Consider the following 57,175-nt stretch of genomic DNA (forward strand, 5'->3'; position numbering starts at 1 on the left):
GGGAGTTCGGCGGCGTGGACGTCGTGGTGAACTGCGCCGGCCGACTCGCTCTGTCGCCCATCGCCGACCTCGACCTGGCGGTGCTCGATGCCGTGCACCGCACCAACATCCGCGGCACCTTCGTCGTGGCACAACAGGCGGCCCGGCGACTGCGCGCGGGCGGCTCGTTCGTGGGGTTCTCGACCTCCGTGGTCGGCACCCGGTTCCCCGCCTACGGCGCGTACGCGGCGAGCAAGGCGGCCGTCGAGTCGCTCACGCTGATCCTCGCCCGCGAATTGCGCGGACGGGACGTCACCGTGAACACCGTCGCCCCCGGCCCCACCGCCACGGACCTGTTCCTCGACGGCAAGACTCCCGAGCAGATCGACCAGCTGGCCGTGGCCCCGCCGCTGGAGCGGCTGGGCACCCCCGAGGACATCGCCCGGGTGGTCGCCTTCCTCACGAGCCCGGCGGGGCACTGGATCAACGGCCAGGTCCTGCGCGCCAACGGGGGCGTGGTGTGACGACGCAGCCCAACGTCGTGGTGGTGCACAACGCCGGTCACATGATCCTCGGCCCGGCCGAGGCGTTCGACGTCGTGCAGCCCGCCGAGGTCTACGAACGTCAACGTGCTGTCCACGCAGCGGGTGAACCGTGCAGTGCTGCCGCTGATGCGCGGCCGAGAGCTACGCCGCCGAGCTGATCAAGCTCGGCGCCGAGACCACCCTCGTGGTTCCCGGCGCCTATCCGAGTGGCACCAACCACTTACGACCGGATCCGCGCGGAGTTCTTCCACCGCATCGGCATCGACGAACTGCCGACCCCCCCCCACGCCGGCCGCTGACCACGCCGGTACCGGTCGGGAAACGGCCCCCTGGCCACGCTTTCCCGGACACATGCTTCCGCGGCACGGAAGAACCCACTCAAGGAGAATCTCAATGACCGTGTCAACCCGCCCGCGTGACCGGCGGGACGGAGGTGAAGAGCCTCTTGTCGCGCAGCATCGCCCACAGCACGTCGACACGTCGGCGGGCGAGAGCGAGAAGCGCCTGAGTGTGTATTTGTCCCTCGGCGCGCTTCTTGAGGTAGTAGTCCCTGGACGGGCCCGGTCGCATCATCGCGGACTGAGCCGACATGTAGAACAGCCAGCGCAAGCGCCGGTTGTAGCGTTTGGGCCGGTGGTGGTTGCCGGTGCGGCGGCCGGAGTCGCGGGGCACCGGGGCCAGGCCGGCATGCGAGGCGAGCCGCCCCGCGTCACGGTAGCCGGACAGGTCGCCGACGATCGCGACGAACTCCGCTCCGAGGATGGGACCCATGCCGGGCATGGATTCGATGATCTCGGCGCGGTCGTCGGCACGGAAGGTCTCATGGATCTCCCGGTCGTTGTCCTTGATCCGCTCGTCCAGGGCCAAGAGCTGGTGGGCCAGGTCGCGCACCAGCCTTGCCGCCCGGCTCTCGCCCGGCAGGGCGATGTCCTGGGACTGTGCGGCCTCGACGGCCTTGGTCGCGATGGTGCCGGCACCGCGGACCTTGCGGCGTTCCAGCCAGGTGGTCAGCCGCTTGACACCGATCCGGCGCAGGGCGGCCGGAGTCTGGTACGCGGTCAGCATCACAACCGGACCCTTGGCCGCCGAGTAGTCGAAGGCCCGCTCAAGGGCCGGGCAGATGCCGACGAGCAGGTCACGGAGCCGGTTGATGAGCCGGACCCGGTCGGCGATCAGGTCGGCCCGGTAGTGGGTCAGCACCTGGAGGGTGCCGACCAGTTCCGGGGGTGTGTCCAGTGGGGCGAAGTCCCGCCGCATGCGTGCCTGGTCGGCGATGACCCGGGCGTCCTTGGCATCGGTCTTGCCCTCCCCCCGGTAGGCGCCGGTCATCCGGTTGACCGTGCGGCCGGGCACGTAGACCACCCGCTGGCCGTGGGCGATCAACAGGGCCAACAGCAGCGTGGAGGCGCGGCCGGAGATGTCCACCGCCCACCGCACCTCATCCGCCCGCTCACGGGCGGTCTCGATGAGCGTGAGGATCTGCGCTTCGTCGTTGATCACCCTCGTCGAGAACAGCGTCTGCCCGTCGGCGTCGACAGCGACCGCCCAGTGGTGCCCTTTGCCGGCGTCGATGCCGACCCATATGCGCGCGTGAGGCGTGCCCACCGTTGCTCCGTTCCTTCACGACCAGCACTCCATGGCCCGAAGAACACTCCGCCGACAGGTCCCTAACCAGCGATGACCGCAGTTCTCAATCAGCAGTCGGAGCGTCCCGGAGGACCGGGCGGCCATTCTCCGGAAGCCATCAACGGCAGACACCCATCAGCCACACCCGGTCCTCCCGGACCGCTTCACATTCTTAGGGAAACACCCATGCCTTTCGCCAACTTCAAGGTGCCCGCAGGCACCGTCACCGCCGAGGACAAGAAGACGATCGTCGAGCGCACCACCGACCTGTTCGCGGAGATCTACGGTGAGCGGGCCCGCCCCACCACCGTCGTGCTGATCGACGAGGTCGTCGACGGCGGCTGGGGCGTCGCCGGCAACGTCTTGACCGCCGCCATGCTCGACGGCGACGCCTGACCTCCACCGCGCGTGTGGGGCTCGGGGCCACGGCGCCGGGCCTCACACGGCCGCGACCCCCACAAACCACTTTCGGACTCGCGGGTACGGGTCACAACGGACTCTCCGTCGTCTGCCTCGCCCGTGCGGCGCGGCGGTCCCGGAGCTCGGCGCCGACCGCGGCGTCGTCGAACTCCCCCCGGAATGGGCCCGGTTCCGGAGCAGACCAAGGTGTCGCCCTCCTGGTGCGTGGCCGTGGGCATGGCCGACCGGTGCGCTGCCGCCTCGTATCCGCGCACCCCCGTGCCGCCCGGCAGCGGCTCAGCGGGTGTCGAACAGGGCGATGGTGTCCGCGTCGGCGAAGTGGGGGGTTTCCACTTCCGCGACCATGAGGGCGGCGATGCCGGCGCGTGGCGCCATGGGCGGGATCATTCGCGGCTTGAACTCCTCGGCGCGGACGAGTCGCCCGTTGCCCTGGTAGGGCTTTGTGGTCAGTGGCCCGGAGTAGACGGTGGTTCCGCCCGCCGCGCGGATGGCGCGGCCGGCGACGTCCTTGGCGTCCCACTCGTGGCGCAGGACGCGCTTGAGGAGGGTTCCGGTGAAGGTGCCGAGCGCTCCTTCGGTGGCCCCCATGCCCAGGGAGGTGAGCCAGACGACGCGGGGCGCGGCCGAGACGATCTCGCGCGCGCCTTCGACGAGGATCGCCGGGTCCTGCTCCTTGGTGATGCCCAGGGCGCTCACGACGACGTCGGCGCCCTCGACGGCGGCGGTGACACTGCCGGCGTCGGTCACGTCGGCCCGGACCACCCTCAGGTTCGCGGCGGCGGGCGCCTCGATCCGTTCCGGCCGGCGGGCCAGGGCCATCACCTCGTGCCCGCGCTCCAACGCGTGCGCGATCACCAGGCGGCCGGTCTGTCCGGTGGAACCGAGTACTGCGATCTTCACGATGATCTCCGGTGGCGGCGCAGGGGGATGAGCGGGGTGCGCGGCAGAGCACTCGCCGGGCGGGGGTCGGCTCGGGGCGGATCCGGACCGGGCGGTGCGGGTCAGCGCGGGTCAGCGCGGGTCGGACAGGACGTCGACGGCTTGGGCGTGCAGCCCGGGAGCGCAGGCCAGGAAGTCGTCGCCGGCCAGGCTCCACGGCTCTCCCCGGGTGTCGGTGACCGTGCCACCGGCCTCGGCGACCAGCAGCGCGCCGGGCAGGAGGCCCGAGCGCACGTCGGACAACTGCCAGAAGGCGTCCATGCGGCCGGACGCGACGTGGACGAGCTGCAGCGTGGCCGGCACCGAGACCCGCACGACCAGGGCGTTGATCAGCATGGCGGTCACCGTGGCGCCCATCCGACGCAGGGCTGCCTCGTCCTCACCGGGCTTGGCCTGGCCGGTGCCCACCAGAGCGGCCCGCAGGTCGGTCTTGGCTGAGGAGCGCAGCGGCTCGCCGTCGAGGAAGGCCCCCCTGCCCCGGAGAGCGGTGTACGTGTCGCCGGTGAGCGGCAGGTGGACCACGGTCAGCAGCGGGGCGTTGTCGCGTACCAGCGTGGCGGTCACCGCCCACTCGCCCATGCCGTGGATGTGGTTGATGTTGCCCTCGGCCGTGTCCACCACCCACCACTCGCCCCCGGGCAGCACGCCGCCGGCCAGCTCGTCCTCGACCCACCGGGACCCGGGACGCATATCGAGCAGCGGCTGCTTGACCAACGCCAGGATCGCCTCGTCGTTGGCGTGAATGGCGCGGACGATCTCGTCGAGGTCACCGGGGCGCGCACCCACGTCGTGGCGCTCCCGCAGATGCTCTCCGGCTGTCTTCACCACGGTCACGGCGCGCTCCAGGACCGCTTCGAGTTCGGAGGTCTCGGTGCTTTCGGTGGCGGCGGTACGGGGCTCGGGGAAGGCGTTCATGGTCGCTCCTGACGCGGAGAGGGATGGGGTTCACGGCCTGTCGGCCGTTCGCTTTTCGACGTTAGGACCGGGCATCATTAACTTCAAATGCAACCTTGTTACGTCTGGATTTACCGTCATGCAACTTGATCTGAATCTGCTCACCGCGCTCGACGCCCTGCTGGAGGAAGGCAGCGTGACGGACGCCGCCGCCCGTCTCCACGTCTCGACCCCTGCGATGAGCCGAACCCTGGGCCGCATCCGCCGGGCCACCGGAGACCGGATCCTCGTCCGCACCGGCCGAACCATGACTCCCACCCCCCGCGCCCTGGCCCTGCGCGCGACGGTGCACGACCTGGTCCAGCAGGCCCGGTCGGTCCTGTCCCCCCACACGGACGTCGACCCGGCGACGCTGGACCGGATCTTCGTCCTGAAATGGCACGACGCCCTGGCCGCGGCGGCCGGCCCCGCCCTGCTCCACTCGTTGCGCGCCCAGGCACCCGGCGTGCGGCTGCGCTTCCTGGCCGAGGCAGCCACCGACACCCACGACCCGCGGCGAGGAGACGTCGACCTCGAGGCCGGATCCGGCGCACCCGCCTCGCCCGAGATCCGCCACGAGATCGTGGGACACGACCGGCTCGTCCTCGCCCTGCGCCCCGCCCATCCGCTGTACCGTGGCCCGCTCACCCTGGAGAGCTATGCGGCGGCCGAACACATCACCGTCTCCCGCCGAGGACGGTTGCGCGATCCCGTGGACGACGCGCTGGAGGCTCGGGGCCTGAGCCGGCGGGTGGTGGTCGCCGCCCCCACGAACGCCACCGCCCTGCAGTTCGTCCGCGGGCAGGACCTCGTCGCGGCGGTCCCGCGCCTCGTCAGCCGTGCGCTCCTGGACGACCTCGGCCTCCGTACCCGACCCCTGCCGCTGCCCATGCCGACCATCCCCGTCCACCTCGCATGGCACCAGCGCTACGACAACGACCCCGCCCACGCCTGGCTGCGCGCACAGGTCCGCATCGCGCTGCACGACGCCTGCGACCCCACCGACGACGACACCGCGGAACACGCGGACTCCCCGAGCCCGGACTGAGCGAGGCGGCCCGGCTCCGGTCGTTCCGCGGTGGTCCCGCGGTGGTTCCGCGGTGGTTCCGCCCCTCGACACACGAAGACCCGCAGCGGGGGCGCGGCAGGGTCGTTCGTGTTCGCGGGCGGCTATCGGGTCGCGGCTGCCGCGTTTCGGATCCAACTGCGGAATTCGATCGCCAGGTGTTGGCAGTGTCCCTCGATCATCGAGTCCGGAGCCGCGGACGGGTAGACGACGCGTACCACCACATCGGCGCCGCCGGCGGTGTCGCGCGCCTGGTGCAGGCAGTACGCGAAGGGGGTGCCGTCGTCCAGGCTCAGCAGCGCGTTCATCAGCGTCACCGGGAAGGACCCGTCGAGGAACGCGCCGACCGACGGGGGCAGTTCGTCGGCCACCGACACCTTGAACCGGGTGAGGTGACCACCGATCGTCTCCACCATGCCTCCCGTGTAGATCGGCGGCTCGACGTAGTGCTCGGGATGGGCGTCGAGGAGCAGCGTCTTGTCCCGGAAGCGGCCGGTGCCGGCCTGCGACCGGAACCAGTCGGCCAGTTCGGTGCCGCCGAGGCCGCGTACGGTGAACTCGGTGCGCGACTCGCGGTACGTGCCGCCCGAAGCCTCGACGAGCCCCTTGTGGAAACGATCGCCGGCGTCTATCCGTTCGGCGAGGAGATCCATCATCACCTGGCCGGCGGCCACGGTCTTGAGGTTCCGCAGGGCACGCCGCGCGGCTTCGAGCTCCCAGCGGTCCACCGCGGACTCGTCGAACGTGCGGCCCATGGTGTGCACGTCGACCGTCACCGGGCCGGACGGCTGTACATCGACTTCGTTGCTCATCGTGTGTTCCCCTTCGTGATTCGACGGACTGCGTCGGGGCCGTAGGGCCGTCGGGGCGACCGGCATACGAGGTGCGTCGACCCGTGTGGCGCAGCCTTCGCCATCACTGTAAGATGCACTCATGCATCTTGCAAACACGGAACCCGGCCCCAAACGCCGCCGACACGGCGCGGAGCTGAAGGCCGCGCTGCTCGACGCCACGTGGGCCGAACTGATGGAACACGGGTATGCCGCGCTCACCTTCGCGGGCGTCGCGCAACGCGCCGGCACCAGCCGACCGGTCGTCAATCGCCACTGGGACACCAGGGAAACCCTCGTTCGTGACGCCATCACCCGCGCCAGTGACCGCTTCTCCCTCGTCGATCCCGACACCGGGTCCCTCGCCGAGGACACCGTCGCGCTCCTCGAACAACTCAACGGGGCCTTCACCGTGTTCGCCGTGACCATGACCGCGCACCTGGCCGCCTACTTCGAGGAGACCGGGACGACGCCCGCCGAACTGCGCACCTCCGTGATCGACCGGAGGTGGGCACTGATCGAGTCCGTGACGCACCGGGCCGTCGAGCGGGGAGAGATCGACGGTTCGAAACTGACCCCACGCATCGCGCGGTTGCCCTACGACCTGCTCAGACACGAAGTACTCATGAACCTGAAACCGATGTCGTCGCCGGCCATCCGCGAGATCGTCGAGACCATCTTCATCCCGCTGGTCGCCCGAGCCGGCCTTTGACGGGGGCGGCACGGGAGCGGCGAGCGAGGGTCGCGCGGTGGGGGTCGAGCGTGCCGTAGCGGCGGCAGGTCGGCGGGGCCTCGCGCTCGATGGCGTGGTTGAGGATGGAGCAGGTGGGCCGTTCGGTGCGTAGGCGGTGCAGGGCGCGTTGCTCGGACACCCACTGGGCCTCGACGATCTCCGAGGCCGGCAGGTCGGAGGAGCCGACCGCGCGGACCGTCCCGGCGCGTACGAGGTCGGTGAGCGCGGAGAGGGCGGAGGGGATCTCCTCGATGTCGGTGTCCGGGTCGGGGTGGTGGATCTGTCGATGTGGTCGGTCCGCAGACGGCGCAGCGAGTCCTCGACCGCCGTGACGATCCAGCGGCGTGAGCTGCCGCGGCGGTTGGGGCCCTTGCCCATGGGGCCGTTGAACTTGGTGGCCGGTACGACGTCGTCGCGGCGCCCCTTGGGGGCCTTGCCGACGATCTCCTCGGCCTCGCCGTAGCCGTACACGTCGGCGGTGTCGACGAAGTTGATACCGCCGTCCGGCGCGCGGTGGACCATGCGCACGGCTACGACTTCGGCATCACCGTCGAACCCCCTCACCAGTGGGCCTGGGCCGAACGACCCGACCGGCGCTGGGAACTGTGGCGGGTTTCAACCCCGCAGGGTGGTGATGGCCTTCTCGATGCGCCGTTGGCGCGTGTCGGGTCTCTTCGCGCTCTCGATGGCGCGCACGTGCTCGCGCTTGTGGCTATAGGCAAGGTTGTCGTATGCGGCGCGGGCGACGGGGTCCTCGTCCAGGGCTCGGGCGAAGTCCGGTGGCTCGACGACGACGCGCGGCTGGGTGTCGAGCTCCACCTCGACCTCGACCTCGTCACCGATCGCGACACCTGCGGCCTGCCGGTTGGCGTTGCTGAGGCCGAGCAGGTGGCGGCCGCGCAGGATGGCGACCCGGCTCTTCCAGGAATGCCCGTTGACCGTGATGGTCACCGGCGGCCGCGCGCCTCCGCCGAGCGCTGCTACCACCTCGGGCGGAACTTCCAGGCCCCGCATGGGCTCGGGTGGCTCGACGTGGGACAAAAACTTCATGATCCTTCTCCTGTTGTTCTGCCGGCTCACCGCGGATCCGGCCTGCCCGGCTCCGACAGCCGCTCCGACGTCCCATACCGGGACCATCGCCGTGCCGGGACGGCGCGGCGCGTGCCGCGCCGTCCCGGACGTCTGTGCGGCAAGGGATCGCGGCTACTCCGCGTAGGGCTGGTCGGTTCCCGGGGCGCTGTAGCCGAGACTCCAGATGTAGCCATCCGGGTCGGCGAAGGTGCCGCCGTAGCCGCCCCACGGCAGAGCACCGGCGGGGTTGAGGATCGTGGCGCCGGCCTTCCGGGCCTCCGCCATGATCTCCTCGACCCGTGCCTCACTGCGGACGACGTAGGTCAGCACCAGCCCGCTGAAGCCGCTGCCTTCCGGGTCCGTGCCCACCTGGCCGGCCAGACCCTCGCGAGCGTAGAAGCCGACCGGCGAGGCGCCGTCCGAGTCGAAGAACACCGAGATGCCGTAGTCGTTCTTGATCTTCCAGCCGAGCCCCTCGGTGTAGAACCGCTTGGCCCGGTCCATGTCCCGGACACCGAGGAGGATCGAGCTGACGTGCGCCTTCATGCCTTGCTCCTTGCACAGTGGATGTATACCTGCCGGACATCCGGGCCAGGGCCCGGATGTCCGGCGGTTGCCATGACCATCACGCTAGGGGCCGCGCGGCGGCCGGGGCTTCTCGAATCCTGCTCGGTCTTGAGAGATCGTCTTCGAACTGCCCCGCCCCACTTCGCGGGGCGGTTCAGCGGTGGTGCGGTTCAAAAGACGATCTGACCCGCCAACGGATGGCAGCCTCCTGCTCCTGCTCCCGCCCAACCGGGCCCGGGTCGTGATCGAACGCACTGCGCCGCCCCCGCACCCGACAGGCTGAACCTCGAAGGGGCGTAGTCGGGGACCGGTTCCCGGCCGGTCCAGGAGATGACGAAGGCGCCGTCGCGAGCCGGCGGGCGTTCGGTGCGCGGTGGGGTCGTGATCGGGGACCGTGGGGCGGTGACAAACTGAGCGCCGGCGGCGCGGCGGGTGGCGGGGTCGGCAGTACGGTGGCGGCCGGGTGGCGATCGCTCGGGAGAACGGTTCAGTCGACGGCGTCGCGCAGCAGATCCCGCAGTTTCAGGGCCGCCGGTAGCGGGACGGCGGGCAGTGCCACATGGACGGTCCGACGCAGGCCCGGGTCGGTGAGGCGGCACAGGACGAGTTCGTCGGGGACCGCCCACGCGGCCAGCGAGGGGACCAGCGCCACCCCCAGCCCGGCCGCCACATAGCCGAACTTCCCGGTCCACTCCGCGATCCGGATGACCTTCCTCGGGGTGAAGCCCGCCCGCGCGCAGGCGTCGGCGAGCATGGTCGGGCGGTCGCCGTACGCGTCCTGGAGCCATGCCTCCTCGCGCAGTTCGGACAGGTCGAGCGTCCCGGATCCGGCCAGTCGGTGCCCGGACGGGAGAGCGACGCACAGGTCGTCCTGGCACAGCACGCTCGTCGTGACCCCGTCGGCCGACGGCAGGCCGGAGGGGTAGTCGCTGACGACGGCGAGGTCCAGCGCCCCGTCCCCGAGGCGCTCCATCAGGGTGCCGGTCCGGCCCTCGACCGCGACGACCTCGACATCGGGCCGGGCGTCCTGGAGTGCCCGCAGGGCGGTGGGCACCAGCGAGATGTTGGCGGTGGAGAACGCGCCCATGTGCAACAGGCCGCCCTGCCCCGCTTGCAGCACCGCCAGTTCCCGCCGGGCCCGGGACAGCCGGTCGAGCACCTCCAGCGCGTGGCGGTGCAGCGTACGGCCGGCGGGATTGAGCCGTACGCCCCGAGGAAGCCGCTCGAAGAGCGGTCCGCCCGCCTGGTGTTCCAACGTGGCGATCCGCCGGGACACCGCGGACTGCGTGTAGTTGAGCCGGACCGCCGCCTTGGTGAACGACCCGGTCTCGGCCACGGTCACGAGCAGCCGCAGCGCGTCGATCTCGAACACGTTCTTCCCGCCTTCCCGATCCTGTTGTCCTGTCCCGCGCCATCCTCTCTCAACACATTCCTGGGATGCATAGATCCCATGCAATCCGGTCGCTGGTGGAATGCCTTTCCCCGCCTCTAACGTCGTCCACGCGGCGGTGCCCCGGAGGGGGAACGGGCTCCGCCGCTCCGCCGGCCCATGCGATCCGAGGGGGTAACTGTGCTGTCGTATACGGGAATTGAGACGGGGCCGGACCGGTGACCCGGTCGTCAGCGCTCGCGTTGCCGGCGATGCTGGCCGATCTGGAGGAACTCGTGCTCTGCGAGTCCTTCTCGGCCGATCACGCGGCGGTGGCGCGCAGCGCCGAAGTGGTCGGCGCCCTCGGGTCAAGGCTGCTGGGGGCCGAGCCGGAGACGATCGTGATCGACGGTGTGACCCATCTGCGGTGGGCCTTCGGCACCCCGCGAGTGCTGCTGGTGGGACACCACGACACGGTGTGGCCCATGGGCTCGCTGCGGACCCACCCCTGGTCGGTGGCCGACGGGATCGCCCGCGGCCCCGGGGTCCTGGACATGAAGGCGGGCCTGGTGCAGATGCTCCATGCGCTGGCCTCGCTGCCCTCCCCGGACGGGGTGTGCGTACTGGTCAACGGGGACGAGGAGGTGGGCTCAGGGACTTCCCGGGAGCTGATCGAGGAGTCCGCGCGGGGATCCGCGGCCGCCTTCGTACTGGAGGCGTCCGCCGACGAGGAGGGTGCGCTCAAGACCGCGCGCAAGGGCACTTCGCGGTACGAGGTCGTGGTGCACGGCCGGGCCGCGCACGCGGGTCAGGAACCGCGGAAGGGGGTCAACGCCGCGGTCGAGGCCGCTCACCAGGTGCTGTCCATCGCCGGCCTCGGGGACTCTATGGGGGCCGTCGGTGTCGCCCGCTCCCCCCTGGGCTTCGCGACCGTCACGCCCACCCTGCTGTCGGCCGGCAGTACGCGCAACACGGTGCCCGCGTCGGCGAGGGTGTCGGTGGACGTGCGCGTGCCGACCCCAGCCGCGCAGGACCGGGTCGATGAGCTCATGCGGGGGCTCACCGCCCGGACACCCGGAGCCCGGCTGGAGGTGCTGGGCGGCAGGCAACGGCCGCCCATGGAACCGGAGTCCTCCGCCGGACTGTTCGCCCTCGCGTCCCGCCTCGCTGCGGAACTGGGCCAGGAACCGCTGCGGGGGATCGCCGTCGGCGGCGCCTCGGACGGCAACTACACCGCGGCGGCGGGCTGTCCGACGCTGGACGGCTTGGGCGCCGTGGGCGCCGGCGCGCACGCGGACACCGAATACGTCGAGGTCGCGCGGATGGTCCCGCGCGCCCGGCTGCTCGCTCGACTCATCGATCACACGACCGGTTGAAGCGGCCTCGACGAGGTCGCTCCGACACGAAACCGAGGCCCCTTCATGAGCGTGCCGGGTTCCCCGTCCCCCGAAGTTGCCGCACTGGCTTCCCGTAAGGGCTTCGGCCGCTTGGAACACACCTTCCTGCCGAGGAAGGAGGTCGACGTGCCGGACAAGTTCCGGGCACTGTTCGTCGTCGGTTCCCTGGCGGGCGTCGCCTCCCTGGTGACCGGAGGCGTCCTGCTGGGGGTCTTCGTGGCCTGGTGGGTCGCGTTTTACCCCCTCCTCATCTCCGCAATGGCCTCCGCTGTCCTGCTCGAAAGCCCGAACTTCCGGAGGAGACTCGGCGGCCGGCGTCTACACCTCTTCGAGAAGGGGCTGCTCGTGGACAGGGGCGCCGGCCGGCTGTTCGCGGTTCGCTGGGACCAGGCGATCCATTACCAGGCAACAGTCCGGGAAGTGATCGACTACAAGGGCACGAAGACCAGTGTCAGCAACGCGCACACCTCCACCCTGGTGGCGCCCGACGGCGCCAAGGTCCACGTCTCGGATTTCTTCGCCGACTTCGGGACCTGGGCGCCCCTGATCACCGAGGCGATCGCCCGCGCCCAGGTCCAGCAGATGTGGGAGGCGGTCCGGGCGGGGCGGCGGGCGGGTTACGGCCCGTTCGACCTGGACGCCACCGGCATCACCGCCAAACGCAAAGGGACGCTGCCCTGGTCGGCCGTCGAGACGATCGATGTCCGCGGCGGCTTCGTGGTCGTCCGACAGCGCGAAGAGCCCAAAGCCTGGGCGCTCACCAAGGTCAAGACCGTGCCGAACCTCCTCGTCTTCCTGACCATCGCCTCGAACCTCCACGGCGGGTGACGCACACGCGGCCTGCCGTCCGTGCGTGGACCGGTGGAGCATCCCGCCCACCCGAGTTCGGGGTGGACCTCCGTCCGTACTCGCCGGGCTCCGGCGCGAGCCGATCGTGGCGAACAGCAACGGCGGGCTCACCTGCGCGCGGGCCCGCAGCCACGTCGGCGGGCGCCGACCCAAGCCGACTCCGGACCAGGCCGACCCGGCCCACGCTCGCAACGGTTCAGAGGTCCGTTCAGGTCCTGGCGGCGGGCATTCCCTACGATCAGTACGCCAGGTTCCAGATCCTCACGCCGGCTATCTCCTATCGCGAGGGTCGGCCGCGCGCCCGGATCACCCAATTTCAGCAGGAGCGGTCGCACGACGACTACCTCTTCTGCCGGCAGTTCGTGGTGATGGCTGCTCTGCAACTCAGGCCGGCCGAAGACCGACAACACGGCAAACCCGTCGCGGAAGGCATCCGCCCCATCGTCGCCCGCATCGACGGCCCTGCCTTCGCCCCGGACGCCGCCGCCCGACTCCACCGGCTCGCCCTCGCCAAATCGAGAACGCCCGTGACGCCGGCGCCAGTTGGGCGGACACCGTCGGCATCGGGCACGTCGAGGACGTCGGCCGCTTCGACATCATCGGAATCAACGCCGCGCCGCCGACCGTACGGCGCGCCTACGACCACCTGGCCGGCCGGATCGACCCGGGGAAGTGACGACACCTTCACCCTCGCGGCCCCGGGTGCCCCGGTCGCCGGGCGGGTGGACCTTCTGCGTTCTCCCATGGTTCCCCCAAATGTGAATGTGTTCGGAACACACGCCGTTAACGTGATTTCCGCCGACAGAGCGGGAGTTCGCGAAGGGGAACAGGGGGGACTGTGCCGACCGATCGAATGTCCGGGGTGATCGTGGTGGCGAGCGGTGTGCTGATGGCCGCGGCGCTCACCGGGTGCGACGGGTCGTCGTCGAACCACAGGACCGCAGACGCCCCGACGACAACGGCGCAACCGAGCGCCGCCGTCCCGAGTGCGACCTCCGCGGGCACGTCGGGCGGCGCGACCAACGGTGGCTCCGGCCCCGGTTCGGGTGTGCCGACGGCACGGCCCCCTTCTGCCTCCACGTCGGTCGGAGGCGGCTCGGGCGACAACGCGGCCTTCTGCGCCGACGCGGTCAAGGCCATGGCGACCGACGACAAGCTCGACAACGGCCTACCCGACGCGCAGACGATCGAGGTGTGGGACCGCATGGACAAGGAGGCGCCCGCCGGCATCGAGAGCAGCGTCGACAACGTCGACCGCCAACTGCACCAACGGGCCGACCACGGCACGATGGACGACATCAGTGGCTTCGCCATCGCCTACCAGTTGGTTCTGCAGTGGGTGGGCGGGAACTGCGGTCTGACACCGTCGTAGAGCGGCCACGGAACCGCAGAAGCCGCGCTCTCCGCGTCTGTTCTCCGTTCGACGCCGATGCGCTGACCCGTGCCCTGGCCGAGCTGGTCGCTGCCGCCGAGCCCTTCGCGGACCCCGCCCAGGCGGTCCCGCACCCGGCGCCGCGCCCGTGAACGAGCGTTTCCGGGGTCTGAACCCGCGACATCCTGCACACGGTGCGCCGGTCCGGCGCACTCGGCCTCGTCGTCCAGCTCAGCCGCGTCGACTTGGAGGACGACCCCGAGATCACCGAGGCGTCGGAAGCCGACCTGGCCCGCCGAACGGCAACCGACACCACCCCAACACCTGAAGATCACTCGTCGGCACCGGCCGCGCCTGGGCCGGGACGCGCCAACACAACCTTGTCACCGCGGCCCGCCACGCCCTGGGCCACAACCCGGGCCCGGCCCCGACATCTCGCCGGACGCCACCCGACGGCACTCCATCGACACCTTCACCGGACCGGCCGACAACACCTTCAACGTCGCGTAGTCGTCACACATATCAGCACTCACCTGCGAAGGCACATTGGTCCGCCTGCGGGTGGACCGCGCCAGGATCCGCACGCCGCAGGCGGCCGACCGCTGGACGCGGCTCCGGGTCGCATGCCACACCCATCTGCGGCTCGCCCGCTCGCTCGCTGCGGATCCGCGTCGCCCCTGGGAGCAACCCGTGCACCGGCACGGCCGACCCCCGCCCGGGTCCGCCGTGGGTTCAGGCACATTGGGCACACCGACACGACGGCACAGTCCCGACCGGTGACCACCCGGCAGGGCCGACAGGACTTCGCCGCCACACCGCCCCCGAGACCTCCCGAGACCGGCGCACCGCCGCGCGGTCGGGAAGAACGCCTGGGCCATCACTCCGCGTTCATGACCGTCCGTACCCCGGCCATCGACACCTTGGCCACGAACGTGCGCACGCTGATGATCCTGGCGTGCCACCAACAGAGCACCGCCCGCCCGGCGTTGATCGCCGGCTTCTGGGCGCCGACGATCAGGATCACGCGGGCGGCGCCGCCGGAGTAGGCGGGTACTTGGCTGCCGCTGCCCGAGGCGATCACGAGGGAGCCGGTTTCGGTGAGCGCGGCGACGCTGCCGACGACGACGTCGGGACTGGCGAGAAGCTGCCGGATCTCATCGGCCTGGGTGGCGCGGTCCATCCCGAGAACGCGTGGCTTGACGGCTCGGTACCGGCCGTTGGAGTTGATGTCGGCGTCGATGCCCGACAAGCGGAGGCTTTCGCCGGCCGAGGTGAACACGCTCGCATCCTCGGGGATCAGGTCGGGGATGCGCGTACGCGCGGCGGCGACGTCGTCGAGGATCTCGACGGCGAACCCGTTCGCAGTCAGCGCGGTGGCCGTCCGCTCCAGGCGGTCCGACGGATGCCGGATCGGTGAACGGGGTGGTCGAAGGTCGGGTGGTCATGGTCAGTGCTGTCCTTCCGCCGAGTGGGGGGCCGAGCCGGTCAGTGGGGTGGTGTCGAGGTACCTGACCTCGTAGACGCGCTCGCTGAACTTCCAGCCGTCCGGAGTGCGCTGGTAACGGTCGTGGTAGATCGCGTAGTTCAGGCCCTGGCGGCCGTCGAGCGCGCGGGCGACTTCGTGCATGTAGGCACGGCCGGTCGCGGTGCCGCCGTCCAGGTGGACCGTGCCCGGGTGCGTGTTCTGTACGAAGAAGTCCCACTGGGCCTGCAGTTGCTCGCGGCCGGTGCGGATCTCGTCCCGACCGACCAACTCGACGGGGATATTGGGCATGCGCAGCGCGCCGTCCGGCGTGAACAGCGATGCCAGGCGGGCGCAGTCGCGCATCATCACCGCGTCGGTGAACTCGGCACGCAGCGCGTCGATTTCCACACGATCTGCGATGGCCTGCAAGTCGGTCACTGGTCTCTCCTCGTCGGGTCACCGTGGGTGTCTCAGCTGTTCGACAAGACAGCACCGCGAAATGTGAGGCGAACCGATAACCTCACATTTCGCGGTGCTGTCTTGTCGAAACAGATGGAGGACCGCCGCGATCGAGGAGCCGAGCACCATGACCACCCCCGCCGAGCCAGGCCACGACCGACACGAGCCGAGCCTGAGCGCGGTCACGAACGAGCGGCGCCGGCTGATCAGCCTCGCCTACCGGATGCCGGGCTCCAGGGCCGACGCGGAGGACGTGGTTCAGGAGACCTACGCCCGCTGGTATGCCATGTCCCGGCGGGAGTAGGAGGCCATCGAAGCCCCCGGCGCCTGGCTGACGACCGTCGCCAGCCGTAACGATGCCCTGCTCGGCCTGCTCGATCCCGACGCGGTCGTGACCGGCGACGGCGGCGGGCCGGCCAACGCCAAGCTGCACCCCATCGAAGGCGGCGAGCGGATCGCCCGCTACCTGGTCGAGCTCGCCGGCCTGGCACGCGGCGATTTGGCATTCAACCACCGGCATCCCTCCGTGAGCCCCCACCGCGCACGCGCGCGACGGACACCACGTACACGTGTTACTCCCGCCACCCAACGACGTCCTGGCGGCGTGGGATGAAAACCGCCGGCTGAGCGTGCTCGCAGCCGAAAACTCGGCCACGCCCGGTGGTCAGGTCGCCCTGGCCCGAGTTCCACCACAAACCGGACGCGGGCGTCACCGCCCACCTCTTCAACCGCGTGCTCGGACAGCTCCACCACTGCCTCCGGCAACACGAACTGTTCGACGTTCCCAACAGCCGTGGGTCACGTCGTTTCGAGGCCGGCGGCGCGGTCGCGGTCGGCTTCGGCACTGGCGCGTTGCTCGGCGGTGAGGCGGGTGCCCAGGTGTCCGTTCTCGACGAGTGTGGCGAGGGTGTCCATGACGACGCGGGCGCCGAGCTGCGAGGTGGTGTCGGCGACGTCGTACGGCGGGGCGATCTCGACGAGGTCCATGCCGATCAGTCCTTCCTGCGCCACCGTTCGGACCGCCTTGAGCGCTTCGCGCGGCGACATGCCGCCGGGTTCGGGCGTGCCGGTGCCGGGGGCACAGCCGGGGTCGACGACGTCGATGTCGAAGGAGAGGTAGACCGCGTCCACGTCCTTCCACGCGATCTCCAGGGCGATCTCCATGACACGGTCGACGCCGAGTTCCTCGACGTCGAACATGGTGATGACCGTGGTGTCGCGTTCCTCGGCGACCTGTACGCCGGAGTGGTTGCCGATCCAGCCGCCGATGCCTATCTGGACCAGGTTCGACGCGGGCACGTTGGGCAGGTCGGTGGCGTGCGACCAGTGGGTGGTGTGCATCCGCTCGTCCATGGTTGTGACGGCGGTGTCGATGTGCCGATCGAAGTGGATGATCCCGAGCCGGCCGTCGATGTGCCTGGCGATGGCCTTCGCGTCGGGGTAGCCGATGCTGTGGTCACCACCGATGATCACCGGGAACGCGCCCGCGTCGAGGATGTGGGACACCCCGAGGTCGACTTGGTCGAAGGTCTTCTCGATGTTGGCCGGGATGACGAAGATGTCTCCGGCGTCGCCGATCGTGATCTCCTCCAACAGGTCCATGCCGAGGTCGGGGCTGTACGAGTCGTACAGCGCCGAGATGCGGCGGACGGCCTGCGGCCCGAATCGGGCACCGGAGCGGTAGGTGGTGCCCATGTCGAACGGTGCGCCCACCACGGCCACGTCGTAGCCGCCGATCTCGCGGATGTTCTCGACGTACGGGGACTTCAAGAACGTCGGGATGCCCGCGAACATCGGGTCCAGCCCCCGCGAGAACAGCGAGATGTTCCGGTCCTTGACGGACCGCGCGGCCTCCAGCCCCAGGTCCAGGGACCGCTCGGCCAGCTCACGCCGCTTGACCTCGGGCACGTCCTTTAGTCGCCGTCTCGCGCGCATCCCCGACAGGCCCGCGCGCTCCGTCGACGCCCCGATACTCCCGGTGGCGGATTTCGGCGGGTTCGGGCGCATCGGATTGCGGTGATGACGCTCGTTGTACGCGGGCTGACGGGCCATGACGGCGTCCTTCCCGGGCGCGTACCTGCCGCCGGCCGTCTCCGTGTACCCGGGGCCTGGCGAGGACTGGGCCCACTCGTCCCATGCTGCCCCCGAGTCCACCGCCCCGCCATTCGCCCCGCTGCCAGGGGCCGGCGGGGTTGCGGAAGTGGACCGGCATGTTGGTGGCGGCGGAGAGGAGGCGGTGGCCTGCCATCTCGTTGCCTTGGTCCAGGTCGGTGACCGCCGCAGGTGGGGCGGAGGCCGCTGATCGCTCGTTTGCCTGGCGTTGGGGGCGCCGACGGGCTCGTCCGGTCCGCAGCGATGAAGTCGAAGTAGTTGTCCAGGACGAGCCAGGCGACCTTCCGGCCGGGCACGAGTTCCGTGACGCGGACCGTGCAGCGGTGGACGTCCTGGTAGCGGTAGTGGAACTCGCCGCCGACCTGGTCGGTGACGCCTTCGACTTCCCGCGACCACCAGCCGCGGACGTCGGTGATCGCGGCGAATGCCTCGTGCGGAGTCCGGTCCACCGAAAAGGTGGTGGTGAAGTTCTGCGGCAGATCGACTTGCATCATGCAAGTGACTCTAGACAAGGAACTTTCATGAAGCAAGCACCTCGGTAGAATGGTGCGCATGCTTGGGAAGACGTACGACGCACAGGTGTGTTCCATCGCCCGCGCCCTGGAGGTGATCGGCGAACGCTGGAGCCTGCTGATCGTCCGCGACGCCCTGTTTGCGGGCGCGACCCGCTACAGCGACTTCCAGCGCAGCCTCGGCATCGCGAGCAACACGCTCCAGGCCCGGCTCGACGGCTTCGTCGAAGCCGGCCTCATGCGGCGTCGCAGGTACTCCGAACAGCCCGAGCTGTACGACTACTTGCTCACCGACAAGGCACGTGCACTCGCGCCCGCACTGGTCGCGCTCTCCGAGTGGGGCGACCAGTGGGCGACGGACGGGGAGCCGCCGATCCTCTACGTCCACTCGGTGTGCGGCGCCGGCGTCACCCAGGAGACGGTGTGCGCGCACTGCGGCCGCATCGACGACCCGACCGAGATCCACGCCGAGGTCGGCCCCGGCATGCCCCTCGACCGCCGCCCGCAGGGCACCTGAGCGCAGGGCCAGCGGGCGGCGGGCCGCCCGGGGTCGGAAGCGCGGTGGTGGCCGCGGGCCTTGCAGGCGGCGCTTTGGGGGCGGGAGGCCGCACGGATCGAGGTTCCGGCGGGTGGGGTGGCGCCGGGGCGGCTCGCCGATGCCGTACTCCCCGAGCCCACCGAGAAGGTCCGGGACACGGAGCAGGCGCGGGTCGGGTGGCTCGCCTGGTGGAACGGGCTGCTCGCGGATCGGCCCGGCCCGGCCGTCGGTGCCGGCTCCGATTCGACGGGGAAACACCATTCGATCCACCGGAGTTCGCCGCGTTGGCCGCCTGGCCGGAGCTGCGCGAGGCGACGCGGAGCGGCCGGCCGGACGCGTCGCCGGGCCGCCGGGCGGCAGCGCGCGGGCGTGGCCGGCCCATCGCCGACTCGTGGTCGTGCAGATACCCAGCCACATATTTCGAAAGCTCCGGCCTGACGGGCACCAACCGGCATCCCTGCCCGAACCACCTGTCCAGCAGGTAGCCTGCGGCCCTCATGTCGAACAAGCCGGTCAGCCTGAATGCGCCGCTGCGGCTGCGTACCTCGTTTCGGTTCCCGATCGCGGATCGCGCCGCGCGGACGGACGTGTTGATCGGCGCGGCCTGGCTGTTGGTACCGGTCGTCGGATGGCTGCTCAACCTGGGCCACCGCGTGGAGGTGGTCCACCGGCTTCAGCACGGCCGGCCGGGGTTCCCGGCCTGGCGACACCCAAGACGCCTGCTGTGGCACGGACTGGTCACCGCCGCGGCGATGGTCGGCTACACCGCGCCCGGCGGCCTGTTGACGGTTGCCGGAATCTCCTGGGGCAGCGTCCCTGTCGCGATCGTCGGGGGTGTGCTCTTCGTCGCGGCGATCGCCGCGATTCCCGGGTTCATGACCCACTACTGCGTCGCCTTCGACGCCACCGAGCTGTTCGATCCGGTCCGGGCGCTGCGCCGGGTATCCGCCTGCGGTGCGGCCTATTGGCGGGCGTGGGGCATCGCCCTGGCCGGCCTGGCGGTGTCCGTACTGGGCCTCCTGGCCGCCGGGGTCGGTTTCCTCGTCACGAGCGTGTGGTTCTGGCAGGTGGCGGGGTTCAGCTTCGCGACGGTGTTCACCGACACCCATCGGCTCGGCCCGGCCGGGGCGGAACCTCCGTTGCCCACACCGCCCGCCGAGACGAATGAGGTCGAGTAGGCATGGACGACCGCTCCCCGGAAGTGGCGCTCGGTGTGCTGCTCGGCTTCGCCGCTCGCGACGGCCTCGACGCGGTCGTGCGGCGGATGCCCGAGCGGTGCGCCGCCGCGTTGACGGCGTCGCGCGTGCCGCTGCCCGAACTCGTGGACGCCGCGGCTGCGTTCCGACCATCCCGCGGTGACGCCCGCTATGCCGCCCGGCCCGGTACGCGTCGCCCTCCGCACTCGACCTCCGGCGCCCGTCGCCGAGTCGTAGGAGTGGCAGCCGACAGTCGGCTGCCCCGCGACCCGCCGCCGCGCCCGGCAACGCCGGACGGCGGCTCCACCACCGTTGGGAGGCGAGTGCCGGCCGTTCCGCCGGCGCTTGCCGGTCCGGTAGTTGATCCCGACGATCTCGCACGCTTCGCGGCTGCTGTAGCCCTGCTGCATGAGCTGGACGTATGCCGCCCTCTCGGCGGCCGGCTTCCTGGGCCCTTGAGGCCCCCGATTGCCCCGGATCTCGAAGTGCAAGCGACGACGATCAGAACTCGGGCCTGCCTCGGGGCGCTCCGGCATGCCCCGAAGCCACACGACGACGCGATCGGCTCCGACAACGCATGCCCCAGCCCGCCCGGCTCGCAGATGGGCACACCCGGCTTCACCCACCCGACCCCGGCGACGCCGCCTCCCGGCTGTGGAACCTCCCCCGCGCATACCCGAGGGCCAACGCTTCTCGCGCGTGTTCGAGGGCCAGGGCGAACCCATCGACCACATCCCGGTCAGCCACGCCCTCCTCGCCCGCGTCGAGTCCGCCGGCACCGGAGCCGACCACCCGCTGCCTTCGGTGAGCGCCCGGCCCGCCGAACGACAGGACGAGCCCGGCTCGAACCACGCACCGGTGTTCGCCCGACTCGCCTACTGACCGGACCGGTTCGCCGCCGACGGAACCGTTCCAGGAAATCCACCTCGACGCTATTCGTCGTATAAACAATCCTTCGCATCGAATAATTGAATGCTTTCTCGGAATGCCCACCGCGTACATCGACAACGACCGACAAACCGGTTGCATGGCTCCGGAATATCGACCTATATTGATTCCGCCAACTCGCCCTCCCGGAAGTCGAGACGGATTCAATGCGCACCGATTCCAATGCACGAACCGTGGTCGTCTCCGGTGTGGAATTCGGCTGGGGCAGTACGGGAAAACTCGGCGCGATCCTGTCGGCCGCACGTCGACGCTCGACCGAGCCGCTGCGCTTCGTCGGCCTGGCCTCCGGACTCGGCCGCCCCGTGTTGTCCGAACACGCCATCGACCACTGGTACGACCTGCCGAACGCCGAAGAGGACGTACCCGCCGCCATCAACGCCATCACCCGATCGGAACGAGCGGCGGCCGCGGTGGTCGTCCTGGACGGTGCGCTCGCCAAGACGCTGGAGGCGTCCGGCGTACCCACCGTGTTCGTGGACAGCCTGCCCTTCCTGTGGGCCGAGGGCGACCGGGCCGCACTGCCCCTGGACGCCACGGCCTACTGCGCGCAGAAGTGCGTCGAACTTCCCCCCGAGTGCCGGGACGTGCTGGCGTCCGTCCGGGCCCTGCACTGGGTGGAGGCCGTCGTCGGCACCCCGTCGGTCACCGAGCCGAGCGCACCCGCCGCCGGCCCGTACCGCACGGCCGTGGTCAGTCTGGGCGGTCTGCGCGCGCCTCGGCTCGCCGACTGGACGGCCTACCCGCGCATCGTCGTTCCCGCCGTCCTGGAGGCGCTCGCCGCGTACGGGATCCACGAGGTGCACGTGGCCGGGAACCTGCCCGCCGATCTCGCCGGGCAGCTGGTGGACGCGTCCATCACGCCCCCGCGGGTGAGCACGGGAGCGCTCGCGCACGGCGAGTTCCTGGACCGGGTGGCCGGCTGCGATGTCCTGCTGACCTCCCCGGGCCTGACCACCCTGCTCGAGGCCGGTCGACTGCGCGTACCCACCATCTGTCTGCCGCCGCAAAACCTCAGCCAGATCTTCAACGGAAGATTCCACCGCCGCGCGATCGGCGTCGAGACCCGAATCGCCTGGCCCAAGGGGGTGTTCACCGAGGAGGAGGCGCTGTCCCTGCGCACCCGCGGCGAGGACCACGCCTTGGAGCTGATCTACGCGGCGATCGCCGCGGTGGCCGCCGACCCGGACTGCCGGAGAACGACCGTCGCACTTCGCGACGACATCCTGACCGTGCTGCGCGGCACCGCCGAGGGCACCGACTGGGGCGCGCTGACCGCGACCGTCGGTGTCGACGGAGCCGCCCAGGTGGCCGATGCCCTGCTCGCGATCCTGCCGGGCGCGCCCCGCCCCGCCTGACCGTCGCCTCGACCCGCCCTGCCGTCACCTCGACCCGTCCTGCCCGCGACCGGCCCGAAGGGGTCCCCCTGTGCGTGAGCGTCACCGATATCTCTTCGTCAGGATCCTGGAAGCCTGCAACGCCGACTGCTTCATGTGCGACTTCGCGCTGTCGCGCGACACGTTCCGCTTCTCCCGGGAGGACTTCGAGGACCTGTTGCCGAAGGCCCGCGACGCCGGCGTGGCCTATGTGCGGTTCACCGGCGGCGAGCCGCTCATGCATCCGGACGTGGTGGAGCTGGTGCGCTCCGGCACGGCCGCGGGAATGCGGATGTCCCTCATCACCAACGGCTCGATGTTGCCGAGGATGGCCAAGAGCCTCGCCGAGGCGGGCCTGGCCCAGGTGATCGTCAGCCTGGACGGCGCGTCCGCCGCGACCCACGACGTGTACCGCCGTTCCCCCGGCATGTTCGACAACGGGCTGCGCGGACTGCGTGCCGCCGCCGAACTCGGGGTCCTGCCCAGGGTCAATACCGTGGTCGGGCCGCACAACTACGGCGAAATGCCGCTGCTGCAGGAGGTGTTGACCCGCGCCGGGGTCCGACAATGGGAACTGTCCGCGCTCAAGCTGGATCGCAGCATCACCTACCCCGATCCCGACGACGTGCGCCGGGTGTGCGGCCGCGTCTACGACGCCGATCCGAACTCCCTGCTGGTGCCGATGGGCAAGCGCTTCTATGGCGACGACCCGGAGGAACAGGCGTGCTACTTCGCCGAATCAATCACCCCACGCGCGTCGCTGCCGCAGTGCCACGTCACCGACGACGTGATCTACATCGACGGCAAGTACGGGCGGATGTACGCGTGCAGTTGCATTCCGCACCGCGAGGGCGAGGACGGCCCGGGCGGAGCGCCGCTGCGCCAGGCGGGCGTGATCGGCCTGGACACACCGGCCTTCCGGGAGCATGCCGACTTCTACCGCGAACGCGGACCCCTGGTTTGCAACGGCTGTTCGACCACGGCCGCCGGCTACAGCGACGACGTCGCCCGGCTGGGATCGGTGAACCCATGGCAGTACTGACTCCCCGGGAGGGACCGGACACCCGACGGCCGGACACGCGACGAACGGCCACCGACGGTTCCGAACTCGGGCCCGCGGAGTCGGCTCGCCGAATCCTGCTGGTCTCGCGCGACGACCGCTTGGACTCGGTGCTCGCCCGGCGACGCGTCGCCGCCCATCTCGGCGGCCTGCGAGCGCTCCGGGACTCGACTGGGCAACCACTCCCGGACGTGGCACTGGTCTGCGACGACGAGGCCGCCACGGAGCGGCTGCTGGAATCGGGCGTACCGGTCGTACACCTGTCCTCGGGTCACCATGGCACGACCGGCACGACCGGGACGACCGGCACGACGGGTACGTCCGGGGCCGGGACGACTGCGGCGACCGGGGCCGCCGGCCGGGCGCTGCACCGCGTGCACCGGCCCGGTTGGCTGCCCGACCCCGCACTCTCGTCGACGGGCCCTCGCCGCAACGGAGTTCGCCCCACCGGGCTGCTCGCCCCCGCCCGCTCCGCCCGCAAGCGCGAACGCGCGGGAACCCTGCTGTTGTTGTCCGCGTGGGACGTGCCCGACGCCGAGGCGAACGCGTTCATCGCCGACACGCTGCCCGCGCTGGTTCGGGAGGCGCTGCGGCGCACCGGCCGGTGCGACGTGGTCGGCGACACGCGGCTGACGCCGATCCGCGCCGCACTGGCGGGACTTGCCGGCCGCCGGGAGGTACGGGTGAGCCGCGCGGTCGATGTGGACGTGGACGCGCTGCACGCCGGGGCCGAGGTGTTCCTGGCCGCGCCGACCCTGGGCGCGCTGGCGCTGGCCCAAGCGCGGCGCGCACCCCTGGTGTTCCTGCCCGCGCTGGGCGACACACAGCGCGATCTGGCCGCGTGCGTACGGCATCTGGTCCCGGTTCCGCCCGCCGACGATCCCGAGGACGACGCGTTGTGGGCACCGCCCGAGCGGAACGCCACCGCGCTGTGGAGCGTGCTCGACCCGGATCTGGACGACCTGCGCGGCGCGCAGCGCGTCGCCCGGACTCTCCGCCAACTCTCGCTCGCCCCACTGTGAACCGCCCACGGTGAACCGCCCGCCGTGAACAGCCCGCCGTGACCATCGAGCCGTAGGCATCGCGCGCAGACATCTCGCCGTGGACGCCCCCTCCGAACGGCCCGCGACACCGCGACCCACCCACCGCCCCCACGACGCCGGCACGGCCGCCATGTGCGCCCCGGCCGAACGCCTCGCGTCGCCGAAGGCCCGTCACCCCTGGAGTCCGCCATGTCCGCCACGCCCCTCGAAGCCACCACCTCGGACGAACCCACGATCGCACGACCCCGCGTCCCCGACACGGACTGGGACGACTGGCGTTGGCACATGCGGCGACGCATCACCAACGTCGACAAGGCCCGACAATGGATCAACCTCAGCCCCGACGAGGAGAAGGCGATCGCCGGGGTGGCGGGCAAGTACCGGTGGAGCGTCACGCCGTACTACGCCTCGCTGATGGATCCGGACGACCCCCTCTGCCCGGTCCGGCAGCAAGCCGTCCCCGCCGCAGGGGAGTTGGTGGAGTTCTCCGGTGCGGAGGTCGACCCGGTCGGCGACACGTACTACCGCAAGACCAACCGCGTCGTGCACAAGTACCCCGACCGGGTCATCATGCTGATCACCGAGGCGTGCCCGGTCTACTGCCGGCACTGCACCCGCAAGTTCCACACGACCGACGTCAACGGCACCTACTTCCGGGACGACGAAGGCGAGTCGTTCGACGAGGATCTGCGCTACATCGCCGACCACCCGGAGATCCGGGACGTGTTGCTGACCGGCGGGGATCCGCTCTCCTACCAGGACGGCAAGCTCGAGGAGATCATCGCGGGGCTGCGGGCGATCCCGAGCGTGGAGATCATCCGGATCGGCAGCCGTTTCCCGGTGTTGTTGCCGCAACGCATCACCGACGACCTGTGCGCGATGCTCGCGCGCCATCACCCGGTGTGGGTGAACACCCATTTCAACCACCCGAAGGAGATCACCCCGGAGGCGACCGCCGCGGTGGATCGCATGTTGCGCCACGGGATCCCGGTGGGCAACCAGACCGTGCTGCTGCGGGGCATCAACGACGACGTCGCCACCATGCGCACCCTGATGACGGACCTCCTGCGCATCCGGGTGCGGCCGTACTACCTCTACCACTGCGACAACGTCACCGGCGTCTCGCACTTCATGACCTCCGTGGCCAAGGGCTGGGAGATCATGGAGGGCCTGCAGGGTCACATCACCGGCTTCGGCGTGCCGCAGTACGTGCTGACCACCAGGATCGGCAAGATCCCGATCGCACAGCCGTACTTCACGAACACCCCGGAGGGCCTGCGCCTGCGCAACTTCCGCGGCGAGGAGATGCTCCTCGACACCACGGCATGCCCGATCACGGAGGCCGACGCGCGATGACCCTGGACAAGCGACTGGGACAACGTTTCCTGCCCTACGGCGCGAACTACCTCGACTGGTCCGACATGGCGGAGCTGCGCGAGGCGATCGAACATCGGGTGCTGTTCCGCTACCAGACGGAAACCGAGAGCATGGCCTCGCGGTTGGAACGCGAGACCTGCCGACACCTGGGCGCCGCCCACTCGTTGGCCGTGCACAACTGCACCGAGGCGCTGCGGCTCGCGCTGATCGCCACCCGCCCGTCCATCGGCGATCGGGTGTACATCCCCGCCGTGACCTTCGTCGCCGTGGCCGGCGCGGTGTTGTCCTGCGGCCTGATCCCGGTGCCGGTCGACACCGACGACTCGCTGTCGTTGGATCCCACACTGCTGCCGCCGGACGCCGAGCGGGTGATCGTGGCCCACATGGAGGGCACGGTGGCGCCGCTTCCCCAGGGCGTGCGGTACGTGATCGAGGACTGCGCGCAGTCGCTCGGCGCCCGTTTCCCGGACGGACGCGCGGTGGGCACCGCCGGCTACGCGGGGACCTTCAGCTTCCACCACAACAAGGTGCTCACCTCGGGCGAGGGCGGGCTGGTGGTCACCAACGACGAGCAGGCGTGGGCGACGATGCGCTGCTACCACGACCACGGCTCGGCGCGTGTACCCGGCCGCTACCCCACCTGGAACGAGGACGCCTACTACGGCGAGAACTTCGTCACCAGCGAGCAGGTCGCCGCCGTCCAGTGCCAGCAGTTCCGCCATCTCGACGAACTCCTCGACGGGCTGGAGCGCATGTACGCCATCGCCATGCGCGAACTCCCCGACCGCGCGGACCTGGAGGTGCGGCCGCGCGCGGCGGGCGACGTGAAGGTCAGTCTGCGCTTCCGCTGCCGCGACCGCGCCCTGCGTGACGCCGCCGTGGCCACGCTGACCGCCGAGGGCATCGCCAACTGGACCCTGAACAAGTACCTGTTGCCCGAGCATCCGGTGCTCACCGGCCGACGCTCGCTCTACGCCGACGGCTTCCCGTGGAACCACGCCCCCGAGGGCTCGCTCGCGCTCAGTCACGACGGATTCGCGCGCACCCGCGACCGGTTGGACCGCACCCTGTGCGTGCCGCTGTCGCCGGAGTTGCCCGAGTCCGAACAGGTCGGCGCGGTCAAGGCGATCCGGCGCGTGCTGGAGGCGGTGTGAACGCGCCTCCCACGCTGCTGATGGTGGACGACCGGGCCTCCTCGTTCACCCGCTACGCGGCCCGGGCGCTGTCCGAGAACCTGGTGCTGCTGCGCTTCGCCGAGCTTCGGGGCGACCTGCGCGAGGACTACCTGCGCGAGACCGCGCACCTGCCGGCGTTCTGGGTCCGCGAAGGCGCGCCCCTGGCAGAGGAGGCGCGACGCTACCGGGAGTGGGCGGCCGAACTGCCGGAACCGCCCACCCGGTTCTGCAATCCCTCCGAACCGCGCCAACACGTCGCGCATCGCTTCGCCGCCCTGGTCGGGCTGCCCCATCTGGACGAACGCCAGGTGGCCTGGGTGCGCGACAAGGTCGCCATGAAGGAGCGGTTCCACGAACTGGGCCTGCGTACGGCCGCGTTCACCCGGGTGCGGTCGGCCTCGGAGGTGGAGCGGTTCGCCGCGCGGTACGGCCGGCCGCTCGTCCTCAAGCCGGTGGACTCGTTCGCCTGCGTGGACACCTACCTGCTCCCGGGACCGGCCGCCGCGGCCGAGATCGACTACGACACCCGGGACTTCATGGTCGAGGAGCATCTCGGCGGCACCGAGTGGGAGGTGTGCGCGCTCATCCACGACGGCGAGGTGCTGACCGCCTGGCCCAGTGCGATGCCCTGTCGTCCGCTGGACATCGTGGACGGCGCGATGAACGCCAACATCAGCGTCGGCACCGACGAGGGTCCTCCGGTGGACCTGCGCGAGTTGCTCCAGCGCATCGTCACCGGCATGGACATCGACCACGGGTACGCGCACATGGAGTTCTTCGTGGTCGACGGGCAGGTGTTCGCGGGCGAGATCGGGATCCGGTTGGCGGGTTGCGAGATCCCCGCCAACCACGGACACGCCTACGGGTTCGATGTGTTCGCGGCCACGCTGGACGTCTACCTGGGTCGCCGCCCGCGCCTGGACTACCGCGAACGCCGCTGTGCGGGGGACCTGTTGCTGCCCCTGCCCGGAACGGGAACCGTGCGCCGGATCACCTCGGCGGACGAACTCCTGTGCCTGCCGGGCGTTGTCGATGCCGTTCTGCGCACCGGCGTCGGCGACACGGTGACGGCCCGCCGGGCCTCGCACAACGCCTCGGGCCACGTCCATGTCGTCGGCGACTCGATCGCACAGGTCGAACAGCGCATGCGGGCCGTCCTGGACGCCTTCAGGATCGAGGTGGCCCCGGCCCGCGAGCCCGATCCGGTCGCCCGATGACCGCCGGTCCGCGCCGAGACGGCGAACCGCCATCCGCGAAGAGCCCACCGGAACCCGCGGCGCCCCCCGGGGCCGGCGGCCTGCTCGGGCGCTTCCGCGACCTGCTCACCCGCCCGCAGGTGGCCGCGGCGGCCGGGTGGAGCGTCGTGGCCAGGCTGCCCGTCTACCTGATGTCCCTGGCCATGGTGCTGACCATCCGTGAACAGGGCGGCAGTTACGCACAGGCCGGCCTGATCGCCGCGCTGTACACGCTCGGCATGGCGCTGGGCAGCCCACTGATCGCCCGCCGCCTCGACCGCAGCGGACGCCGCGGCGTCCTGGTGGCCACCGGCCTGGCCTACCCGGTGGCGCTCGCGACGCTGGTGTGGGCCACCCGGCCGGGCTCCTGGGCGCAGCCCGCCCTGGCCGTCGCCGCGGGTGTCGCGCTCCCGCCGACGAACGCGTGCATGCGCTCGTTGTGGGCGCGCATGCCGCTCGCGGACGAGGAACGCGAGACCGCCTACCTGTGGGAGGCGCTGCTCACCGAGGTCCTGGTCATCGGCGCGCCGCTGATGCTCGCGGCCCTCATGTGGTCCGGATCCGCCGGGGCGGCGCTGACCACGGTCGCCGTCATCGGCGGCGCCGGAGCCCTCGGCCTGGCCTGTGTCCGGTTGCCGGCGAGCACCGAAGCCGCGACCGCGACCGGCCCGGAGCCGGCCGGCGCCGAGGTCCTGGGCATACCGCGCCACCCGCTGCGCGATCCCGCGATGCTGGTGCTCCTGGGCGTGATGACCGCGTGTGCCGTCCCCATCGGACTGATGACGCTCGCCATCCCGGCCTTCGTGTCCGCCCACGGATCACCGGACGGCACGGGTGTGGTCTACGCGTGCTGGGGCGTCGGCAGCGCGGTGGGCGCCCTGTGGCTGGGGCGCGCCCCGTCGCGGGTCCCGATGCGGGTGCGCTTCCCGCGCCTGGTGCTGGCCTTCGCGGCCGGCACGGGACTGGCCGTGCTGAGCACCTCCCCGCTGACCCTGGCAATCGCCCTGGCCGTCGGCAGCATGCCGATCGCCCTGGTGTCGGCAGCCGAGATGACCCTGGTCGGCGCGCTCGCGGACAAGCGTCTGCTGGCGCGGGCGTTCACCTGGGCGTCGCTGGCCACCGTCCTGGGGGACGCGGTGGGTCAGCAGGTCGGCGGCCTGCTGATCGAACCGATCGGCCCACGCGGCGTGTTCACCCTCGCGTTCGGCGTGGCCCTGGCGGGAGCGGGACTGGCCTTCGCGGGCCGCCGGTTGCCGGCGCCCGACGCCGCCGTTCCCGCGCGGTGCGCGACCTGATCACCGCCGGCGGTGCGTGAAGCCCGTCTGCCCCACCCCGGTCGACCCGTTCCCGGCCGGGTCAGCCCACGGAAGTCGAGGTCACCCGTCATGAACGCCCCCGTCGTCACCGAAACACACGACCGCTCGGATCCAACCCCGGCCCCTGCGCTGTTCGGTGTGGTCGAGGTCGGGCAACTGCCTCAGGCCGTCGCCGATTTCCTGGCCGCACCGGGGCACACCCCGGTCCCCGTGCCGGGTGTGGGACGCCCGGATCTGACGCACGCCGTCGACCTGGCCGCCCGCCTGTACGACGGTGTCGAACTCCCGCGCCCGCTGGACGTCGGAGTCCTGCTCGGGCCGCAGGACCTGCCCGACGGCGTACCGGCGCTCGCCCGCCCGCTGGCCCGTACCTGGGTGGCCGAGGAGGAACTGGCGGACGCCGCCGAATTCCGGCGTCGACACCCCGGGACGCTGCTGATGGTCGGCTGCTACGACCGGCTCAACCTGGATCCGGTCCGGGCGTTGCTGCTGACCACCTACCGTGACCGCGAGCCCGGGCTGACGCTGCTGAGCGGACGCGACGCGGCCTCGGTGGCCTGGAACGTGGCCAAGCAGTACGCGACCGTGGCGCCCGGCGTCGACGCGATCGGGCTGTTCACCGACACCGACCGGCCGCCGCACTCCGACGGCGTCCGGGTCTTCGACGACCGCGACTTCGAACGCGTGGACATCCAGGCCGAGATCCTCGGCACGCGCTGGCGCCGGGTGGCGTTCCAGGGCCACGGCAAGGACGACAGCGTCAACCTCGGCGAGTTCACCATCTGCGGCCTGAACCCCGCCGCCCCCGCCCGCGCGGGACTGCTCGGCCCGCGCTGCGCGTACGGACTGCCCTGCTACAAGCCCGAGGACAAGCTGGTCCCGCTCAACCGGGTGGAAGCCGTCGAGGTGGTGCTCAGCGCCTGCAACAGCGGTCCGCTCGCCGATCTCGCGCTGTACGACCCCAGGTACCAGCTGCTGCTCAACGCCCTGGACGGCCCGGCCCGCACCGTCGTCTCCGCCGTCTCGGTACACGATTCCGACCGGCCGGAGAACGTCGCGTGGATGCGCGCGGCCCTGTCCGGCGCGGACTCCGTGGACACCCTCAACGCCAGCCTCGCCGGATCGCACCCCTACCCCGCGTTCATGCGCTTCGGTCTCCCGCAAGGCGACGCGCCCGCCGCACCGCCCCCCGCAGAGCACCGCCCCGACCCGCTCGTACTGACCGTGGGACGACGCCTGACCACCCTGCTCACCTCGGAACTGCTGCCGCACAACCACGCGTTGCGCCCCAGGCTGGTCAAGCTCGCGCGCAAGGTGGACCTGTGGGTGTCCCGGCCGACCCATCTCGCCGACCAGTCGCCCGACGAGATCCGTTCCTCGCTCACGGCGGACCTGCAGTCGCTCGACCACGTGATCACCGAACAGGTCGCGGCGAACCCCGAGAACGAGATCATGAGTTACCCCGCGCACTTCGGGGACCGCAGTTCGCTGGACCCGCAGGTGCACGAGGTGACCTGCCATTGCGGCCGTCCCGCCCAGGAGTTCACCCGGCGGGGGCTGCTCCCGCACGTGTCGGACACGATCTGCGCGGTCTGCATGCGCTGCGGCGACGTCACCTTCCGGGTCCCCGAAGCCCCTTCCCTGCTGGCCTACGCCCACGACGAGGTCGAGCAGGGCGGCGTGCTGGAGGTACGCGCCACCGTCGAGGTCGCCCGTACCGGACCCGTGCGCCTGGGGCTGTTCGTGCCCACCTACCTGCGCGAGGACACCACGGTGGAACCGGGCGTGGTCAGGATCCGGGCCGGCCACGACCGGCCTCGGGACGTGGCCTTCCGGGTGCGCTTCGCCGCCGACACCGCGCCGCAGGCGTACTACTTCACCGTCTTCGCCGTCCAGGACCTCGCCGTCTCCACGGCCCGCCGCCACTTCGGCGTCGTGCCGCGCCGTACCTGAGCCGAATCCGACCCCACCCCGCCACTACAAAGGACGAATGTGATGGAAACCCGGTCCAAGCCCGAGATCGAACTCGTCGAGACCGACGGCGAGGTGACGCTGAACATCGGCGGCGAGCAGGCGATGCAGGCCTGGGAACGCGATCTGATGTGGGCGAGCGCCGACATGTTGTGCGAGTACGGCCGGGACTTCTACGAAGTCGGCCTGGGCCTGGGGCTGTCCGCACTGCGGATCGCGGGCAACCCGGCCACTCGCAGCCACACCGTGCTCGAACTCTTCGGCGAGGTCGAGGACCTCTTCCGGAGTCGGCACCCTTCGTTGCCCGACAATCTCGCCATCGAGCGTGGCGACTTCTTCGAGCGGGTCTTCGAACTGCCCTCGGAGAGCCTCGACGGGATGTTCTTCGACCCGGCCCTGGACATGGAGGTCTGGAAGGACGAGGCCCTGTGGGCCAAGACCATGCCGGAGGTCGTCCGGGCGCTGCGCCCCGGCGGGGTGTTCATCCCCTTCTTCAGCACCAAGCCGGAACTGCGTTGGCAATACCTGCCGCATTTCCGGAGCATCCGGGTCGAGTCCCACCCGTACCGGGCGTACGACACCACCGAGTACACCTACGGCACGAGCGGCCAGGCCTACATCCAGTGTTTCCGCAAGACCTGACCACGAGCCGGCGCCGCCCGCCGGCCCGGCACCCGCGGCCGGCGGCGCGCGCCGCGGCGCCGCACCTCGTCCCACGCCATCCCCACGTCCCCAATCCGGAGGCAGCCGTATGACCACCGCCCCCTCTACCGACTACCTGTGCGGCCTCGACGTGGCTTCGCTGTTCCTGGCCGGGCCCTTCATCCAACTCTTGGACCCGGCCACGGGGGAGATGCCCGAGCAGGCACGAGCGCCCTTCGACATCCTGATCAAGCACTTCGAGGCGCGTGGGCTCGCCGTCCACAACGCGCATCGCCGCGAGGCGTGGGGTGCGGAGCTGATGCGACCGGACCAGTGCACCCCGCTGGACCAGGACGAGATCCGCAAGGCCGACGTCTTCGTCGCGCTCCCGGGCTTCCCCGCCTCGCCGGGTACCCACATCGAGGTGGGTTGGGCCAGTGCCTTCGACAAACCCATCGTGCTGATGCTGGAGCGGGGACGGGAGTACACGTTCCTGGTCCAGGGGCTGCACACGGTGGCCACCGTGGAGTACGTGGAGTACACGGACGTCGCGGAAGCCCTGCCCGAACTCGACCTGGCACTGCACCGGGCGGTGTCCCGCCACCGCGAGACGGCCCGGGCGAGCTGACCCGCGCGCCGCCACACCGGCAGGCGGCCGGGTCACGCCCGGCCGTCTGCCTTCGAACGCCGCCGACCCGACGGGGATCATTCGATGAGAATCGCCACGGCCGTGCTCGTTGCCGTCGCCACACTGCTCGGCGGGGTCGGGGCGAACTCGGGCTCCGGCTCTGTCCCGAGCGTCGCGTCGGTGCGCGATGAGGCGCCGGCCGCGGGCGGGGTGCGGGCGCCTGCGGACCTGGTGAGAACACCCGCGGCGCCCTCGTACACGGTCGACCTCGCCGGTGACGCCACGGGCCGCGTGTGGACCGGCCACGAGCGGGTGGGCTTCACCAACGCCTCGGCCGATCCGCTCGCCGAGGTGTACCTGCGGTTGTGGGACAACGCGCACGGCACGTGTGCGGCGCCGCCGATCACGGTCTCCGAGGTCGCCGGCGGCACCCCGGTGGCCCTGTCCGTCGACTGCACGGCCCTGCGGATCGTCCTGTCCAAGCCGCTCGGCCGCGGCGAGCGCACCTCGATCGCCTTCGATCTACGGATCGAAGTCCCGGACCGCGTCGACCGGTTCGGCCACGACGGCGAGCACGCCATGCTCGGCAACGCGTTGCCGCTGCTGGCGATTCGGGACGCTGCGGGCCCGCATCTGGACCCCTATACCGACCACGGCGAGTCCTTCTACTCCCTCGCGGCGGACTTCGACGTCACCCTCGACCACCCCGCGCGCCTCCGGGTGCCCGCCACCGGCACCTCGGTCGAGTCCCCGGGGGCGCCCGGTCGTACGGTCACCACCGCAACGGCGCGCAAGGTCCGTGACTTCGCGTGGGCCGCGGGGCCGTTCGCCGCCATCTCCGGCACCTCCGCCACCGGGGTCCGGATCAACGTCCACGCGGACGACGGCATCGACCCGTCCGACGCCAGGGCCATGCTGGACGTGGCGCTGACGAGCGTCGACGCCCACGCCGGGCGCTTCGGTGTCTACCCGTACGCCGAACTGGACGTCGTCCTGGACGACGATCTGTGGTTCAGCGGCATGGAGTACCCGGGCTTCGTCCTGGACCGGGTCCGGTCCACGGCACTCGTCCACGAAATCGCGCACCAGTGGTGGTACGGGATCGTCGGCAACGACGAGTACAACGACCCCTGGCTCGACGAGTCGTTCTCCGAATACGCCACCGACCTCGCCCTCGGCAGGACCGGCGACGGCTGCCGAGACGGCTTCTCCTGGGCCGCGCCGACGGAACGGCTCACCGACTCGATGCGGTACTGGGACGCCCACCCGTCCCGCTACGAGGCCGTCGTCTACGACTACGGCAAGTGCGCCCTGCACGAACTCCGGCGACTGATCGGCGATGCCCCGATGGAGACGCTGCTGCGTGGCTACGCCGCCGACCACTGGTACGGGATCTCCACGACGGCCGAGTTCAAGCACGCGGCCCAGGCGGCGGCCGGCACCCACGACCTGACGCCGTTCTGGGCACGGCACCGCATCGACGGCTGAACGGGTCCGCGCGTCCGCTCGGGCTCGAACCGGGTTTGTCAGGCGCGGTGTTCCGCTCCGGTCTCCAGGTTTCGGGTCACCTCTTCGAGCCGGGCCGCCGACGCGGGGCGCAGGGCCGCCGCCGGGCGGATGTCGTCCTCCGCGAGACCCCGAGACGGATGGGATGTGGCCGCCTCCCACCGCCGCGTGCCACTCGATGCCGTCGACGTCGAACGTCGTGGGTCACGTTCGTTCTCGGCGCGCACGGAATTGAAACCGCCTCCGCGCGTGGCCGGGCAGGTTGAACCTCGCGACCGGCCCGGACCCGGCCTAGATTTTCGCGTGCGGGCCCGATGGTCCCCACCCACGTCACACGGCGCGGCGACGAACGGTCGACAGGGTCACCGCCGACTCCCCCGAGGACTCATGGGTCAACGCGAGCCGACGTGGGGCTCACATGAATATCGCCCACAGCTACCAGCGGGCGGGCCACGACCACGGAAGGGGAGAATTCGAACCCAACCGCCCGACGCCGAAATACATCGCTCAGCCTGACCGGATACCCCTACGGCGGAAGCGGCCGGGGATCTCGTGTCGCCATATGCTGCCGATATCATCCCGGCGGTGCGCCGATGTGGACATCTGCCACGGCCGCGAGAAAGTCCTTCGGATCCACCTCGATCAGCCGAATTCCGATGGAAGATCCTCACGCGTTTCAAGCGTGCCGTAATTGTGACCACCGGAATCGTCGTCGCGGCGGCGAGTGCAAGCGCCGTCCCCGCCCAGGCCGCAGCCTCGAGAGTTGCGTAGCCGACGGTCACCGCCTCCACTCCCGCTCAGGTGGAACTCGACACCCCAGTCACGCCGGCAGCCGGCTGGAGGATCGCCGCCGTCTTCATCGAGCGGAACAAGCGTGTGGACGTGAGGCAGCGATACCAGCGCGAGGGCTGGAACTCGTGGAAGTGCGACTACGACATCCTGCGCAATCACAGCTCCCAGCCTTCGCGCTGGTACATTTCCCCGGCTGAACGTGCCGAGGTGCCCCGACCTGGCCCCATATCGGCGATGAAACCGACGAAAGCCTGGAGTCAGGGCCACTACTGTCCATCGGTCCGGCGCCGCGAGGTGCAGATGGGGCCACCCACTCCCCGATCGACCGGATACGGGCCGATCGAGCGAGTGATCAGCCCACCGGAGCTACGGAACCCAGACAGCCGGCCCGGACGGAACCCAGACGGCCGGCCCGGACGGAACCCAGACCGCGGGAGCGTCCGCAGGCACCCAGACCGCCGGCTGAGAGGGCGCGGAATCCGCCGCTTGTGCGGGAGCGCCGAGGGTACAAACCGCCGCGATGGCGACCCCCGCACCGAGGAATAGCGTACGCATGCGCATATCGTTTCCCTTCCTTCGGATAAAACACGTGCGCTGGATGGCGACGCACGTGAACCATAGTGCATGGAGGCGACGAGAATGAGGGTTTGCAGACGGTAAAGAGATCGTGTGCGACTTTGTTCTCGCGGGGAATTCTCAAGCTCGAGTCGATTTACGTTTCCTGATGATTTCGACGATCACCATATGTACCGATCCGGCTGGACCACCCCTGCGGCCGGAACATCGCGCCGTACGGCAGCCGGACCTTCGGAGTATTCCGACTCCGGCCGTATGGCCGCGGTTCGGGGCGGCCGGGCCTGGCCCCGCGGCGACGTGGAGCGGTGGGTCGACGCTCGTTCGTCGGCCGGGCGGGCGAGTTTTGGTCGACGCGGTTCTTCGTGGAGAGCGTTCAGTCGGCGTTGTCGCGGGGTGCCTATTCCCGTGTGGGGAATGCTCGATCCTCGCCTTCGGCCCGGCGGTCCCCGGCCAGGATTCGGTTGGCCAGCCACAGGTCGTGGCGGGCGCTCGGCGAGCTCAACAAGGATCTGTGCAGGGTCTGTTCGACCTTGATCAGGCGCTTGCGCGCGCCCGTGACGGAGATGCCCAGCGCCTCGGCGGCCGCGCTGAGCCGACCGTCGTGGCTCAGCCACGCTGCCAGGATCGCCTTTAGCGGCTCGGCGTTGGGCGACTCGCGGAGGGGTCGCATCCGGGCCAGGGCCCAGCGCCGCGCGGCGGCCGTGCCCAGTAGTTCCTCGAAGGTGGGCGTCGATGCGGCGGTGGGCGACTCGGCGGAATCCGCGTCCGGCCCGCGCGGTACGGCTCGGGCGCGGAAGGCGAGGTCGAGCTTCGCCTGGTCGCCGACGCGCTCCAGGTCGAGGTCGAGGAGTTCCTCGATCCGGCTTAATCGCGCGAGCAGGGTATTGCGGTGGATCTTCAGATGCCGGGTCGCGGCCGTGGAGAACGTGAGCCAGGACCGCGCGGTGGCCTCCAGTTCCTGACCGGTGGGCGCCGAACTGCGGGCGGGAACGTGTTCGGTCAGCGGCCGCAGCAGGCTGTCGGCCCAGCCGAGGCCGTCCCGGCCGATGACCGCGGACAGCTCCAGCGTCGCGTCGAAGCCGGCCCATCGTCGGGACAGACCGCGTGCCGTCGCCAGGGCGTGGAAGGCCTGTTCGTAGCCCAAGGCCGTCTCGTGCAGCCGCAGCGGCTCGCCGGCCCCGACCACACACGTGTCGATGCGCGCGGTGAGGCCGGCAGCCAACGGGGAAGCGTCCTCGGTCCCGGTGTCCGGTGGGACGGCCTCGATCACGATCACGTGCTCGACGTAGACGGGGCAGCGCACGATCCACGCCCGCCCCGCGGTCAGTTCGGTGCACGCTTCGACGACCTCGCGCCGTCGATCGTTCTTGCACTCGACCACATATACCCGGGCGGGATCGTGCAGCGGGGGCGACAGCGTCGACGCGATCTGTTTCGCGGTCGCCAGGTGGCCGGACATGAGCAGGTGCAAGACCGCTTCGCGACCGCGTGCGTCGGCGGCCTCCACCCGTCGCCGGGTGCGTTCGTTCTCCGCCGCTCGCCTACAGCCGCCGAGCATGATGGCCGCGTCCGCCACTGTGGGCGAGAGGACCGCGCGTGCGCCCAGGACGGCGACCACGAGTCCGCAGCGGCTGCCCGGGCCATCCGCGACCACCAACACGCCTCCCTCGGTGGTGCCGGCGTCCAGGACGATGGTGCGCAGGTCGCGGTCGCGCAGCCGGGTCAGCCCCTCGACGACCGTCGCGACCTCGGCATGGTCGGGCCGCCGCGACGCCCCGGCGATCGGATTCCCGACCGCATCGAACAGCCCGACCCAGCAGCCTGTGTGCCGGGCGAGCCATTGCAGGAGGGCTTGCCCTCCGTCGGCTTTCCGTGAGAGTCGATGCATGGTCAACACATCGGCGGCGCGGCGCTCGTGATCGACGTGCGAGGAGGTCTCCGGGGACTCGGCCCTCGGGCGTTCCGTACTCACGTGAGGACACCTTTCGGAACCCGTGACGTCACTTACGGCGGGTGGGCACCGAGGCGGCACCGCGACCGCCCACCCCGTGCTTCTGTAGACCGAGGCCACGACACCCACGCGCGCGGGGCGTCCGGCGAACCTTCGGGCTGCCGATCGACGGGGCGCCATCGGCCGTGACGGCCACCGGTCCGCCGGCCCGATGGAGCATCCGCACGAGCGAGGGACTGACAAGGGAAGTCATGCGGCACCGAACCCACTTCGGGTGTGAGCGCGCCGAGGACGCGCGCCGGAACTATATCCCCCACGGCTCGGAGACGGGTCTCATTTCCTTCGCGAATGGGCCAGTCCATGTGGCGGGCCCCTGATCGACACCACCGTACGGACAAGGTCGCCCATCAACCCTTCACCGTGCCATATGGGTTGAACGACAAGTAAGCGGCGATTTTGAAACCGCCGCCGCACGTGGCCGGGCAGGTTGAACCTCGCGTCCGGGTCGGACCCGGCTTAGGTTTTCCGGCATGGGCCCGACGGCCCCACCCACGCCACACAACGCGGCTCCGAACGCTCGGCGGGTCCATCGCCGACGCGAGGACGCGAGCGCGACATCGGCTGCAACGCGACCCGTCCCGAGGAGGACCATGTGCTGTACGGCCCGTCCATCGTGCGCGACACCACCGCCACGGTGACCACCATGGGAAGCGTCGACGACCCGTCCCCCCACGCGGAGCGGGTTCACGACCAACTGTGCCCCGACGTGCCGGGGTACAAGATCGACACAGCCGCCCGTTTCGCGTCCGGGCAGCGCAACGGTCGCTCCTTCGCCGACAGCGCGCCCGAGGTCGTGATCGAGATCGTCCTGGGTGCCCATGTCCCGCTCGGTCTCGACGCGTCCTCCGCCGGCGTCCCCCTCCCGAGTTCCCCCACAGGAGCGCGTCCGTGTGAACGGGCTCGGTGACCGGGGTCGACCACGAAGCCGGGCAACGCGAATCGGCGAGCGGAGCGGGCGGGCGGGAGCGGCCCAGCAGATGCGGGCTCGGGGCGGGAGGCGCGTCCTCTCGGTCCCGCCCGCCGTCACCTCCAGCGGCCCCGCTTACCGTCGTCCGCCGTCTCACGAGGCCGTTCGGGGACGAATCCGATACCCGGAGGTCGCGTCGCGGGGCGGATTGATTCTGGATCGTCCACTGGCGGATCCCTAGGGTTCCGACCACGCCCACTTCGACCTGACGGTGTGTGAAGTGCCCTCTGTGCGCGGGCATTTCCTCCAGCGCGCCCGCACGCGTCCCACCCCTCGAAAGAAGGTCCGAAATGCGCAAGATGACAACCCTACTGGCCATGTTGGTCGCCCTTGGGGCCATGTCCGCTCAGGGCACCTCTGCCGTGGCGGCCGCCTCGCCCCCCACTCCCGTCGCGGCCCAGTCCGGCGGGTGGCTCTTCGTGGACACCTACGTCAACTGGAGCACATGCGTGGATGCCGGCCAGCAGTACCAGCGCGAGGGCTGGAACGAGTGGAAGTGTTCCTACGAACCTATCGGCGTATACCGGCTCTTCATCCGCTGACAACACACCAGAGGGTGTGGGCAACGGGAGCCGCGCGACGACCGTGCCGGCACAGCGGCGATCCTCCCGCCGGACGGCGAGGGCGGCCTAGTCGACCTGGACGTACGCCATCCGACGGACCGACCGTTCCCACGGGGGCGAGTTCCTCGTGCGTCGGTCGGAACGTGCCCTGCCGACGGTCGAAATGCTGTCTCGATATCGTGGCTCCCGGCCACCTCGGCGCCCGCCATCCCGAATACGCGATGACATCCGTTTTCGGCCGATCCGGTCCGAGACGTATACGCGGCATCCACATCGTGATGGGATGACCCGTCGGTGGCGACAGATGCGAATACGTCGGAACGGTCGGCTCGTTCCTTCTCTCGTGAAGTCGACCGACCACGGGTCGGACATGTCACGCACTCACTCGCACCGCTGCCCGGCCGTCTTCTATTTCTCTCGCGCATGGCATGACAAGGCACGGTAGGAGTGAGGCCCGGCGAATGGCGGACTCGGCTTCGCCGGTGGTACCAACCATCCAAGGAGACGCTATGTTAGGGAAATCGACCCGTAGGCGAGACGACGGGCGCCGGCATGGCAGGCGAGGCCCACTCGCGACAGGCGCAGCGATCGGCGTGGCCGCGGCTCTCTTGGCCGCGCTCCCCGCCGTTGCCCAGGCCGGGGAGGTGACTCCGTCCATCGTCGGTGGTGCGCCGGCGAGTGAGCCGTACACGTTCGTTGTATCGATCCAGGTGGCTCGGGGGGACGACCCGAACCATCACACCTGCACCGGAACACTGGTCGCCTCCCGCTGGGTGGAGACTGCGGCACACTGCGTGACCACCTATCCGAGCGTCGCGCCCAACGACCCTTCGCTCTACCACGTGCGGGTCGGTTCGCTCGACCGCACCACCGGCGGTGTCGTGGCGAACGTCGCCTCGATCAAGGTGCATCCCACCTGGGACTGGGCCACCGGCGATGATCCCGTGGGCGACATCGCGCTTCTCGAACTCGACCGTGACGTAAACCGGATACCGGCGCTGATCGGTCCCGGTCCGGGTGGGCCCGGCGCGACCGTCCGCATGCTCGGGTGGGGCCGAACGATCGCGGGGGATCCGAATTCGCTCCCGAAGGGATTGCGGCAACTCGACAGTGCGCTGCTCCCGAACGCTTCGTGCGGTATCACCACCGGCGAACTGTGTGTGGACGACCACGAGCACACCGCTGCGGCCTGTAATGGCGACTCCGGCGGACCGGCTTTGCGCAAGGTGTACGGCATCTGGACTCTCGTCGGAAACGACAGTCGTGGGCTGGGCGAATCGTGCGCCGACGCCCCGGAGGTCTACACGGATATCACGCATTACCGCACATGGGTCTACTCCACGATTTTCGGGCTGAATGCGCCGGCCGCTGCTACGACCGGCTGACATCGACATCGACATCGACAAGCAGGCCGGACGATTGTGAAACAGAGCCGAGTCGCCGCAGGATGCGGCGGCTCGGCCCGTCCGGTAATTTCAGGAAACCGCAGGCGCGGGAACGACACGAGTACCGTCGAGGGACCCGGACTTCGCGGGCGAACGGTCGGGCCCCTACGCTCCCCACACCTGCCGGGCGCCCACCCACGTCGACAGGATCGGGATGTCCGCGATGTGTTCGGGTGCGATGGCCAACAGGTCATCGCCCAGGACGGTGAAGTCCGCGAGCATGCCCGGGGCGAGGCGACCCTTCAGCCGGCCCTCGCCCGTGGCGTGGGCGGAGCCGGTCGTGTACACGGCCAGGGCTTCGCGGGCGCTGATGCGCTGGTCCGGACCGAGGACTTCGCCGTCGCGGGTCTGCCGGGTGACCATGGTGCGGATCGCGAGCAGCGGCGGCAGGGGGCCGGCCGGGTGGTCGGACGAGCCGCCCACGGTGATGCCCGCGTCGAGGAAGCGGCGGTGGCCGCAGGCCGCGGCGGCGCGTTCGTCGCCGTAGTAGCCGCGCAGCTTGCCGCCGTGGTCATGGACGAACGAGCCGAACGGCACGGGCGTGACTCCGGCCGCGGCGATGCGCTCGACCAGGCTGTCGTCGACGAGGCTGCAGTGCTCGATGCGGTGGTTGATCCCCGCGTACGCCGGGTGGTCGGCGCGGGCAGCCTCGATGGCATCGAGGACTTTGCCGACGGCCAGGTCCCCGTTCGCGTGCACGGCGACACGGCTGCCGGCCCGGTGGACGGCGAGGACCGTTCGGGCGAACTCCTCGTCGGTCATGAGCTGGATGCCGTTGTCGGTGCCTGTCTGGCTGGGGTACGGGGCGCGGCACAGGCAGGTGCCGCCCGCGAGCGCGCCGTCGATCATGAGTTTGACGCCGACCAGCCGCAGGCGCTCGTCGCCGAATCCCGTGCGCAGTCCGGTCCGCGCCAGGCTCGGGAAGTAGCGGTGCCAAATGAGCATGCCGACACGGGCGGTGAGGACCCCGCGGTGCGCGGCCTCCTGGTACAGCCGCAGTTCACGCGGCGAGACCAGCGCGTCGCACCAGGAGGTGATGCCCGCCGCATGGAACTCGCGGACCACCTCGGCGAACGAGGGGACCAGGTCGTCGAGGGTGAACTCGCCCAGCAGCTCGGGGGCGCCGCTCGGGCGGAACCACTGGTCGAACCACGCGCCCTCGTACATCCACCCATCGAGCCGACCGTCCGCTTCGCGGCCGAGCGTGCCCCCGTGCGGGTCGGGGTCGGTGTCACGGTAGCCGGCGAGTTCCAGGGCGCGGGAATTGGCGACGGCCATGTGGCACGAGAAGTGCACCGCGAGGACCGGGTGTTCGGTGGATATCGCGTCGAGGGCCGCACGGTCGAGGCGGCCTTGCGGGTCGGCTTGGGGGTCGTATCCCTCGGCCACCACCCAGTCTCCGGGCGGGGTCGCTCGCACGCGCTCCGCGAGCGGGTCGCGCGATCCGCCGACGGCCGCCAGGGTCCGCGGGGCCAGCGACACCCGCAGGCGGGTGTCCGCCAGCCCGGCGGGGTGACAGTGCGCGTCGTTGAAGCCCGGGACCACGACGGCGTCGCCGAGGTCGACCAGCTCGGCTCCGGGCAGGCGCAGCCGCAGGTCGGCGACGTCTCCGACGGCGATGATGCGGTCTCCGAAGGTGGCGAAGGCCTCCGGCTCGGCGGTCGCGGCGCCGCCCGAGTCGGCGAGGGTGATGATGCGGCGGGATCGAAAGATCCTGGCGGTGGGTTCGTCCGGGTGGGGCAGGGCGTGCGTCGGAGCGGACGCCGTGCTGCCGTGGATGCCTTGGGCCGTCATTTCGTGTGCCATTCGTCCGTTTGTTCCTTGTCGTGTCGCCTGGTCCGGGCCTCGGCCGGTGCCGGGCTCACGCGGCCGTCTTCTCCGTCGGGCGCGTGATCGCGTCGGCTGTCGGCCGGGTGTGGGCGGGCAGGCGTCGAGCGGCTTCGGTAAGGAGGCCGACGGCGAGGTTGACGGCCAGGCCGATCAGCCCCGCGCTGACGTGGTTGGTGTCCACGGCGTGGCCGTCGTCGCCGAATGTCAGCCAGATCACCACCGCTTCGCCCGCGAGGATTCCGGCCGCCACCGACCACGCGCCAACGAGCGGGCGGCGGCCGGTCAGCGCGTACAGCAGTCCGGGCGCCATCTGCGCGAGGCCGGAGTAGGTCAGCAGCAGCAGGTTCGTCAGGGCGTCCGGCCGCTCGATGGCCAGGACCAGCGCCACTCCGACGGCGCCGACGACGGTGGTGTGGTTGACCAGTAGGCCCGAGCGTTCGCTGCGGGTGCGCACGATGTTGCGGGCGACCAGCGACGACATGCCGAGCACGATCGCCGCGGATGGCACCATGGCGCACGCGGCCGCCGCCGTGACGACGATGCCGACCAACCAGTCGGGCATGGCGCCGTTCGTCAGGTACAGCAGCACGCCGCTGGGGCCGCCGGATGCCGCGCCCGCGACCAGGATGCCGGTGAACCCGATCAGCATCGGGATCGCCTGGCTGGCGCTGTAGAACGGGATCCAGATGCTGTTCTGCCGCAAGGCCTTCTCGTCTTTGGCGGCCAGTACCGCGGGCCAGCCGTGCGGCATGGTCATGAACATCACGCTGACCAGGCTGGTCACCATGCTGGTGAAGAACCAGGTGCGGTCGAACGGCCCGTCGTGCACGGTGAGCTTGGCCGCGTGCGTGTCGGCGAGCCGATGCGTGACCTCGCCGAGGCCGCCCGCGTAGTGCGCGGGGATGGCGACGGCCAACACGATCAGCACCAGGACCATGAGCGCGTCCTTCAGGTACGCCGCACGCGCCACGCCACCGATGCCCGACCACAGCACGAAGCCGGTGATCAGCACGGACGCGGCGATCATGCTCGCCGTCCCGGAGCCGCTGTTGCCGGTGGCCAACTCGACGACCAAGCCGAGGCCGGTGATCTGGAGCTGGAGGTAGGGCAGCAGGAAAACCACGCCGAGCACCGCGGTCAGCGTGCCCAGGGCGCGGCTGCCGTAGCGGTCGGCGAAGAAGTCGCCCTGGGTGAGGTAGCCGCGGTCCTTGCCGAGCCGCCACACCAGCGGCGCGACGACGTACATGCCGACGTACGCGAGGGGAAGGTACGGCAGCGCGTAGACGACGCCGACGCCCGACGCGTACGCCAGGCCGGCGAGACCGAGGAACGTGAAGGTCGTGTAGACCTCGCCGGCCTGGAGGAACCAGGTCGTCACGGCGCCGAAGCGGCGCCCGCCGACCGTCCATTCCTCAAGGTTTGCGGCCGGCTTGCGGCGGCCGAACACGCCGAGCCCGGCGATCAGCAGCATGCCCACGACGGAAACGGCCAGGGTCGTGCTCATCGGTCGCCCCCGTTCCGGCGCGTGCGCTGGTACTCGACGTACCCGAGTGCGGGAGTGAGGGCGATCACCCAGCCCACGCTCCAGGTCATCATCGACGGCATGCCAAGCCAAATGTGCGGAGCGTTGACGAACGGCAGCCACACCGTCGCCAGCAGCGCCGTCACGGGCACCATCAGCAGAAGCACTGCGACACGCATGGGTCGCTCCTGGGGTCGTCGTATTTCGCGAACCCCTGGAGCATGAAACTTACGGATAGAATCCCGAGAAATTTGTTGATAGGAGTCATCTGGAGGCTCTTGATGAAGTATTCCGTCGATCTTGCGCCAACCGCCGAGCTGCGGCCCACCCTCCTGGACGAGACCGACTTGGCGCTGGTCAACGCCCTGCAAGCGGCACCGCGCGCATCGTGGACCCTGATCGGCCAAGCCTTGGGCATGAGCGCCGTCACCGCCGCGCGCCGCTGGGAACGCCTGCGCTCACGCGGCCTGGCGTGGGTGACCGCCTACGGCGGCCCGTTCGTCCTACAGGTCAACTGCTCGGCGTATGTCGAGGTCGACTGTCATCCCGCACAGGTGCGCGCGGTCACCGAGCGCCTGCTGCGCGACCCGCGCATCACGGGTATCGAGCATGTGTCCGGCGGTACCGACCTCCTGCTGACCGTGATGGTCGCCGACCTCACCGCTCTGTCCAGACTGGCGATCGAGGTCATCGGCGCGCAGGAAGGCGTCACCGCCATCCGCAGCATGATCGCCACCCACCTGTTCACCGAAGGCAGCCGCTGGGACCTGCGCTCCCTCGACCTCCACCAGCGCAGCCTGTTGCGCCCGGGCGACGACACACCGCCGACGGGCATCGGGACCATCGCCCCCGAAGACCGCCCACTGCTCATCGCGCTCGGTGCGGACGGGCGTCTCGGTTACGGCGAACTGGCCGAGGCCACGGGCATGAGCGAGTCGACCGTACGCCGGCGGGTGACGCGCATGCTTCGCGAGGGCAGCGTCGTGCCACGCTGCGAAATCGCGCACAGTGTCTCGGGGTTCCCGGTGTTCGTGCACTACCTGGCGAACGTCCCCAGTGCCGAACTGGCCCGCGTGGGCGCGTCGATCGCCGCGGTGGCCGAGGTCCGCATGTGCGCCGCGATCGCGGCACGGCACAGCCTGCTGATCACCGCCTGGGTACGCTCGATTCCCGACACCCGCCGCCTGGAGGCGCACCTCGCCGAGCGATTCCCCGAACTCACCATCGAGGACCGGTGGTTGACGCTGGCCAACGCCAAGCGAATGGGCCACCTTCTGGACCACGAGGGACGCAGCACGGGGTTCGTGCCGATGGATATCTGGGCATGACGGCTTGGCCCTCGGCTCGGGTACGCGTGCGCTCGGCCCGCTGGGACAAGATTCACCCCCCTTGGTCGAACGCGAGGGCCCGCGCCTACCGGAGCGGGCAACGTCGCGACCGGTTCACCGACCGGCCGCCCGGCAGCCGGCCCCGGTGATCCGCCGCGTGGTGGAAGGAACGTCCGGCGCATCACCGCGCGTTCGCGGGTGTCCGCGCCTCGGTCGTCGACACCCGCGAAGGGCCCGGTCGGGGGAATCCGGCCGTTCCGCCGGGTCCTTCACCGTGGGCGGGGAAGACTGACCGAGCCGGGATTCGGACGACTGCGGGGCCGGGGTTTCGCGGTCCGGGTGCTGATCCCGCCGGCTCGTACACTGAGGAGCGTGGAGGACCACACGGCCACCGGGATCGGTGCGCGTCCGGCGCCCGCCTTGCGGCGGTACGTGGACTCGTATGTCGGTTTCGACTTCCGCGGGCTCCCGGCGGGGGTGCACTGCGGACCGCCGAGCCGGGCGCTCACTGCGGTGATCAGCCTGTCGGAACCTTTGGAGGTGGCGGCGGGCGTTGACGACGGGTCACCGGTCACCCGATTCATCGGCGTCGCCGGCGGTCTGATGTGCCGGTCCGTCGCGATCCACCACGACGGACGCCGGCAAGGTGTGAAGGTGTCGCTGACACCGCTCGGGGCTCGGGCCATCTACGGCATGCCGGCCGGTGTGCTCGCCCATCGACTGGTCCCACTCGACGAGCTTCTCGGAGCGCTTGGCGTCGAGCTGGTCGACCGGCTCCGAGCGGCAATGACATGGGCGGCGCGGTTCACCGTGCTGGACGAATTGCTCCTCCGAGCCGTCGGCCGTGGCGCAGGCGGCGACCGTGTGCCCCGGGTGCGCCCCGAGGTGGCCGAGGCATGGCGCCGCCTCATCGCCGAGCGGGGCCGCGTCCAGGTCGGTGCGGTCGCCGCGGAACTCGGCTGGAGCCGTCGGCACCTCACCGAGCGGTTTCGCGGTGAGTTCGGCCTGTCACCGAAGACGTTCGCCCGAGTTCTGCGCTTCGAGCACGCGCACGAACTGGCGACGGCGCGGGACCCGCTCCCGTGGGCCGATGTGGCGACCATCTCCGGCTACGCCGACCAGGCCCATCTCGTGCGGGACTGGCGCGAGTTCACGAACCGATCGCCGACGGCCTGGCGTCGTGGCGAAGTCCTCCTCGGGACCGGGTAGTCGCCAATCGACTGCCCGTCGCGTCAGCCGCTGTTCCCTTTTCTTCAAGACCACCCGATCGCTGTCGTGTGACGATCGCCGGCATGAGACTCGTCAACCACGAACACAACGCCATCGACCTGCGGGCCACCCCCGTGCACCTCGGGCTGGGATCGAGAGCGAAGCCCGTCGAGGGCTTCGCCTGGGACCCGGAGGTGCTGCGGGCCTACAGCGCCGCGGTCGTGGCGGATGGCGCCGAGGGCCGGATGGTGATGATCTTCGACGGCGACGGCCCCGGCGACCATTGGGAGCGCCACCCTGCCGGTGACGAACTGGTCGTTTGCCTCAGCGGGTCGGCGACGGTCACCCGCGACGTGGACGGGGTGCTCGACCGCGTTCTGCTCGGGCCGGGCGAGGCCACCATCAACCCGGCCGGGATATGGCACGTGGTCGACATGGCGGGGCCGACGTCCATCCTGACCATCACCGCCGGCGTCGGCACCGACCACCGTCCTCGGACCGATACCCGCCCGACCGAACGCGCCGGCACGTCCGGCCTGGAAGCGCCGTGACGACACGCATCGCGTGCCCGGGCGACAGCCTCACCCGTGCGCGGTTCAGCGTCGACTACCTGGACGACGCCACCCGAGCAGGCGCGTAGGTGCCCGGCCGAGGCCGCCTTTCGATTCTGCCTGACGGCAGGCGCGGCCCGGCTGCGTCGCATCGCGGCCGCGAACGTCTCGGTGGCCGAGTCGGTGTCGGGCACGGTCGGTGGCCGGGGCGGTGCGAACCCGTCAGGCCCCGGCCTCACCGAACGAGCGAAGCTCCAAGACCTCCTCGTCGCCGAAGGTCTGCCCGGTGGGAACGAAACCGGCGGAGATGTACAGCGCCCTGGCCGCGACGTTGTCCGCGCGCACACCGAGCCGCAGCACAGGTGCGCCGAACACCTCCCCCACGTGTACGACGATCTCCCGGAGAGCGGCGCGACCCAGGCCCCGCCGCTGATGGTCCTCGTCGATCATCAAGCGGTAGAGCCAGATTTCCCCGTCGTCGGGGTCGGGCCCGTACATCGTGAAGCCCACCGTGCGCCCCTCGTGTAGCACCGCCCTGGTCACGAAGCCCGGGAGAAAACGACTCTCCGCGATCGAGTACAGGTTCGGTGCGATGAAGTCGCGTTGTTCTCGGGATACCGTCAGATCGATCACCTCCTCCCAGTTCTCGCGGTTCAGGTCGGCAAGTTGCACACGAATCGACATGGCCGTATTCCTACCGGGCCCCGCATCGACGGGCATCCGTATTTCGAATGACCGGGCGTGCGCGGACTCCACGGGGTCATCGTCCGTGGAGCGTGGACTTCTCCCGGAAGCGATGCGTGCGTTGTCGCGGGCAACGTCGGCCTGGGCCGTCGCTCGGGCTTGGGTGAAGAGATTCGCGGCCTCCTACGTGGCTGCGCAACGAGATGACCTCCCAACCCGACGGCGCCTACCTCCGCGTGCTCGGCGCCCCCTCCCTCGCCCTCCTGGACGGACGCACACACACCACCCACTACGCCCGGAACCCGGGTCCGGACGGGGACGTCCCCGTCCGGACCTTCGCCGCGTCACCCCTGCCGATGCTCCCACCCTCGGTCGGTACGGGTCAGCTCGCGGAAGCCGGCGGCGGTCAGTCGCCCGATCTCGTCCGCGTCGTCGGCCGACTCGTAGGCGAGCACACGGTCGACCCCGGCCAGGCGGAGCCACTGGGCCGCTTGGGCCAAGAGCCAGTCCCTCAACCCGTCGACGCGGTGGTCCGGTTCGACGACGAGACTGCCGATGTCGGCCAATGCCCCATTGCGGGCGAGCCGTTCGGGCCGGTCGAGGGCGGTGTCGACCTCGACGAAGCCGAGGACACGGCCGTCGAGGTGAGCCGTCAGCCGGGTTCCGCACTCGCCGAGCGTGCGCCGCACGGCCGGTCGGGGCAGCGACGGCTCGGTGGGCAGCGACAGCAGGTCGGCGACCTCGGCGAGCAACACCACCTCGGTGTGGCCGGTGTGCCGGAAGCCGGCCCGTTCGTAGACCGCCCGCACGTGTGGCCACACGTCGGGCAGGCCGTAGACCCCGGGCGCGGGCAGGGTTCCGTCGGCGTAGCGCACCCGCACGTCCCAACGCGCCAACCGGGCCAGGCACGCGGCCATGAGCTGATCCGCCGCCGCCTCGGAGTCGGGCCGGAACGACGCCGGCGGGCGGTAAACGAACCAAGCGATCTCGCCCGCGCCGCGAAGGTCCGGGCCGACCTCGGCGTCGTCGCGGTAGCGCAGCAGATGCGCGGCGGCGACCACGGACCCGAGCTGCTCGGCGACCAGGGTGACCCGCTCCGCCACCCACGGATCGGTGACGAACTCGTCGGGTCGCCGGGTGAGTTGCCCCAGAACGGTATTGACGGACACGGACACGCCGGGCACGACGGCGGCGACATGCGCGTTGACGAGATCGGTCAACTGGTCGCGATCGTCACGATGAAAGGGGCGCACGGTGAGAGCAGGCATGAAGGACCTCCGAACGGATTCACTGCGAGGAAGGAGGCCGCCATGCGATGCGGTATGCCGCTGACGATACCTCACACGGCCTGCCGGGCCGCGTTCCCGGCCTCGAATCGGAACTCGCTCGCGGTCCGGTGACCGCCCCGCAGGCCACACCGGTTCGGGCGCCGCCCGCGCCGACTTCACACCGACCGTCGAACGGCTCGGCAGCCCGACGGCCGCACACTACGAACAGAAGGCACCCGACGTGTTCCCTTCCACCATCACCGACTTCTGGCTGACTCCCTCCCCCACGAGTCGGCTCCTCTACGAGGACGGCGCCTTCAGCGTCACCGCGGACACCGCCCTGGACGAGGACGAACGGCTCACCATCCTCACCACGACCGACGGGAGGACGCGGGTTCTGCTCACCCCGGCGGTAGCGGAGACGATGCACCTGGACGACGGACGGCGGGTCGACGAAACCGGCTTCCGGCAGCGACTGGAAAAGGCCGGCATCCGGCTGCACGGGGCCGACAACCTGTTCTACTTCACCGACGCGGCCCGGGAGACGTTGCTCGGCGAACCGGACGGCCCTTCGATCCGCCCGCTCACCGAGGACGACAGGCCGGCGTTCGACGTGTTCGAGAAGGCGGCGTCGGAACAGGATCGCGACGACGCGCAGGTCGAACCGGACCATTGGGCGGTCTACGGGGCGTTCGAGGACGGGCGGCCGGTGTGCGTGGCGAGCATGTACCCCTGGGACGACGCGCCGCCGGCCGACCTCGGTGTGTTGACGCTCCCGCCGTATCGGGGCCGGGGCCACGCCCGCCGCCTGGTGCGCGCGATCTCCCGGCACGCCCTCGCACGGGGTTACCAGCCGCAGTACCGCTGCCAACTCGACAACCACGCCTCGGTCGCGGCGGCCGGATCGGCCGGCCTGACCCGCTTCGGGACATGGGACGTCGTCTCACCGGACTCCGCCGCGTAGACGTCGCCCACCCGCAAGCGGCGAGCATGACGACCTTGCGCAGCCGGTCCTTGCCCAGGCATTCGGCTGCCTGCTCCCCTGCGTTGCACCGCGGCCCATCGCCCGACCGGGTGGTCGTGCACGTCGCGTGCGTCGAGCGGAATCCGGATACGGCGACGTCGTCCGCTTCGCCACCACCAACGCCGCACGGCTCCTCGACCGCAAGGGCCGACATCGGCACCCTCGCGATCGGCGCCCGCGCCGACCTCGTCGTCCTGTTCGCGGACGCCTGCGGGACCTCGCCGTCCTGGCCGACCCCGTCCTGCGCATGCCCCCGGTCGTACGGGCCGCAGCCATCGTCCGGGACGGCCGGTGATCCCCTGACCCGGGTCGGCAACACCCGCCGGGTCAGCTCACCTTCGGGGTGGCGCGGACGCCGGAGTGCAGGTAGGGGGAGCCGTCGGCGAGTCGGTAGAACGTCACCGGCGTCCAGTCGCGGAGGCCCGGAAAACGCGTCGCGTACACGTTGCCTTCCACCGGCCGCAATTCGGACTCGATCGCCGACGTCTCCTGCCTGCCCGTGGTGATCCCGTTGGTGATGGTGGTGCGCATCGTCAGCGCGCCGTCGTGCCCCAGAACCTCCACGCGGACCGCCTCGCGCTCGTACACGCCGAGGTGGTCTTCCGCATCGGCGGGCAGCGGGCCGCCGGAGGGCTCCAGCGGCGTGGGGACCCTCACGCCGGCGAGGGCCTCGACGATCTCGCCGTACAGGTCGGTGTAAAGGGCCTTGCTGTCACCGCCGTTGGTGAGCAGGCACACGGCGAGTCCGGCGTGGGGAAGGACGCGAAGGAACGCGGACTGGCCCAGGGTAGCGCCGTCGTGGCCGTACAGGCGCTGCCCGTCCCAGCCCATGAGGATCCAACCGAGTCCCCAGGAGTCGCCCAGGGTGTGGCCGTTGGGCAGGTCTATCTGCTTCTCGCGCATCAGCCGGGCGCCGGCGGTGGACAGGACGCGGGTGCCGTCGGCGGTGACGCCGTCGTTCAGGTGCAGTCGGGCGAAGGTCAGGACTTCGCGGGGGGTCGAGCAGATCAGGCCGGCCGGGCCGGCGCTGCGGACGATGCCCCATTGCGGGACGACCGTGCGGTCGTCGCCCCTGCCGGTGTGTCCGATCGCGGTGCGAAAGCGCAGCGCGTCCTCGGGCAGGGTGACGGTGTGGGTGAGGCCGAGCGGTTCGTACAGGCGCTTGCGCATCGCGTCGTCCCACCTCTCGCCGGTGAGCCGTTCGATGATGCGGCCGATCAGGTTGAAGCCGGAGTTGCAGTACGACATGGTGGCGCCGAGCGGGTGGTTCACGCCTACCTCGGCGAGCCGTTCGGTGTACTTCTCCAGGCAGTCGTCGCCGCGGCCGGTGTCGACGAAGAAGTCGCCGTCGATGCCGCTCGTGTGGCTCAGCAGGTGCCGCAGCGTGACGCTGCGCGTGAGGTCGTCGTCGATCAGGCGCAGTTCGGGCAGCACCTTGACGACCGGCTCGTCCAGGCTCAGGACGCCCTCGTCGACCAGGCCCATCGCCACGGTCGCCGTCCACACCTTGGTGATCGAGCCGATCTGGAAGAGCGTGTCGGTGGTGGCCTCGATCCTCGCGTCGAGGTTGGCGAACCCGGTGACGGCCTCGGTGACGGTTTCGCCGTGCAGGATGCCCAGGCTCGCGCCCGGGACGCCGTGCCGGGCGGCCGACTCGTCGAGGAGAACCTGCCAATGGGCGGTGTCGAGGGGGCCGGCAGGGGTGGTCTGATCGGTCATGCGTATCTCCTGGATGGTTGCGGGTGGTGGCGGGATGCGCGCGGTGGTACCGCGGTCCGCGAGCGCATGGTGGTATGGGTACACACGCGGTCGGTGTCCGAGCCCATGCGTGATGCGGACCGCGGTGCGCCGTCATCGGGTCGCTGCCGCAGGCCCCGACGACACGGTCGCAACGCCGGGGGCCTGCCGGAAAGTGGTGGTGGTCCTGGGGGGGTTCATCCTCGCCGTGCTTGACCGGCACGCCCCAAGCCGCTCATTCGGTCTCGATCCGCGCCTCGGGCGGCGTGATGACCGGATGCCAGCAGGCGACCCGGCGCGCGGCGTCGATCCGCTCCAGCGCCGGCTCGTCCGTGTGGCAGCGGTCCGTCGCCAGTTCGCAGCGCGGCGCGAACGGACAGCCGGGAGTGTCCTCGCCGGGCCCCGGCGGGCGGCCGGCGATGGTGACGAGGGGCAGTCCGCGGTCGGTCGTCATGTCGGGCACGGCGCCGATCAGGGCACGGGTGTACGGATGCGCGGTGCCGGTGACCAGATCGCCCGTCGGCAGTTCCTCGACCACCCGCCCGGCGTACATCACCATCACGCGCTCGCAGACCTGGGACACGACGGCGATGTCGTGAGAGATCATCAGCACGGCCGCACCCGACTTCGTGCGCACGTCCCGCAGCAGGGCGAGTACCTGCGCCTGCACCGTCACGTCGAGCGCGGTGGTGGGTTCGTCGGCGATGACGAGTCTGGGCTCGCCCATCAGGCCCATGGCGATCATCGTGCGCTGCCGCATGCCTCCGGAGAACTCGCTCGGGCGCATGCCCGACCGGTGCTCGGGGTCGGGGATGCGCACCGCGCGCAGCCGGTCCACGGCCCGTTTCATGGCCTGGGTCCGGTTGTGGCCGAGGTGCACCTCGGCGACCTCGGAAAGTTGCCTGCCGATCGTGAGGGCCGGATTGAGCGACGCCATCGGGTCCTGGAACACCATCGAGAGCGATGTGCCGAGCCTGGCACCGGCCGTCGGGTCGACACCGTCGAAGGTGATCGAGCGCGCGGTGACCCGCGCCGGGTATGGGACCAGGCCCGCGACGGCCAGCGCGGTCAGGCTCTTGCCGGAGCCCGACTCTCCCACGATGCCGACCGCCTCGCCCGGCGCGACCGACAAGGACACGTCGCGTACCGCCACATGGCCGCCGGGGAAGGTGATGCGTAGGCGGTCGACCTCGAGGAGCGGGGCGGGGCCGGTCCCGTCGCCGGCTGTGCCGTTCGGGTCGTCCGACGGCGCCGGCACCGTGGCCCGGTGGTCCCGGTCGGCCGCCGTCCGGAGCCCGCGGCGCCCGCCGGCCTGCGACAGCACCTCGCCCACCAGGTTGAACGCGAGTCCGGTCAGCACGATCGCCACCGCCGGTCCCACCGCCGACTCCGGGTGCGTGTAGACGCGGTTGAGTTGCTCGTTGAGCAGACGGCCCCAGTCGTAGTCCGGCGGCTGTACGCCCAGGCCGAGGAACGACAGGCCGGAGAACGCGAGGAGGATGCCGGCGCCGGCCTGGAAGAGGAACAGCGCGACCGGCTCGGCGATGTTGGGCAGGATGTGCCGCACGATCAGTCGGAAGCGGCCCACCCCGAGGATGCGCGCCGAGGCGACGTAGTCGGAGCCCGCCACCGACGCCGCGAGGTTTTGGATCAGCCGGGCGAAGGTCGGCACGATGCCGATGCCGATCGCCAGCACCGCGCCGTGCGTGCCCACGCCGAAGACGATCGCGAGGAACAGCACGAACAGCAGTGTGGGGAACGCGATGAGCAGGTTGACCAGGGCGGTGACCAGTCGCGCGAGGCGCGGGCCCAGCACGGTCGGCAGGGTGCCGAGCACGAACCCGCCGACACCGCCGATCACGACGGCGCCGAGGGTCAGTTCGAGGGTCAGGCGGGTCGCCACGATCATCCGCGCGGCGATGTCACGGCCCAAGGCGTCGGTGCCGAACCAGTGCTCGGCGCTGCCGCCCCGGCCGATCGCGGTGGTGTCGACGCGGTCGGCGGTGTCCTGCCAGAAGATCGGCCCGATGATCGCGACGACCAGCAGCACGAACACGGCGAACATCGTGACGATGCCGAGCGGCGTGCGCAGGGTACGGCGCAGGCGTTGGGTGAACGACATGGTCAGCTCTCCCGGATCGTGGAGTTCGGGTCGGCGATGGCGAGGACGATGTCGACCGTGAAGTTGATCAGCAGCGCGAGGGTGCCGTAGACGAGGACGACCCCCTGCACCAGCGGATAGTCCTTCTGGATGATGGCCTGGACCATCGTCATGCCCAGGCCCGGCCACGCGAAGACGTTCTCCACCAGGACGGTCCCGGTCAGCAGCCCGGCGAGCATCAGTCCGCCGAGGGTGAGCGAGGACGTCAGCAGGTTCGGCAGCGCGTGCCGCACGTAGAGGATCCGCGTGGGCAGCCGCTTGGCGCGGGCGGTGCGCATGTAGTCCTCGTCGAGCACCCGCAGCGTCTCGACCCGCACGATCCGCGACAGCGCGGCCACCGGGCCGATGGCAAGCGCCAGCACCGGCAGCACGTACGATTCGGGCCCGTCCTTCAGCGCCACCGGGAGCCAGCCGAGTTGGGCTCCGAAGATCGCGGCCAATCCCACCGCGAGCAGGAACTCGGGGAGGACGGCCACCACACTGGTGGCACCGACGAATGCCAGTTCGAGGCGTCGGCGGCGGCCGTGGCGGGTGAAAACTCCCGCCGCCATGCCGAGCGGAACGGCGACGACGATGGTGGTGACGAACGCGATGGCCGCGATCTGCATGGTCGAGGGCAGTCGGTCGGAGATGATCTCGGCGACCGGCATCCCGGCACCGATCGACTCGCCCAGGTCACCCTGGAGGAGTCCGGCGACGAAACTCCCGAACTGGTCGGGCAGGGACCGGTCCAGGCCGAGCGCGTGCTTGCGTGCCTCGACCAGTTCGGGGGAGGCCGAGACGCCGAGCGCGGCGCGTACCGGGTCGCCCGGTACCAGGTGGATCATCGCGAACGACGCCGTGATCAGCACGGCGAGCGACACCGTCAGACGGCCGAGGCGCCGGAGTGTGAACGTCACCCACGGGTTGGGCCGGGTATCGGCGAAGCGGCTCGTCGGTGTGGTTGTCATCGGGTCTCTCTCGACCGCGTCGACGTGATGTCGCCGCCGTCCCCGCCGAACGTGACGCTCTTGCCGTGGTGAGGCAGTGCGCCGTTCGCGGACGGGATCGTGCCGACACGCTTCACGAGCACGAACTCGGCGGCGTTCCGGTCGGCGACGTCCCGCGCCGCGACCTGGATGGTCCTTGTCATGGGACTCCTTGCAGGAGGTGGACCGCCCTCGGTCGGACATGGCGGCCGAGGAGGGGGTCAGGTGTCATCCCCGGTTTCGAGGGGTCGTGCGGAGGCCGAAATCCGGATGTGTGGGCCCGATCGGCGCCAACGAGGAAGGGGTACGTCTCGTGGCGACCGTGCTTGTCGTGGACACGTCACCGCCGTTGGGCGGCACTTTGTGTCTCGACCACCCGAGGCCCGATGGTCGGCCTGGTGGTCGTCGCGTCGCCGGGTCGGCGTCTCGAAGAGTGCGGGTGCCGACGGGGCCGTGCTCCGGGTCGGTGTGAGCGGTGCGGGAAGGTTGCCACCGGACGACCGGACGCCGAGGACCCGGCGAAGTCGGCGATCCGTGGCCCTGAACCAGGACGATCCGTGGGGGCTGTGCCGGGCATCGATCCTCGCGGCGGTGTTCCGCCGAGGTGCGGGTACCTCGCCCGGGGCCGGCGTCGGCAGTGCCCCGAACGCACCATTGTCACGGCGAGTTGCCACGCCGTGGCTTGACGGGTTCTGCACCCGAAAAGACAGGCGGTTCCCGATCCCGGTGCGGTCTCCCCGTGCGGGGAACGCGGCGGCACGCGCGAGTGCTTGCCGTTCGACCGGGGCGGATCGTCAGTTCTTCCGCAGCGCGGTGGGGACGATGGCCCCTCGGTCGAGGCGGAAGGTGACGCCCTTGCCGAACATCGTTACCGGGGTGTCCACGAAGGGCACGACGTCGACGCGCTTGAAGAGGGCGACCTCGGCGGCGTTCCAGTCGGCGCAGCCGGCCGCGTCCGACTTGACTCGCGCGGCGGCGACCAGGCGCTGGTGGTCGGGATTGTCCGTCCCGCCGAAGTTCATGCCCTGTGGCGGTCGGGGGCCGCTGAAGAACGGCACCAGTTGGTCGGGCAGGGCCGCGTTGAACGGCGGCCAGGAGACGTCCCAGGCGTCGCCTCCCACGACCGAGGCGAGCGTGGTGCCGGTGAAGGTGGACGTGGTGACCTTTATGCCGAGCGCCTTCCACTGCTGCACTGTCAACTCCGCGGCGGCGAGGATCTGTTCACCGCCGCTCAGGTAGGTGAACCTGATCTCCAGCGTCCTGCCGTCCTTGGTCCAACCGTCGCCGGATTTCGTCCAGCCCGCTGCGGTCAACTCGGCTGCGGCTTGCGCGCGATCGTGTGCCGGCAGGTTGCCGGTGATGTTGTCGGCAGGGCACATCTTGGGTTCGGCGAGCCCGAGTCCCTTGGATGGCACGCCCTTTCCGCCGGTGGCGACGGTGCCTATCTGACCGAGGTCGAGGGCGTGGATCAGGGCCCGCCGGACGTGCTCGTCAGCCGTCGGGTGCCCCGGGGTCTCGGCGAAGAGGAGTTGCCCGAGCAGCAGGTTCACGCTTTGCTGCTTCAGGCCGGCACTCTCCAGGCGTTGTCGGTCGGGGCCCAGGACCTGTGCGATGTTGAGCTGACCGGACAGGAGCAGGTTCGCTGCGGTCGTCTCGCTGGGGACGACCTTGAAGATGACTTTCTCGGGGGACTGGTCGTTGCCGGCGCCGGCCGGGCCCCATGTGTAGCCCTTGCGCTTGACGTACGTGTAGTGGTCGCCCGGCACGACGTCGGAGAGGATGTACGGGCCGGTGCCGTCCGAGGCGCGAGCGAGCGTGTCCGGCGCCTTCAATCCTTTGGGGCACGCAATGGCGACCATCGCGGACATCCGCAGCAACATCGGCGCGGGGTCCCGCGTGGTCACGGTCACTGTACGGGTGGCGTCGTCGGCGGTCGCGGTGGTCGTCCGGGGCACGGACAGACCCAGCAACGGCGATTGGTTCTTCGGGTCGGCTATGTAGTTGAACTGGTTCGCGACATCGGAGACCCCAAGTGGCGTACCGTCGCCGCACGTTACACCCTCGCGCAAGCTGAACTCGACCTTGTCGACGCCGTGGACCGTCCAGGATTTCGCCAGTCCGGGGACCACCTGCCCGTCGGCCGCGATGCTCACGAGGGAGTCGTACGCGAACGCGTTCATCACGCCGGCGGCCGAGTTGGCGGCGGCGAACGGGTTGAGGGTGCCGGGGTCGGATCCCAAGCCGATGGTCACGGTGCCGGCGGCACCACCGGGGCCGCCGCCCCCGC

The 57,175-nt window shown here is 70.5% G+C and carries 49 protein-coding genes and 5 pseudogenes (2 of these 54 running past the window's edge); 31 read left to right on the forward strand and 23 right to left on the reverse strand.

The features are described from left to right. A protein-coding gene (locus tag A3IC_RS0141675) for an SDR family oxidoreductase (protein WP_026219339.1) crosses the window boundary here: on the forward strand, window positions 1–503 show its 3' portion. The gene continues 265 nt to the left of window position 1, outside the view; 503 of the gene's 768 nt are visible here — the last part of the coding sequence; its start codon lies off the left edge, out of view; its stop codon occupies window positions 501–503. A 17-nt stretch (window positions 504–520) separates the two neighbouring features. After that, window positions 521–744 (forward strand): annotated as a pseudogene (locus A3IC_RS71860) (oxidoreductase); the annotation flags it as partial. A 182-nt stretch (window positions 745–926) separates the two neighbouring features. Here the strand turns inward: A3IC_RS71860 and A3IC_RS0141685 are convergent. Beyond that, window positions 927–2,129, reverse strand: a complete 1,203-nt coding sequence (locus A3IC_RS0141685) for an IS110 family RNA-guided transposase (RefSeq protein ID WP_020556002.1) — start codon at window positions 2,127–2,129, stop codon at window positions 927–929. Window positions 2,130–2,336: 207 nt separating this feature from the next. Between A3IC_RS0141685 and A3IC_RS0141690 the strand changes: the two genes are divergently transcribed. Then, complete coding sequence (locus A3IC_RS0141690) at window positions 2,337–2,546, forward strand: tautomerase family protein (protein WP_020556003.1); 210 nt, start codon at window positions 2,337–2,339, stop codon at window positions 2,544–2,546. A 300-nt stretch (window positions 2,547–2,846) separates the two neighbouring features. Here A3IC_RS0141690 and A3IC_RS59635 read toward each other — a convergent pair whose 3' ends face one another. Together A3IC_RS59635 and A3IC_RS0141700 are read right to left on the reverse strand one after the other, a co-directional pair. Continuing rightward, window positions 2,847–3,470, reverse strand: coding sequence for an NAD(P)-dependent oxidoreductase (locus tag A3IC_RS59635; protein ID WP_020556004.1), 624 nt, complete (start codon window positions 3,468–3,470; stop codon window positions 2,847–2,849). Window positions 3,471–3,581: 111 nt separating this feature from the next. Continuing rightward, on the reverse strand, window positions 3,582–4,424 hold the full coding sequence (locus A3IC_RS0141700; protein WP_020556005.1) for an inositol monophosphatase family protein: 843 nt from the start codon (window positions 4,422–4,424) through the stop codon (window positions 3,582–3,584). Between the two features lie 118 nt (window positions 4,425–4,542). On the opposite strand from A3IC_RS0141700, the gene A3IC_RS0141705 reads away from it, so the two are divergent. Next, window positions 4,543–5,490: a LysR family transcriptional regulator gene (locus A3IC_RS0141705; RefSeq protein WP_020556006.1), complete on the forward strand. Its 948-nt coding sequence runs from the start codon at window positions 4,543–4,545 to the stop codon at window positions 5,488–5,490. Window positions 5,491–5,612: 122 nt separating this feature from the next. Here the strand turns inward: A3IC_RS0141705 and A3IC_RS0141710 are convergent, their stop codons facing one another. Further along, window positions 5,613–6,320, reverse strand: coding sequence for a hypothetical protein (locus A3IC_RS0141710; RefSeq protein WP_020556007.1), 708 nt, complete (start codon window positions 6,318–6,320; stop codon window positions 5,613–5,615). A 121-nt stretch (window positions 6,321–6,441) separates the two neighbouring features. Between A3IC_RS0141710 and A3IC_RS0141715 the strand changes: the two genes are divergently transcribed. Continuing rightward, window positions 6,442–7,050, forward strand: a complete 609-nt coding sequence (locus A3IC_RS0141715) for a TetR/AcrR family transcriptional regulator (RefSeq protein WP_020556008.1) — start codon at window positions 6,442–6,444, stop codon at window positions 7,048–7,050. Between the two features lie 52 nt (window positions 7,051–7,102). On the opposite strand, the pseudogene A3IC_RS66015 reads toward A3IC_RS0141715, so the two are convergent. The 4 genes and pseudogenes from A3IC_RS66015 to A3IC_RS0141735 all read right to left on the reverse strand — a co-directional run. After that, window positions 7,103–7,638 (reverse strand): annotated as a pseudogene (locus A3IC_RS66015) (aldo/keto reductase); the annotation flags it as partial. A gap of 48 nt (window positions 7,639–7,686) precedes the next feature. Beyond that, the gene (locus A3IC_RS0141725; RefSeq protein ID WP_245599808.1) at window positions 7,687–8,151 is read right to left on the reverse strand and encodes a YdeI/OmpD-associated family protein; all 465 of its coding nucleotides are present in this window, start codon (window positions 8,149–8,151) and stop codon (window positions 7,687–7,689) included. 123 nt (window positions 8,152–8,274) lie between these two features. Further along, window positions 8,275–8,688 (reverse strand): VOC family protein, encoded by a 414-nt coding sequence (locus tag A3IC_RS0141730; protein WP_020556011.1) that lies wholly within the window; start codon window positions 8,686–8,688, stop codon window positions 8,275–8,277. A 508-nt stretch (window positions 8,689–9,196) separates the two neighbouring features. After that, window positions 9,197–10,081 carry a LysR family transcriptional regulator gene (locus A3IC_RS0141735; protein ID WP_020556012.1) on the reverse strand — a complete coding sequence of 295 codons (885 nt, stop codon included), beginning with the start codon at window positions 10,079–10,081 and terminating at the stop codon, window positions 9,197–9,199. 269 nt (window positions 10,082–10,350) lie between these two features. On the opposite strand from A3IC_RS0141735, the gene A3IC_RS0141740 reads away from it, so the two are divergent. From A3IC_RS0141740 to A3IC_RS72780, 4 genes and pseudogenes are all read left to right on the forward strand, one after another. Beyond that, window positions 10,351–11,454 (forward strand): M20 family metallopeptidase, encoded by a 1,104-nt coding sequence (locus A3IC_RS0141740; RefSeq protein ID WP_020556013.1) that lies wholly within the window; start codon window positions 10,351–10,353, stop codon window positions 11,452–11,454. A 147-nt stretch (window positions 11,455–11,601) separates the two neighbouring features. Further along, window positions 11,602–12,303, forward strand: coding sequence for a DUF6585 family protein (locus tag A3IC_RS0141745; RefSeq protein WP_158696318.1), 702 nt, complete (start codon window positions 11,602–11,604; stop codon window positions 12,301–12,303). Window positions 12,304–13,162: 859 nt separating this feature from the next. Further along, window positions 13,163–13,696, forward strand: coding sequence for a hypothetical protein (locus tag A3IC_RS0141750; RefSeq protein WP_158696319.1), 534 nt, complete (start codon window positions 13,163–13,165; stop codon window positions 13,694–13,696). Window positions 13,697–14,255: 559 nt separating this feature from the next. Beyond that, window positions 14,256–14,529: pseudogene (locus A3IC_RS72780) on the forward strand (NF041680 family putative transposase); the annotation flags it as partial. A 44-nt stretch (window positions 14,530–14,573) separates the two neighbouring features. On the opposite strand, the gene A3IC_RS66025 reads toward A3IC_RS72780, so the two are convergent. After that, entirely contained in the window at window positions 14,574–15,107 is a 534-nt protein-coding gene (locus A3IC_RS66025) for an LUD domain-containing protein (RefSeq protein ID WP_321184162.1), read from the reverse strand. A 36-nt stretch (window positions 15,108–15,143) separates the two neighbouring features. Next, window positions 15,144–15,599, reverse strand: coding sequence for a nuclear transport factor 2 family protein (locus A3IC_RS0141760; protein WP_020556017.1), 456 nt, complete (start codon window positions 15,597–15,599; stop codon window positions 15,144–15,146). Window positions 15,600–15,747: 148 nt separating this feature from the next. On the opposite strand from A3IC_RS0141760, the pseudogene A3IC_RS66030 reads away from it, so the two are divergent. After that, a pseudogene (locus tag A3IC_RS66030) lies at window positions 15,748–15,921 on the forward strand (sigma factor); the annotation flags it as partial. 497 nt (window positions 15,922–16,418) lie between these two features. Here the strand turns inward: A3IC_RS66030 and speB are convergent. After that, on the reverse strand, window positions 16,419–17,672 hold the full coding sequence (gene speB / locus A3IC_RS0141770) for an agmatinase (protein WP_211232336.1): 1,254 nt from the start codon (window positions 17,670–17,672) through the stop codon (window positions 16,419–16,421). Between the two features lie 612 nt (window positions 17,673–18,284). On the opposite strand from speB, the gene A3IC_RS0141775 reads away from it, so the two are divergent. Continuing rightward, window positions 18,285–18,761, forward strand: a complete 477-nt coding sequence (locus A3IC_RS0141775) for a winged helix-turn-helix transcriptional regulator (protein WP_040878099.1) — start codon at window positions 18,285–18,287, stop codon at window positions 18,759–18,761. A gap of 518 nt (window positions 18,762–19,279) precedes the next feature. After that, the gene (locus tag A3IC_RS67945) at window positions 19,280–19,960 is read left to right on the forward strand and encodes a hypothetical protein (RefSeq protein ID WP_020556021.1); all 681 of its coding nucleotides are present in this window, start codon (window positions 19,280–19,282) and stop codon (window positions 19,958–19,960) included. Between the two features lie 335 nt (window positions 19,961–20,295). On the opposite strand, the pseudogene A3IC_RS73840 reads toward A3IC_RS67945, so the two are convergent. Further along, window positions 20,296–20,469 (reverse strand): annotated as a pseudogene (locus tag A3IC_RS73840) (IS30 family transposase); the annotation flags it as partial. A 163-nt stretch (window positions 20,470–20,632) separates the two neighbouring features. Here A3IC_RS73840 and A3IC_RS0141785 point away from each other — a divergent pair. From A3IC_RS0141785 to A3IC_RS0141840, 12 genes are all read left to right on the forward strand, one after another. Beyond that, a complete protein-coding gene (locus A3IC_RS0141785; RefSeq protein WP_158696320.1) occupies window positions 20,633–20,860 on the forward strand; it encodes a hypothetical protein in 228 nt (75 codons plus the stop codon). 212 nt (window positions 20,861–21,072) lie between these two features. Beyond that, window positions 21,073–22,281: a hydroxymethylcytosylglucuronate/cytosylglucuronate synthase gene (locus tag A3IC_RS0141790; RefSeq protein ID WP_020556023.1), complete on the forward strand. Its 1,209-nt coding sequence runs from the start codon at window positions 21,073–21,075 to the stop codon at window positions 22,279–22,281. A 70-nt stretch (window positions 22,282–22,351) separates the two neighbouring features. Then, window positions 22,352–23,341 (forward strand): cytosylglucuronate decarboxylase, encoded by a 990-nt coding sequence (gene blsE / locus A3IC_RS0141795; protein ID WP_020556024.1) that lies wholly within the window; start codon window positions 22,352–22,354, stop codon window positions 23,339–23,341. Beyond that, the gene (gene blsF / locus A3IC_RS0141800) at window positions 23,329–24,381 is read left to right on the forward strand and encodes a CGA synthase-related protein (RefSeq protein ID WP_020556025.1); all 1,053 of its coding nucleotides are present in this window, start codon (window positions 23,329–23,331) and stop codon (window positions 24,379–24,381) included. The genes blsE and blsF overlap by 13 nt, the downstream gene beginning before the upstream one ends. A gap of 210 nt (window positions 24,382–24,591) precedes the next feature. Continuing rightward, entirely contained in the window at window positions 24,592–25,758 is a 1,167-nt protein-coding gene (gene blsG, locus A3IC_RS59645; RefSeq protein WP_020556026.1) for an arginine 2,3-aminomutase, read from the forward strand. Continuing rightward, window positions 25,755–26,933, forward strand: coding sequence for a DegT/DnrJ/EryC1/StrS family aminotransferase (locus A3IC_RS0141810; protein ID WP_106669173.1), 1,179 nt, complete (start codon window positions 25,755–25,757; stop codon window positions 26,931–26,933). Before blsG ends, A3IC_RS0141810 begins: the two co-directional genes overlap by 4 nt. Then, complete coding sequence (locus A3IC_RS0141815; RefSeq protein ID WP_020556028.1) at window positions 26,930–28,171, forward strand: ATP-grasp domain-containing protein; 1,242 nt, start codon at window positions 26,930–26,932, stop codon at window positions 28,169–28,171. Before A3IC_RS0141810 ends, A3IC_RS0141815 begins: the two co-directional genes overlap by 4 nt. Beyond that, window positions 28,168–29,484 carry an MFS transporter gene (locus tag A3IC_RS0141820; protein ID WP_020556029.1) on the forward strand — a complete coding sequence of 439 codons (1,317 nt, stop codon included), beginning with the start codon at window positions 28,168–28,170 and terminating at the stop codon, window positions 29,482–29,484. Before A3IC_RS0141815 ends, A3IC_RS0141820 begins: the two co-directional genes overlap by 4 nt. A gap of 90 nt (window positions 29,485–29,574) precedes the next feature. Beyond that, window positions 29,575–31,458: a hypothetical protein gene (locus tag A3IC_RS0141825; protein WP_020556030.1), complete on the forward strand. Its 1,884-nt coding sequence runs from the start codon at window positions 29,575–29,577 to the stop codon at window positions 31,456–31,458. A 42-nt stretch (window positions 31,459–31,500) separates the two neighbouring features. Then, complete coding sequence (locus A3IC_RS0141830) at window positions 31,501–32,118, forward strand: class I SAM-dependent methyltransferase (protein WP_020556031.1); 618 nt, start codon at window positions 31,501–31,503, stop codon at window positions 32,116–32,118. Between the two features lie 109 nt (window positions 32,119–32,227). Next, window positions 32,228–32,746, forward strand: coding sequence for a nucleoside 2-deoxyribosyltransferase (locus tag A3IC_RS0141835; RefSeq protein ID WP_020556032.1), 519 nt, complete (start codon window positions 32,228–32,230; stop codon window positions 32,744–32,746). A gap of 84 nt (window positions 32,747–32,830) precedes the next feature. Further along, window positions 32,831–34,234, forward strand: a complete 1,404-nt coding sequence (locus A3IC_RS0141840; protein WP_020556033.1) for a M1 family aminopeptidase — start codon at window positions 32,831–32,833, stop codon at window positions 34,232–34,234. A gap of 1,783 nt (window positions 34,235–36,017) precedes the next feature. On the opposite strand, the gene A3IC_RS59650 is transcribed toward A3IC_RS0141840, so the two are convergent. Continuing rightward, window positions 36,018–37,592 (reverse strand): helix-turn-helix domain-containing protein, encoded by a 1,575-nt coding sequence (locus tag A3IC_RS59650; RefSeq protein ID WP_020556034.1) that lies wholly within the window; start codon window positions 37,590–37,592, stop codon window positions 36,018–36,020. Window positions 37,593–38,223: 631 nt separating this feature from the next. On the opposite strand from A3IC_RS59650, the gene A3IC_RS0141850 reads away from it, so the two are divergent. The 3 genes from A3IC_RS0141850 (at window position 38,224) to A3IC_RS59655 (ending at window position 40,546) form a co-directional block, all read left to right on the forward strand. Continuing rightward, entirely contained in the window at window positions 38,224–38,538 is a 315-nt protein-coding gene (locus tag A3IC_RS0141850) for a hypothetical protein (RefSeq protein WP_020556035.1), read from the forward strand. Window positions 38,539–38,888: 350 nt separating this feature from the next. Further along, window positions 38,889–39,140 carry a hypothetical protein gene (locus tag A3IC_RS0141855; RefSeq protein ID WP_020556036.1) on the forward strand — a complete coding sequence of 84 codons (252 nt, stop codon included), beginning with the start codon at window positions 38,889–38,891 and terminating at the stop codon, window positions 39,138–39,140. 614 nt (window positions 39,141–39,754) lie between these two features. Beyond that, window positions 39,755–40,546 (forward strand): S1 family peptidase, encoded by a 792-nt coding sequence (locus tag A3IC_RS59655; RefSeq protein ID WP_020556037.1) that lies wholly within the window; start codon window positions 39,755–39,757, stop codon window positions 40,544–40,546. 165 nt (window positions 40,547–40,711) lie between these two features. On the opposite strand, the gene A3IC_RS0141865 is transcribed toward A3IC_RS59655, so the two are convergent. The 3 genes from A3IC_RS0141865 to A3IC_RS0141875 are packed head-to-tail and all read right to left on the reverse strand — an operon-like array spanning window position 40,712 to window position 44,137. After that, window positions 40,712–42,412, reverse strand: a complete 1,701-nt coding sequence (locus A3IC_RS0141865) for an amidohydrolase (protein ID WP_079027026.1) — start codon at window positions 42,410–42,412, stop codon at window positions 40,712–40,714. A gap of 55 nt (window positions 42,413–42,467) precedes the next feature. Further along, window positions 42,468–43,940 carry a sodium:solute symporter family protein gene (locus tag A3IC_RS0141870; RefSeq protein ID WP_020556039.1) on the reverse strand — a complete coding sequence of 491 codons (1,473 nt, stop codon included), beginning with the start codon at window positions 43,938–43,940 and terminating at the stop codon, window positions 42,468–42,470. Continuing rightward, entirely contained in the window at window positions 43,937–44,137 is a 201-nt protein-coding gene (locus tag A3IC_RS0141875; RefSeq protein WP_020556040.1) for a hypothetical protein, read from the reverse strand. The genes A3IC_RS0141870 and A3IC_RS0141875 overlap by 4 nt, the downstream gene beginning before the upstream one ends. 102 nt (window positions 44,138–44,239) lie before the next feature. Here A3IC_RS0141875 and A3IC_RS0141880 point away from each other — a divergent pair, with 102 nt between their 5' ends. From A3IC_RS0141880 to A3IC_RS0141890, 3 genes are all read left to right on the forward strand, one after another. Continuing rightward, window positions 44,240–45,286, forward strand: a complete 1,047-nt coding sequence (locus A3IC_RS0141880; RefSeq protein WP_020556041.1) for an Lrp/AsnC family transcriptional regulator — start codon at window positions 44,240–44,242, stop codon at window positions 45,284–45,286. 372 nt (window positions 45,287–45,658) lie between these two features. Then, window positions 45,659–46,495 (forward strand): AraC family transcriptional regulator, encoded by an 837-nt coding sequence (locus A3IC_RS0141885; RefSeq protein WP_026219345.1) that lies wholly within the window; start codon window positions 45,659–45,661, stop codon window positions 46,493–46,495. Between the two features lie 83 nt (window positions 46,496–46,578). Then, entirely contained in the window at window positions 46,579–47,046 is a 468-nt protein-coding gene (locus A3IC_RS0141890; RefSeq protein WP_040878109.1) for a cupin domain-containing protein, read from the forward strand. Window positions 47,047–47,268: 222 nt separating this feature from the next. Here A3IC_RS0141890 and A3IC_RS0141900 read toward each other — a convergent pair whose 3' ends face one another. After that, window positions 47,269–47,730, reverse strand: coding sequence for a GNAT family N-acetyltransferase (locus A3IC_RS0141900; protein WP_020556045.1), 462 nt, complete (start codon window positions 47,728–47,730; stop codon window positions 47,269–47,271). A 344-nt stretch (window positions 47,731–48,074) separates the two neighbouring features. Next, entirely contained in the window at window positions 48,075–48,998 is a 924-nt protein-coding gene (locus tag A3IC_RS0141905; protein WP_026219347.1) for a GNAT family N-acetyltransferase, read from the reverse strand. Between the two features lie 241 nt (window positions 48,999–49,239). On the opposite strand from A3IC_RS0141905, the gene A3IC_RS0141910 reads away from it, so the two are divergent. After that, the gene (locus A3IC_RS0141910; RefSeq protein WP_020556047.1) at window positions 49,240–49,962 is read left to right on the forward strand and encodes a GNAT family N-acetyltransferase; all 723 of its coding nucleotides are present in this window, start codon (window positions 49,240–49,242) and stop codon (window positions 49,960–49,962) included. A 387-nt stretch (window positions 49,963–50,349) separates the two neighbouring features. On the opposite strand, the gene A3IC_RS0141920 is transcribed toward A3IC_RS0141910, so the two are convergent. From A3IC_RS0141920 to A3IC_RS0141940, 5 genes are all read right to left on the reverse strand, one after another. Then, window positions 50,350–51,741 (reverse strand): serine hydrolase domain-containing protein, encoded by a 1,392-nt coding sequence (locus tag A3IC_RS0141920; RefSeq protein ID WP_106669168.1) that lies wholly within the window; start codon window positions 51,739–51,741, stop codon window positions 50,350–50,352. Between the two features lie 253 nt (window positions 51,742–51,994). Then, complete coding sequence (locus tag A3IC_RS0141925; protein ID WP_020556050.1) at window positions 51,995–53,881, reverse strand: dipeptide/oligopeptide/nickel ABC transporter permease/ATP-binding protein; 1,887 nt, start codon at window positions 53,879–53,881, stop codon at window positions 51,995–51,997. Between the two features lie 2 nt (window positions 53,882–53,883). Continuing rightward, window positions 53,884–54,870, reverse strand: coding sequence for an ABC transporter permease (locus A3IC_RS0141930; protein ID WP_020556051.1), 987 nt, complete (start codon window positions 54,868–54,870; stop codon window positions 53,884–53,886). Beyond that, window positions 54,867–55,052, reverse strand: coding sequence for a hypothetical protein (locus A3IC_RS63375; RefSeq protein ID WP_020556052.1), 186 nt, complete (start codon window positions 55,050–55,052; stop codon window positions 54,867–54,869). Before A3IC_RS63375 ends, A3IC_RS0141930 begins: the two co-directional genes overlap by 4 nt. A 630-nt stretch (window positions 55,053–55,682) precedes the next feature. Next, window positions 55,683–57,175: the 3' portion of an ABC transporter substrate-binding protein gene (locus A3IC_RS0141940; protein ID WP_026219349.1), read on the reverse strand. Its footprint extends 73 nt past the window's final position; the window shows 1,493 of its 1,566 coding nt (coding positions 74–1,566); the start codon falls outside the window, past its right edge — the gene reads right to left on this strand; the stop codon is at window positions 55,683–55,685.

It is taken from the genome of Embleya scabrispora DSM 41855, from assembly GCF_000372745.1.
Lineage (GTDB): Bacteria > Actinomycetota > Actinomycetes > Streptomycetales > Streptomycetaceae > Embleya > Embleya scabrispora.

What these genes read in the sequence shown, in the direction of transcription:
- blsF (WP_020556025.1), top strand. Translation starts at nt 23,329, where the DNA reads ATGGCAGTACTGACTCCCCGGGAGGGACCGGACACCCGACGGCCGGAC.
- A3IC_RS0141810 (WP_106669173.1), top strand. Translation starts at nt 25,755, where the DNA reads ATGACCCTGGACAAGCGACTGGGACAACGTTTCCTGCCCTACGGCGCG.
- A3IC_RS0141905 (WP_026219347.1), bottom strand. Translation starts at nt 48,998, where the DNA reads ATGCCTGCTCTCACCGTGCGCCCCTTTCATCGTGACGATCGCGACCAG.
- A3IC_RS0141705 (WP_020556006.1), top strand. Translation starts at nt 4,543, where the DNA reads ATGCAACTTGATCTGAATCTGCTCACCGCGCTCGACGCCCTGCTGGAG.
- A3IC_RS0141920 (WP_106669168.1), bottom strand. Translation starts at nt 51,741, where the DNA reads ATGACCGATCAGACCACCCCTGCCGGCCCCCTCGACACCGCCCATTGG.
- A3IC_RS0141855 (WP_020556036.1), top strand. Translation starts at nt 38,889, where the DNA reads ATGCGCAAGATGACAACCCTACTGGCCATGTTGGTCGCCCTTGGGGCC.
- A3IC_RS0141715 (WP_020556008.1), top strand. Translation starts at nt 6,442, where the DNA reads ATGCATCTTGCAAACACGGAACCCGGCCCCAAACGCCGCCGACACGGC.
- A3IC_RS0141870 (WP_020556039.1), bottom strand. Translation starts at nt 43,940, where the DNA reads ATGAGCACGACCCTGGCCGTTTCCGTCGTGGGCATGCTGCTGATCGCC.
- A3IC_RS0141930 (WP_020556051.1), bottom strand. Translation starts at nt 54,870, where the DNA reads ATGACAACCACACCGACGAGCCGCTTCGCCGATACCCGGCCCAACCCG.
- blsG (WP_020556026.1), top strand. Translation starts at nt 24,592, where the DNA reads ATGTCCGCCACGCCCCTCGAAGCCACCACCTCGGACGAACCCACGATC.
- A3IC_RS0141900 (WP_020556045.1), bottom strand. Translation starts at nt 47,730, where the DNA reads ATGTCGATTCGTGTGCAACTTGCCGACCTGAACCGCGAGAACTGGGAG.
- A3IC_RS0141790 (WP_020556023.1), top strand. Translation starts at nt 21,073, where the DNA reads ATGCGCACCGATTCCAATGCACGAACCGTGGTCGTCTCCGGTGTGGAA.
- A3IC_RS0141730 (WP_020556011.1), bottom strand. Translation starts at nt 8,688, where the DNA reads ATGAAGGCGCACGTCAGCTCGATCCTCCTCGGTGTCCGGGACATGGAC.
- A3IC_RS0141710 (WP_020556007.1), bottom strand. Translation starts at nt 6,320, where the DNA reads ATGAGCAACGAAGTCGATGTACAGCCGTCCGGCCCGGTGACGGTCGAC.
- A3IC_RS0141840 (WP_020556033.1), top strand. Translation starts at nt 32,831, where the DNA reads ATGAGAATCGCCACGGCCGTGCTCGTTGCCGTCGCCACACTGCTCGGC.
- A3IC_RS0141820 (WP_020556029.1), top strand. Translation starts at nt 28,168, where the DNA reads ATGACCGCCGGTCCGCGCCGAGACGGCGAACCGCCATCCGCGAAGAGC.
- A3IC_RS0141825 (WP_020556030.1), top strand. Translation starts at nt 29,575, where the DNA reads ATGAACGCCCCCGTCGTCACCGAAACACACGACCGCTCGGATCCAACC.
- A3IC_RS0141740 (WP_020556013.1), top strand. Translation starts at nt 10,351, where the DNA reads ATGCTGGCCGATCTGGAGGAACTCGTGCTCTGCGAGTCCTTCTCGGCC.
- A3IC_RS63375 (WP_020556052.1), bottom strand. Translation starts at nt 55,052, where the DNA reads ATGACAAGGACCATCCAGGTCGCGGCGCGGGACGTCGCCGACCGGAAC.
- A3IC_RS0141690 (WP_020556003.1), top strand. Translation starts at nt 2,337, where the DNA reads ATGCCTTTCGCCAACTTCAAGGTGCCCGCAGGCACCGTCACCGCCGAG.
- speB (WP_211232336.1), bottom strand. Translation starts at nt 17,672, where the DNA reads ATGGCCCGTCAGCCCGCGTACAACGAGCGTCATCACCGCAATCCGATG.
- A3IC_RS67945 (WP_020556021.1), top strand. Translation starts at nt 19,280, where the DNA reads ATGTCGAACAAGCCGGTCAGCCTGAATGCGCCGCTGCGGCTGCGTACC.
- A3IC_RS0141865 (WP_079027026.1), bottom strand. Translation starts at nt 42,412, where the DNA reads ATGGCACACGAAATGACGGCCCAAGGCATCCACGGCAGCACGGCGTCC.
- A3IC_RS0141775 (WP_040878099.1), top strand. Translation starts at nt 18,285, where the DNA reads ATGCTTGGGAAGACGTACGACGCACAGGTGTGTTCCATCGCCCGCGCC.
- A3IC_RS0141890 (WP_040878109.1), top strand. Translation starts at nt 46,579, where the DNA reads ATGAGACTCGTCAACCACGAACACAACGCCATCGACCTGCGGGCCACC.
- A3IC_RS0141835 (WP_020556032.1), top strand. Translation starts at nt 32,228, where the DNA reads ATGACCACCGCCCCCTCTACCGACTACCTGTGCGGCCTCGACGTGGCT.
- A3IC_RS0141830 (WP_020556031.1), top strand. Translation starts at nt 31,501, where the DNA reads ATGGAAACCCGGTCCAAGCCCGAGATCGAACTCGTCGAGACCGACGGC.
- A3IC_RS0141875 (WP_020556040.1), bottom strand. Translation starts at nt 44,137, where the DNA reads ATGCGTGTCGCAGTGCTTCTGCTGATGGTGCCCGTGACGGCGCTGCTG.
- A3IC_RS0141880 (WP_020556041.1), top strand. Translation starts at nt 44,240, where the DNA reads ATGAAGTATTCCGTCGATCTTGCGCCAACCGCCGAGCTGCGGCCCACC.
- A3IC_RS0141700 (WP_020556005.1), bottom strand. Translation starts at nt 4,424, where the DNA reads ATGAACGCCTTCCCCGAGCCCCGTACCGCCGCCACCGAAAGCACCGAG.
- A3IC_RS0141925 (WP_020556050.1), bottom strand. Translation starts at nt 53,881, where the DNA reads ATGTCGTTCACCCAACGCCTGCGCCGTACCCTGCGCACGCCGCTCGGC.